This window comes from Actinoallomurus sp. CA-142502 (genome assembly GCF_050936355.1).
GTDB lineage: Bacteria > Actinomycetota > Actinomycetes > Streptosporangiales > Streptosporangiaceae > Actinoallomurus > Actinoallomurus iriomotensis.
The window spans coordinates 7217711-7275381 of the sequence record NZ_JBNJMY010000001.1 but is presented as its reverse complement, the minus strand read 5'-3'; the positions used below and the strand labels follow the sequence as shown (position 1 = coordinate 7275381).

Annotated in this window: 39 protein-coding genes (2 of these 39 running past the window's edge); 29 read left to right on the top strand and 10 right to left on the bottom strand. The window is 73.1% G+C overall.

Going from position 1 to position 57671, the window contains the following annotated elements; all coding sequences use genetic code 11:
• Positions 1 to 2752 carry the 5' portion of an amino acid adenylation domain-containing protein gene (locus ACQEV1_RS34240; RefSeq protein WP_433399376.1) on the bottom strand. It extends 389 nt beyond the left edge of the window, so only the first 2752 of its 3141 coding nucleotides appear in the window; it begins with the start codon at positions 2750 to 2752; the stop codon falls past the left edge of the window.
• A gap of 293 nt (positions 2753 to 3045) precedes the next feature.
• On the opposite strand from ACQEV1_RS34240, the gene ACQEV1_RS34235 reads away from it, so the two are divergent.
• The 15 genes from ACQEV1_RS34235 (at position 3046) to ACQEV1_RS34165 (ending at position 25365) form a co-directional block, all read left to right on the top strand.
• Positions 3046 to 9582 (top strand): amino acid adenylation domain-containing protein, encoded by a 6537-nt coding sequence (locus ACQEV1_RS34235; protein WP_433399373.1) that lies wholly within the window; start codon positions 3046 to 3048, stop codon positions 9580 to 9582.
• 37 nt (positions 9583 to 9619) lie between these two features.
• Positions 9620 to 10147, top strand: coding sequence for a dCTP deaminase (gene dcd, locus ACQEV1_RS34230; protein WP_433399371.1), 528 nt, complete (start codon positions 9620 to 9622; stop codon positions 10145 to 10147).
• Positions 10144 to 10671: a dCTP deaminase gene (locus ACQEV1_RS34225; RefSeq protein WP_433399368.1), complete on the top strand. Its 528-nt coding sequence runs from the start codon at positions 10144 to 10146 to the stop codon at positions 10669 to 10671. Before dcd ends, ACQEV1_RS34225 begins: the two co-directional genes overlap by 4 nt.
• On the top strand, positions 10664 to 11737 hold the full coding sequence (locus ACQEV1_RS34220) for a hypothetical protein (RefSeq protein WP_433399365.1): 1074 nt from the start codon (positions 10664 to 10666) through the stop codon (positions 11735 to 11737). The genes ACQEV1_RS34225 and ACQEV1_RS34220 overlap by 8 nt, the downstream gene beginning before the upstream one ends.
• Before the next feature lie 17 nt (positions 11738 to 11754).
• Positions 11755 to 12603, top strand: a complete 849-nt coding sequence (locus ACQEV1_RS34215; protein ID WP_433399362.1) for a sulfotransferase family protein — start codon at positions 11755 to 11757, stop codon at positions 12601 to 12603.
• Entirely contained in the window at positions 12603 to 14018 is a 1416-nt protein-coding gene (locus ACQEV1_RS34210; protein ID WP_433399359.1) for an MATE family efflux transporter, read from the top strand. The genes ACQEV1_RS34215 and ACQEV1_RS34210 overlap by 1 nt, the downstream gene beginning before the upstream one ends.
• Before the next feature lie 17 nt (positions 14019 to 14035).
• Complete coding sequence (locus ACQEV1_RS34205; protein ID WP_433399356.1) at positions 14036 to 15817, top strand: S9 family peptidase; 1782 nt, start codon at positions 14036 to 14038, stop codon at positions 15815 to 15817.
• A complete protein-coding gene (locus tag ACQEV1_RS34200) occupies positions 15814 to 16743 on the top strand; it encodes a GNAT family N-acetyltransferase (RefSeq protein ID WP_433399353.1) in 930 nt (309 codons plus the stop codon). The genes ACQEV1_RS34205 and ACQEV1_RS34200 overlap by 4 nt, the downstream gene beginning before the upstream one ends.
• Positions 16744 to 16966: 223 nt before the next feature.
• Entirely contained in the window at positions 16967 to 19780 is a 2814-nt protein-coding gene (locus ACQEV1_RS34195) for a type I polyketide synthase (RefSeq protein ID WP_433399351.1), read from the top strand.
• Positions 19777 to 20535, top strand: a complete 759-nt coding sequence (locus tag ACQEV1_RS34190; RefSeq protein WP_433399348.1) for a thioesterase II family protein — start codon at positions 19777 to 19779, stop codon at positions 20533 to 20535. The genes ACQEV1_RS34195 and ACQEV1_RS34190 overlap by 4 nt, the downstream gene beginning before the upstream one ends.
• Before the next feature lie 29 nt (positions 20536 to 20564).
• Entirely contained in the window at positions 20565 to 21461 is an 897-nt protein-coding gene (locus ACQEV1_RS34185; protein ID WP_433399345.1) for a 3-hydroxyacyl-CoA dehydrogenase family protein, read from the top strand.
• A complete protein-coding gene (locus ACQEV1_RS34180; protein ID WP_433399342.1) occupies positions 21454 to 21699 on the top strand; it encodes an acyl carrier protein in 246 nt (81 codons plus the stop codon). The genes ACQEV1_RS34185 and ACQEV1_RS34180 overlap by 8 nt, the downstream gene beginning before the upstream one ends.
• The gene (locus ACQEV1_RS34175; RefSeq protein WP_433399339.1) at positions 21696 to 22883 is read left to right on the top strand and encodes an acyl-CoA dehydrogenase family protein; all 1188 of its coding nucleotides are present in this window, start codon (positions 21696 to 21698) and stop codon (positions 22881 to 22883) included. Before ACQEV1_RS34180 ends, ACQEV1_RS34175 begins: the two co-directional genes overlap by 4 nt.
• Entirely contained in the window at positions 22880 to 24076 is a 1197-nt protein-coding gene (locus ACQEV1_RS34170) for a hypothetical protein (protein ID WP_433399336.1), read from the top strand. Before ACQEV1_RS34175 ends, ACQEV1_RS34170 begins: the two co-directional genes overlap by 4 nt.
• Positions 24073 to 25365 carry an acyltransferase domain-containing protein gene (locus tag ACQEV1_RS34165; protein ID WP_433399334.1) on the top strand — a complete coding sequence of 431 codons (1293 nt, stop codon included), beginning with the start codon at positions 24073 to 24075 and terminating at the stop codon, positions 25363 to 25365. Before ACQEV1_RS34170 ends, ACQEV1_RS34165 begins: the two co-directional genes overlap by 4 nt.
• A gap of 23 nt (positions 25366 to 25388) precedes the next feature.
• Here ACQEV1_RS34165 and ACQEV1_RS34160 read toward each other — a convergent pair whose 3' ends face one another.
• Positions 25389 to 28709: an amino acid adenylation domain-containing protein gene (locus ACQEV1_RS34160; protein ID WP_433399331.1), complete on the bottom strand. Its 3321-nt coding sequence runs from the start codon at positions 28707 to 28709 to the stop codon at positions 25389 to 25391.
• Positions 28710 to 28833: 124 nt separating this feature from the next.
• Here ACQEV1_RS34160 and ACQEV1_RS34155 point away from each other — a divergent pair, with 124 nt between their 5' ends.
• Positions 28834 to 30114, top strand: coding sequence for an MFS transporter (locus tag ACQEV1_RS34155; protein ID WP_433399328.1), 1281 nt, complete (start codon positions 28834 to 28836; stop codon positions 30112 to 30114).
• A 64-nt stretch (positions 30115 to 30178) separates the two neighbouring features.
• Here ACQEV1_RS34155 and ACQEV1_RS34150 read toward each other — a convergent pair whose 3' ends face one another.
• From ACQEV1_RS34150 to ACQEV1_RS34135, 4 genes are read right to left on the bottom strand one after another with little or no spacing between them, the layout of a single operon-like run.
• Positions 30179 to 31066: a class I SAM-dependent methyltransferase gene (locus ACQEV1_RS34150; RefSeq protein ID WP_433399325.1), complete on the bottom strand. Its 888-nt coding sequence runs from the start codon at positions 31064 to 31066 to the stop codon at positions 30179 to 30181.
• On the bottom strand, positions 31063 to 32136 hold the full coding sequence (locus tag ACQEV1_RS34145; RefSeq protein WP_433399322.1) for an LLM class flavin-dependent oxidoreductase: 1074 nt from the start codon (positions 32134 to 32136) through the stop codon (positions 31063 to 31065). The genes ACQEV1_RS34150 and ACQEV1_RS34145 overlap by 4 nt, the downstream gene beginning before the upstream one ends.
• Positions 32126 to 33637: an AMP-binding protein gene (locus ACQEV1_RS34140; RefSeq protein WP_433399319.1), complete on the bottom strand. Its 1512-nt coding sequence runs from the start codon at positions 33635 to 33637 to the stop codon at positions 32126 to 32128. Before ACQEV1_RS34140 ends, ACQEV1_RS34145 begins: the two co-directional genes overlap by 11 nt.
• Positions 33634 to 33882, bottom strand: coding sequence for an acyl carrier protein (locus ACQEV1_RS34135; RefSeq protein WP_433399316.1), 249 nt, complete (start codon positions 33880 to 33882; stop codon positions 33634 to 33636). Before ACQEV1_RS34135 ends, ACQEV1_RS34140 begins: the two co-directional genes overlap by 4 nt.
• 259 nt (positions 33883 to 34141) lie before the next feature.
• On the opposite strand from ACQEV1_RS34135, the gene ACQEV1_RS34130 reads away from it, so the two are divergent.
• The 13 genes from ACQEV1_RS34130 (at position 34142) to lanKC (ending at position 51599) form a co-directional block, all read left to right on the top strand.
• Entirely contained in the window at positions 34142 to 34744 is a 603-nt protein-coding gene (locus ACQEV1_RS34130) for a response regulator transcription factor (RefSeq protein ID WP_433399313.1), read from the top strand.
• Between the two features lie 94 nt (positions 34745 to 34838).
• A complete protein-coding gene (locus ACQEV1_RS34125; RefSeq protein ID WP_433399310.1) occupies positions 34839 to 36779 on the top strand; it encodes a non-ribosomal peptide synthetase in 1941 nt (646 codons plus the stop codon).
• Positions 36776 to 38191 carry a condensation domain-containing protein gene (locus ACQEV1_RS34120; RefSeq protein WP_433399307.1) on the top strand — a complete coding sequence of 472 codons (1416 nt, stop codon included), beginning with the start codon at positions 36776 to 36778 and terminating at the stop codon, positions 38189 to 38191. The genes ACQEV1_RS34125 and ACQEV1_RS34120 overlap by 4 nt, the downstream gene beginning before the upstream one ends.
• Entirely contained in the window at positions 38188 to 38382 is a 195-nt protein-coding gene (locus tag ACQEV1_RS34115) for an MbtH family protein (RefSeq protein ID WP_433399305.1), read from the top strand. Before ACQEV1_RS34120 ends, ACQEV1_RS34115 begins: the two co-directional genes overlap by 4 nt.
• A gap of 260 nt (positions 38383 to 38642) precedes the next feature.
• Positions 38643 to 39998 carry a 6-phospho-beta-glucosidase gene (locus ACQEV1_RS34110; RefSeq protein ID WP_433399302.1) on the top strand — a complete coding sequence of 452 codons (1356 nt, stop codon included), beginning with the start codon at positions 38643 to 38645 and terminating at the stop codon, positions 39996 to 39998.
• Positions 39998 to 43120 carry an alpha-mannosidase gene (locus tag ACQEV1_RS34105; protein ID WP_433399299.1) on the top strand — a complete coding sequence of 1041 codons (3123 nt, stop codon included), beginning with the start codon at positions 39998 to 40000 and terminating at the stop codon, positions 43118 to 43120. Before ACQEV1_RS34110 ends, ACQEV1_RS34105 begins: the two co-directional genes overlap by 1 nt.
• Entirely contained in the window at positions 43117 to 43911 is a 795-nt protein-coding gene (locus tag ACQEV1_RS34100; RefSeq protein ID WP_433399296.1) for an endonuclease/exonuclease/phosphatase family protein, read from the top strand. The genes ACQEV1_RS34105 and ACQEV1_RS34100 overlap by 4 nt, the downstream gene beginning before the upstream one ends.
• Positions 43912 to 43956: 45 nt before the next feature.
• On the top strand, positions 43957 to 44304 hold the full coding sequence (locus ACQEV1_RS34095) for an ArsR/SmtB family transcription factor (protein ID WP_285629950.1): 348 nt from the start codon (positions 43957 to 43959) through the stop codon (positions 44302 to 44304).
• The gene (locus ACQEV1_RS34090) at positions 44301 to 44945 is read left to right on the top strand and encodes an SRPBCC family protein (protein ID WP_433399292.1); all 645 of its coding nucleotides are present in this window, start codon (positions 44301 to 44303) and stop codon (positions 44943 to 44945) included. Before ACQEV1_RS34095 ends, ACQEV1_RS34090 begins: the two co-directional genes overlap by 4 nt.
• Positions 44946 to 45051: 106 nt before the next feature.
• Positions 45052 to 46257: a hypothetical protein gene (locus ACQEV1_RS34085; RefSeq protein ID WP_433399290.1), complete on the top strand. Its 1206-nt coding sequence runs from the start codon at positions 45052 to 45054 to the stop codon at positions 46255 to 46257.
• A gap of 77 nt (positions 46258 to 46334) precedes the next feature.
• Complete coding sequence (locus ACQEV1_RS34080; protein WP_433399287.1) at positions 46335 to 47924, top strand: hypothetical protein; 1590 nt, start codon at positions 46335 to 46337, stop codon at positions 47922 to 47924.
• 123 nt (positions 47925 to 48047) lie between these two features.
• Entirely contained in the window at positions 48048 to 48902 is an 855-nt protein-coding gene (locus tag ACQEV1_RS34075; protein WP_433399284.1) for a S1 family peptidase, read from the top strand.
• Between the two features lie 21 nt (positions 48903 to 48923).
• On the top strand, positions 48924 to 51599 hold the full coding sequence (lanKC, locus tag ACQEV1_RS34070; RefSeq protein WP_433399282.1) for a class III lanthionine synthetase LanKC: 2676 nt from the start codon (positions 48924 to 48926) through the stop codon (positions 51597 to 51599).
• Positions 51600 to 51786: 187 nt separating this feature from the next.
• Here the strand turns inward: lanKC and ACQEV1_RS34065 are convergent, their stop codons facing one another.
• The 4 genes from ACQEV1_RS34065 to ACQEV1_RS34050 all read right to left on the bottom strand — a co-directional run.
• Positions 51787 to 52746, bottom strand: coding sequence for an acyltransferase domain-containing protein (locus tag ACQEV1_RS34065; RefSeq protein WP_285629962.1), 960 nt, complete (start codon positions 52744 to 52746; stop codon positions 51787 to 51789).
• Between the two features lie 7 nt (positions 52747 to 52753).
• Positions 52754 to 53821, bottom strand: a complete 1068-nt coding sequence (locus ACQEV1_RS34060; RefSeq protein WP_433399279.1) for a phosphotransferase family protein — start codon at positions 53819 to 53821, stop codon at positions 52754 to 52756.
• Positions 53822 to 53824: 3 nt separating this feature from the next.
• On the bottom strand, positions 53825 to 55435 hold the full coding sequence (locus tag ACQEV1_RS34055; protein WP_433399276.1) for a glycosyltransferase: 1611 nt from the start codon (positions 55433 to 55435) through the stop codon (positions 53825 to 53827).
• 72 nt (positions 55436 to 55507) lie between these two features.
• Positions 55508 to 57671, bottom strand: the 3' portion of a protein-coding gene (locus ACQEV1_RS34050) for an ATP-binding protein (RefSeq protein ID WP_433399273.1). 800 nt of this gene lie beyond the right edge of the window; 2164 of the gene's 2964 nt are visible here — the last part of the coding sequence; its start codon lies off the right edge, out of view — the gene reads right to left on this strand; it ends in the stop codon at positions 55508 to 55510.

The window sequence follows — 57671 nt, the reverse complement described above, 5'->3', positions numbered from 1 at the left end:
GGCAGGTGTCGCGGACCCGGGCGAGCAGCGCCCGCAGGGAGGGCTCCCCGGACAGGTCGAGGCGGAGCAGGACCGGGTTGACGAGGTAGCCGACGAGACCCTCGGTCTCCCAGTGGGACCGGTTGGCCATCGGCGATTCGACGCAGACGTCCGTGGAGCCGCTCTCGGCGTGGAGCAGGACCGCGAAGCCGGCCAGCAGCGCCATGTAGGGGGTGAGCCCGTGGTTCAGGCACAGCTCGCGCAGGTCGCGGCGCAGGCCGGGGGAGAGGGTGCGCCGGGCGGCCCCGGCCGCGAAGGTCGGTTCGTCCGGCGGGAGTACGTCGGGCGGGGGGTCGGACCGCAGGTCGAGCCCGGCCAGCCGTTCGCGCCACCAGCCCAGCCGTTCGGAGAGCGTGTCGCCCGAGAGCCGGTCGCGCTGCCAGCGAGCGAAGTCGGAGTGCTGGATGGCCGGCTTCGGCAGCCGCGGCGCGCGCCCGCCGGCGTGGGCCGCGTAGAGCTCCGCGACGTCCGCCGTCAGCACGGCGTCACTCCAGTCGTCGATCACGATGTGGTGGAAGGTGAGGATGAGGACGTGCTCCCGCGGTCCGACCGTGAGCAGGACGGCCCGGACCATCGGCGGCTTCACGAGGGGGAAGGGCCGGGACGCCTCGGCGGCGATGGCCTCGCGCACCGCCTCTTCCGCCTCCTCGCGGCCCAGGCCGCTGACGTCCGTCGTCTCCCACGGCACCCGGACGTCCGGTGCGATCACCGGTACGGGCGCACCGTCCTCCTCGCGGAACGCGGTCCGGAGGACCTCGTGGCGGGAGACGAGGGCGTCCAGGGCGGACCGCAGGGCCGCCGGGTCGAGCGGCCCGGTGATGCGGAGCGGGCCGACGCAGTTGAAGAAGCTGCCTCCCGGCTGCCTGCGGTCGATCTCCCAGAGCCGCTCCTGCCCGTAGGACAGCGGCGGGAGCCGGTCCGGCGCAGAGGGCCGGAGGGGCCGGTCCGGCGCCGACGCTTCCTGCTCGCCGAGCGTCTCCAGGTGGCCGGCGAGGGTCGCGGGCGTACGCGCGTCGAACAGCGCGCGCAGCGAGACCTCGCGGCCGAGCCGGCGGCGCAGCCGCGACACGACCTGCATGGCGAGCAGGGAGTGCCCGCCCAGCGCGAAGAAGTCATCGTGCGGGCCGATCCCCCCGACCCCCAGGACCTCGGTCCAGATCTCGGCCACGGCCGCCTGCGACGCGGTCATGGGGCCGCCGTCGCCGGTGGCGGAAGGCGGGACCGGCAGCGCCCGGCGGTCGACCTTGCCCGCCGTGTTGCGGGGCAGCGAGGGCAGGATGACGACGGCCGCGGGCACCATGTGCCGCGGCAGGTTCGCCCGCAGCCGCCCGCGAAGCGCCTCCGGCGTCAGGCCGTCCGCGACGCCGCCCACGTAGGCGACCAGCCGTCGCGCGTCTTCGTCGAGGACGGTCGCGAACGCCTCCCGGACGCCGGGATGGGCCAGGAGCTCGGCCTCGATCTGTCCCGGTTCGACGCGGAACCCGCGGATCTTCAGCTGCCCGTCGATCCGGCCGCGGTACTCCAGGCTCCCGTCCGCGCGCCACGCGACGAGGTCGCCGGTGCGGTACAGGCGGCCGTCGCCGAACCGGTTCGGCACGAACGCCCGCGCGGTCTCCTCCGCGCGGCCCAGGTAGCCCCGCGCGAGCTGGACGCCGCCGACGTGGAGTTCGCCGACGGGCGCGGGCTCGCCGTGTTCGTCGAGCACGTGGAGCTCGACGCCGGGCAGGGGCCGCCCGATCGACGCCTCACCGTCCACCGAGACCGGATCGACGACGCCGGCGGTGACGCAGACGGCGGTCTCGGTCGGCCCGTAGCTGTTCCAGAGCCGCACCCGGCCGCCCGCCAGAGCGTGCCAGGGCGAGAGCAGTTCGGGGCGGAGGCGCTCTCCGCCGACGATGACCTGGCGGAGCGACGGCGGCAGCGCCAGCCCCTCCTCGCGGCAGGTCGCCACGAGTGCGTGCCAGAAGGCGGTGGGCAGGTCGAGCACGGTGACGCCGGCCCGGTCGCAGTGGGTGAGAAAGGCTGCCACCGAGTCCGGCGGTCCGGGGGGCCGGCACACCAGGCGGCCGCCCGCACCCAGGCAGGTGAACACCTCCTCCACGCTCGCGTCGAAGGCGAGCGAGGCGAACTGGAGACAACGGTCCGCCGGGGTGAGCTCATAAGTGTCAATGGCGCCGGCCACGTAATTGGCCGCCGCGGCGTGCGGGAGCGCCACGCCTTTCGGCCGTCCCGTGGACCCGGAGGTATAGATCACGTAGGCTAGATCATGCGCTGAGACGCCGATCCGCGGTTCCGTTTCCGGTTCATTCCGCGCTTCGAAGAAGCCTCCGTCGGCGTAAAGTCTCGGTAGCTCCACCGGCGGTACGCCCGTCGACTCCCGGCTTGTGACCAGCGCCCTGGCCGAAGTGTCCGCCAACACCTCCTGCGTCCATTTGGCCGGAAAGCGCGGGTCGAGCGGCACATAGGCCGCGCCGGATTTGAGCACTCCGATAATGGCGGCGATCGCCTCGGGTGAGCGCTCCAGTGCGATGGCCACGCGAGTGTCGGCCGTCACGCCGAGCCGCAGCAGGCGGTGCGCCACGCGATTGGCCATCCGATCCAGCTCGCGATAGGTGAGACGACGTTCGCCGTGTTCCACCGCGACGGCCTGCGGCCGGCGCGCCGCGCTGCGTGCGAAGCCCGCGTGAAGTGCGACGTCAGAGCATTCCAACATGCTGGTTGAAGAGGGCAACGGAGACTGCCTTCCGGTCGGCTCGGCCTTTGTGTTCGATCGGCTGTTTTCGATCGGCGCAGAGCGATTAGAAGTGCATTGGACGGCAGAATGTCAAGCGCTTATGGTGCCATGGCCAAGTCTCTCGACACTAACTTCGCGGAGAAACGCGAGTCAACTCGGATTCGCCTTGACAAATCTTCATTCTGATCGACAGGCTATGCCGCCAAGCCCCCGATCGAGGGCGCGCAAGCCCACTTTTGTTTCCGTAAGACGGCGTAAGGTAGGGTCTGATTTTGCGAACTCTCATCGATCTGGTACGCGCACGTGCCGAGGCCGATTCCGATTTCCTGACCTATCACTTTCTGCCCGACGGCCGGACCGACGCGCGAGCGGATTCGCTCTCCACCGGAGAGCTCGAGATCCGGGCGCGGGCGGTCGCGGCCGCGTTGATCGAGGCGGGTGCCGGCGGGCGGACCGCCCTCCTGCTGTATCCGCCGGGCATCGACTACGTCACGGCGTTCTTCGGCTGCCTGTTCGCCGGTGTCGTGGCGGTGCCGGTCTACCCGCCCGTCGGTCACGCGGGCCGCGCGATGCCGCGCCTGCTCCGGATCCTTCGCGACGCCGGGGCGACGACCGTCCTGACGACCCGCGACTTCGCCGAACTCTCGTCGGCGGCCGACATGGCCCCGGAACTCGCGGGCTTCACCTGGATCGCGACCGACGAGGTGGACGACTCCCGAGCCGTGGACTGGCGCGAACCGGGGACCGGCTCCGACCACCTGGCCCTGCTGCAGTACACCTCCGGCTCCACCGCCGACCCCAAGGGGGTCATGCTCACTCACGGCACCCTGCTGCACAACCTGGGCCTGATCCGCGACCACTTCCGCCTCGAACCGCGGACCCACGCGGTCATCTGGCTGCCGCCGTACCACGACATGGGACTCATCGGCGGAATCCTGGCTCCGCTGTTCGCCGGCTCGTCCGCCGTCCTCATGTCGCCGCCCGCCATGCTCGAACGGCCGTTGCGCTGGCTGGAGGCGATCGGGCACTGGGAGGCGACGCACAGCGGCGGCCCGAACTTCGCCTATGAGCTGTGCGTGCGCAAGAGCGAGCCGGAGGAGCGAGCGCGCATCGACCTGCGTTCGTGGCGGGTGGCGTTCAACGGCTCCGACACCGTGCGTGGGGACTCGCTGGACCGGTTCGCCCGCGCGTTCGCGCCGTCGGGGTTCCGCCCCGAGACGTTCCTGCCCTGCTACGGGCTGGCCGAGGCGACCCTTCTGGTGACCGCGAAGGAGGTCGGCCGGCCGGTCACGGTGCGCGAGGCGGAGGACGGTTCGCGACTCGTGGGCTGTGGCCGGGCCGTGGGAGGCCAGGAGGTGTTCGTCGTCGATCCGGCCGGCGACCGGGTGCGCGGTCCGGGGGAGCTCGGTGAGGTGTGCGTCAGCGGGCCGAGCGTCGCCGCCGGGTACTGGAACCGGCCCGAGGAGACCGCGCGGACGTTCGCTCCGCACCCGTCGCGGCCGGGGACGCGCATGCTCCGCACCGGAGACCTGGGCTACCTGACGGAGGACGGCGAGCTGTTCGTCCGCGGCCGGCTGAAGGACCTGCTCATCATCCGCGGCCGCAACCACTACCCGCAGGACATCGAGGAGACCGTGGAGAGCGCGCACGACGCCCTGCGTCGCGGGGACGGCGCCGCGTTCTCGGTGGAGGCCGACGGTGAGGAACGTCTCGTCGTCGTCTGGGCCGTGGCCGACGGGACGGACGTGCTCCCGGCCGTCATCGGCAAGACGATCCGGGCCGCCGTCGCCGAGGCGCACGGCGTCGCCGTGCACGCGATCGCGCTCGTCCCTCCGCGCGCGGTGCCCAAGACCTCCAGCGGCAAGGTCCGCCGGCGGGAGTGCCGTGCGCTCTTCCTCGAAGGCCGGCTGCCGGCGCTGTGGACCTGGAGCGCCGCGGGTTCGAACGAGGGACCGGACGCCGCGCCGGGGGCGGACGCGTCCGACCCGGCCGAGTTCGTCCGCGCGCTGGTCGCGGGGCAGATCGGGATCGCGGCGGGCGAGGTGGACCCGGACGCCCCGATGCGCTCGCTCGGTCTGGACTCCCTCGGCGCCACCACGGTCGCGCACACCGTCGAGCGCGTCTTCGGCGTCCGCAGGCGCGTGACCGAGCTGCTCGGCGAGGCCTCGATCCGCGAGCTCACCGGCGGGCTGACGCCCGTGGCCGCCGGCGAGGAGCCGCTCGCCGAGGCGGCCGGGACCGCGAAGGAGAGCCCGCTGTCGGAGGGGCAGGCGGCCCTGTGGTTCCTGCACCGGCTCGCCCCCGGGAGCGCCGCGTACAACGTGCCGTGCGCCGTCCGGATCCGCTCGCGCCTCGACCCGGGCGCGCTCCGCCGCGCGATGGACCTCATCGTCGACCGCCACCCTGTCCTGCGGACCGCCGTGCGCCTCCGGGAGGACGGCCCGGTGGCGGTGGCCGCGGAGCCGGACGACACGCTCATGCCGGTCGACGTCCGGGGGATGGACGGCGAAGCGCTCCTGGAACGCGTCGAGGAGGAGATCCGCCGGCCCTTCGACCTCGGCCGCGGTCCGCTGGTCCGGGCGCGGCTGTTCACCCGCGCGGACGACGACGCGGTGCTCGTCGTCGTGGTCCACCACCTGGTCATCGACCTGTGGTCGCTGGTGGTGGTCGTACGGGAGCTGGCCGAGGCGTACTCGGAGTTCGCGGCCGGTCACGAGCCCGATGCCCGGGAGGAGGCCGTCGGCTACCGGCATTTCGTGCGCTGGCAGGAGCGTTTCCTGCGGACCTCCGCGGCCGATGAGGCGCTGGAGTACTTCCGGCGGGAGATCGGTGCCGCGCCGCCCGTGCTGGAGCTCCCCCTCGACGCGCCTCGCCCGCCGGTGCAGCGGTTCCGCGGACGGCTTCACCGCTTCGAGATCGACGCGACGGTGGCCGAGCGGCTGCGGGACTTCACGAGTGAGGCGGGCACGACGCTCTACACGGTCCTGCTCGCGGCCTGGGCGACCGTGCTGACCCGGCACGCGGGGCAGGACGAGGTGCTGGTGGGCATGCCCTCCGCCGGCCGGCCGAACGCCGCGTACGAGTCCGTCGTGGGGTACTTCGTGAACCTACTGCCGATCCGCGTCGCCCCGGCGGGTTCGCCGGGCTTCGCCGCGCTCGTCGACGAGGTTCGCGCGGCCGTCCTCGGCGCCCTGGAACACCAGCATGTCCCGTTCTCCAGGATCGTGGGGGCGCTGTGTCCCGAGCGGGACCCGAGCCGGTCCCCACTGGTGCAGACGTCCCTCGTGCTGGAGCGGCCGCATCTCCGGCAGGGTCCGTTCGCCGATCTCGGCGAGCTGGTCCTCGGCAACCGGGAAGGCGTGCGCCTGCAACTGGGCGACCTGGCCGTGGAACCGTTCCCCGTGGACGCGCGCAGCGCCCAGTTCGACGTCTCCCTGCTGGTGGTCGAGGCGGGTGGCGGGCTCTCGTGCGCGATCGAGTACGACGCCGACCTGTTCGAGCCCGCGACCGCCGACCGGCTCGCCGGCCACTTCGCCGCCCTCCTGCGCTCGGCGCTCGAGCGGCCCGGCCTGGAACCGGGCCGGCTGGACCTCCTGGACGCGTCCGAACGCGAGCTCCTCGACGCCTGGAGCCGGGGACCCGCCGTGGCCGGGCACGTACCGGCCTCGGTGGTCGACGCCTTCGAGGAGCAGGTCGACCGTACGCCGGACGCGGTCGCGGTCGTCGGCGGGGAGGAGTCCCTCACCTACGCCGAGCTCGACCGGACCGCGAATCTGTTCGCCCGGCGGCTGCGGGCCGCCGGCGTCACGCCGGGTGCGGTCGTCGGCCTGGAGGCGGACCGCTCGGTACGTGGGATCACGGCCATGATGGGCGTCCTCAAGGCCGGCGCGGCCTACCTGCCGCTCGACCCCGCGTACCCGGCGACCCTGCTCCGCAGGGCCCTGGCCGACACCGAGGCCGCGGTGCTGGTCTCCGGCGGCGAACTGGGGCGGGCGCTGACCGAGGAGGGGCGCGGACCGGTGTGGCTCGACATCGCCGATCCCACGGCGCACGACGAGCCCGGCGACCGGCCGAACGTCCCGCTGTCAGCCCGCGACCCGGCGTACGTGATCCTCACCTCCGGCTCCACCGGGCGGCCCAAGTGCGTCGCCGTCCAGCACGCCGCCCTGGCGGCGTTCCTCGGCGGCATCGCGGACCTCTACCGGCTGGGACCGGGCGACCGTCTCCTGCAGTTCGCCTCATGGGCGTTCGACGCCAGCGTCGAGGAGATCTTCGGCGCGCTGACCTCGGGAGCGACGCTCGTCCTGCGGGACGAGGAGATGCTCCGTTCGGCCCACGGCTTCTTCGAACGCTGCGCGGCGGCCGGGATCACCGTCCTCGACCTGCCCACCGCGTTCTGGCACGAACTCGCGCTGACGGCCGGCGACGCCACGCCGCCGCCCGGGCTGCGGCTGGTCGTCATCGGCGGCGAGGCCGTCCAGGCGGACTGCCTCGCCGCCTGGCACCGGTCGTCGTTCGCCGGGATCCGGCTGCTCAACACCTACGGCCCGGCCGAGACGACCGTCTGCGTGACGGCGTGCGAGCTGACCCCGGGGGACGCCGGCCGGGCGGCCCGGCCGATCGGGCGGCCCCTCGCGGGGGTGGGGGTGCGGGTCCTGGACCGGGACGGCCGGCCGGTTGGTGTCGGGATGACGGGCGAGCTGCACGTGACCGGGCCGACGGTGTCGCTGGGCTACCTGGGCGAACCGGCGCTGACCGGCACCGTCTTCAGCGGCGGTCCCGACCCGGGCACGCGCCGGTACCGCACCGGCGACCTGGCGCGGTGGCGGCCGGACGGGGCGCTGGAGTACCTCGGCCGGACCGACTCCCAGCTCAAGGTCCGCGGCTTCCGCGTCGAGCCCGGGGAGATCGAGTCGGTCCTCCGCGGCCATCCCGTCGTACGGGGCGCCGCCGTCCTCCCGGACGACACCGGGTCCCGGCTCACGGCCTACGTGGCGGTCGGGGCGGACGACCGTGACGGCGTCGCCGAACGGATCACGGCCTTCGCCGCCGGCCGGTTGCCGCCGCACATGGTCCCGGCGGTCGTCGTCGCCCTGGACGAACTGCCCGTCGGCCCGTCGGGGAAGGTGGACCGCGCGGCGCTGCGCCGGCTCCGTCCGGCACCCTGGCCGTCCGGCGGCACCCGCCCGGCGACCGCGGCCGAACGCCTCGTCGCGGACATCTGGGCCGAGGTGCTCGGCCGTGACCGGCTGCCGGCCGAGGCGAACTTCTTCGAGCTCGGCGGGCACTCGCTGGCCGCGATGCAGGTGATGTCCCGCCTGCGTGCCGACACCGGTCTCGACCTCCCCGTACGCCTGCTCTTCGAGGCGCCCACGGTGGCCGGGTTCACCCGCCGCGCCGGTCTGGGCGACACGTCGGCCCGCCGGCGGGATACGGAGCTGGAAGCCGTCTCCCGCGACGGCGACCTGCCGCTGTCCTTCGGGCAGGAACGAATCTGGAACCTCGACCGGCTGCAACCCGGCGGCACCTTCTTCAACTGCGTCATCCCGCTACGGCTGCGCGGCGACCTCGACGAGTCCGCGCTGCGGCGCGCCTTTGACGCCCTGGTCGAGCGGCACGAGGTGCTCCGCACCACGTACGAGAGCCGCGGCGGACGCCCCGTGCCGCGTATCCGGGAGTCGGCGCGGGTGCCGCTCACCCGTACGGATCTCGGGATCCTCGACCGCGCGGCACGCGAGGACGCCGTGCGGGAGGCCATCGCGGGCGAGACGTCGACGCCGATGACGCTCGACGGCCTCCCCATGCTCCGGGCGCGTCTCCTCGCCCTGAGCCCCGGGGAGCACGTGCTGATCGTCACCTTCCACCACGTCGTGATGGACGACTGGACCGACGCGGTCCTGGCGGCCGAGTTCGCCGAGCTGTACCGGGCGTTCGCCGAGGGAACGAGCCACGGCCTTCCCGAACCGGCCGTCCAGTACGCCGACTTCGCGAGCTGGCAGCGCCGGCGCCTGTCGGGCGGCGCGCTGGAGGACGGCGTGGCCGACTGGCGCCGGGTCCTCGACGGCGTCGCGTTCGACTCCGACCCGCCGGCCGACCGGAACCCGCCGGACCCGCCCACCTACCGTGCCCGGACGGTACGGGCCAGTCTGGCCGGCGAGACGTCGGCGAAACTGCGGAGCGACTGGGCCGGGGCCAACGTCACGCCGTTCATGGCCCTGCTGGCGGCCTACCAGATCCTCCTGTCGGCGGAGAGCGGCTCGACCGACGTCTGCGTCGAGTCGCCGATGGCGAACCGCGGGCACTGGCAGATCGAGCGAATGGTCGGCTACACGGTCAACCCGGTGCTCCTGCGCACCGACCTGGGCGGCGATCCGCGCTGGTCGCAGGTGCTGGGCCGGGTCCGTGAGGTCTGCCTGCACGCGTTCGCCCGGCAGGACGTCCCGTTCGCCTCGGTCGCCGCATCGCTGATCGGGGTCCGGGACCTCTACCGGAGCCCGGTGGCCAAGTTCATCCTGCTCAACGGGCCGACCGCGACCCCCGGGCTGCCCGGGCTGAGTGTGGAGGTCATCGACTCACCGATCTCACCGCAGAGCAAGAACCGCTACGTCATGAACGTCGCGGAGCGGGACGGGGAGTTCGAGGCCGTCCTGCTCTACAACACCGACCAGATCGACGAAGAGCACGCCCGCCGGGCGCTGGCCGCCTACACGAGCATCCTCACCGAGATCGCCGCCACGGACCCCCGGATGTCGGACCTGGTGGAACGCGCCCGGGACGCGCTCGCCGGGAGGACGGCGGCGAGATCGTGACCCCCGCGCCGACACATCTACCGCCAGGGAGAGACGCATGATTCTGACCGGACAGGAGATCAGGAGACAGTACGAGTCTGGGCGGATCAAGATCTCGCACTTCGACGAGACCGGCCTGACCACGAACTCGCACGACCTTCGGCTCGGCACCCGGATCCTCCGGTACACCTGCGACGTCCTGGACCCCCGGCAGGACAACAGCCACGAGATCATCGAGATCCCGCCGGACGGCTACCCGATGCGCCGCAACGACTTCGTCCTCGGCGAGACCCTGGAGATGGTGGGCAGCGACCACTACGTGCCGTTGATCCACGCCCGGTCGAGCACGGCGCGGCTCGGATTGTTCGTGCACGTGACCGCGGACCTGATCGACATCGGGAGCTACGGGCGCTCGACGCTGCAGCTGTACGCGACCCTGCCGGTCCGGCTGTACCCGTACATGAGGATCGCGCAGGTCACCTTCTGGCAGCCGCGCGGCGAGATCGAACTGTACGACGGCAAGTACGCCGGCAGCCTCGGGCCGATGCCGTCCCTGGCCCACCGGGACTTCCAGGCGGACCGATGATCCTGACCGGAAGCGAGATACGGCGTCAGCGGGCGCGCGGCGCGATCACCTTCGAGCCGTTCAGCCCGGAGAGCATCAACCCGAACAGCTGCAACTACCGGCTGGGGCCCTACCTGAAGGTGTTCGAGTCGACCGACGAGCGGAACCACCACCGCTACCGCACCATCACGATCCCCGATGAAGGCTACGTCCTGAGGCCGCAGCGCCTCTATCTCGGCCACACGCTGGAGGTGATCGGCAGCCAGCAGTTCGCGATGTCGCTCATCGGGCGCAGTTCGATCGGTCGGCTGGGCCTGTTCCTCCAGGTGTCGGCCAACCTCGGGCACACGGCCTCCTGCCACCAGTGGACGCTGGAACTCGTCTGCGCGCGGCCGATCCGGATCTATCCCCGGATGCGCATCGGCCAGGTGTCGTTCTGGACGAACGCGGGGGAGATCGTGCCCTACGCCGGCCGGTACGGCACGCGGAACCTGCCGACCGAGTCCCGGCTCCCCGCCTCCTACGGCGGGACGTCTCATGAGTGAACGGACGGAGGTTCACGAGACGCCGGGAGTGCTGGACGACGTGCCCGGCCGGTCCGCCCGGGTCGTCAGCGCGTTCCGCGAGCACTTCGCCGGACACGGCTACCGGCCCCACGCGCCGGTGCCGGTGACGTCGCGGATCGACTCCTCGGTCCGTTTCGTCGGCTCGACCATCAGCGTGCTCAAGCCACTCCTCACCGAGGGCGTCCCCGATCCCGGCGTCTTCCTCATCCAGCGCGCGGTGCGTACGCGCAACCTGCGGGCCGTGGCCGACGGAGCCCCGCTGGACTGGGCGTCGTACTTCGTGGCGCTGGGCACGCTCAGCCCGGCGGGTCGTCTTCCCGAGATCGCCGTCCACGCCTGGGAGTTGTTCCGCGACCGGCTTCCCGTCGACCCCGGCCAGGTCGTCATCCGCGCCTCCTCCCTGGACCCCGACCTGGTCGCGGTGGTCCGGGGCATTCCCGGAGGCCCGGCGATCGAGATCGACGGTTACGAGGAGCACCGCTACCGGCACCGGTTCGGCATGGAGGGGTACGCCGGGCGGAACGTCAACTTCGCGATCGACCACCCCCGGTGGGGACTCCGCGACGTCGGCAACCTCATCCTCATCCACCGCGACGGCGTCCCGGTGGCGGTGGAACTGGCCTTCGGCGTGGGCACGATCCTCTCCCGCGCGTACGGGCTGGACCATCCGATCCAGGCCTCCTCGGCGGGGGCGGCGGTGCCCGTGCGCACGCCCGCGGACATCAGGCTGGCCGACATGGTCTCGGTGGCCGTCGTGCTGCTGTCCGAGGGCCTGCGGCCGAACGGAAGCGGCCGCGGCCGCATCCTCCGCGGCCATCTGCAGGCGCTCTCCCGGCTCCGGGCCGAGGCCGGCCGGTCGATCGCCGACGTCGAGCGGATCGCCGAGCGCTTCCACGCGCTGGAGTTCGGCACGCACACGCATCTTCCGGAGGCCGTCGCCCACTACCTGGGGGTGTACGAGGACGCGCTCGCCCGCGGCCTTCCGCCGCCGACGGTCAACGAGACGGCACTACGGGTGTTTCCCAGCGACGAAAGGTTCCGGTGAACGAGATGAGCTCATCGATGGTGGAGTCCACTGACGGTCCGGCGGCCGACGCGCGGCGGAAGATGGGAATCTTCGTCATCGGCTGTCATCGCTCGGGCACGACGCTCGTGCGCTACATCCTCGACACCCATCCCGACATCGCCTGTCCGCCCGAGTCGAAGTACCTGGCGGCGCTGCCGGAGTTCTTCCGTTACCCGAAGGCCGTGCCGGGGCTGCTCGGCATGGGCGCCGACCCGCTGGCGATCCTGCTCCGGCTGCACGAGATGGCGCGGAGCTTCCTCGACGACTACGCGGAGTCGAAGAACAAGCGGAGATGGGCCGACAAGACGCCGAACTACCACCGCGTCGCGGAGTTCGTCGACGGGTTGTTCCTGCAGCAGGCACTGTTCGTCCTGCCGGTCCGCCATCCGCTCGACGTCATTCCCTCGCTGAAGGACATGATGTACACCGAGTTCTTCGGCGGCCACGACGACCCGTACCTCATCGAGTACGTCCACCGGTACGGCGCGGGCGAGTACGCCGCGGCCAAGTACTGGCACGACGTCAACGAGCACCTCCTCACGATGGCGGCCTGCATCCCCGAGCGCGCCCAGTGGACGCGCTATGAGGACCTGGTGACGCGGCCGGAGGAGGCGGTGGAGCGGATGTTCCGGTTCCTCGGCGAGGACTTCGACCCGGCGGTGCTGGAGAAGGTCTTCGTCGCCGACCACGATCCCGGGTTCGGTTTCCGTGGCATCGCCGACCGTTCCTCGATCGACGACGACCGCGTGGGCAAGTGGCACGACTGGCCGGAGGAGAAGCGCCGGGCGCTGTGGGAGATCGTCGAGCCGGTGGCGGTCAGGTTCGGCTACCGCCTCGACGACTGATGGGCTCGACGGAGGAGGCCGGGGCGGAGCCGTCGCGTACGGCCATGGCGCGGGCGCTCATCGTGCTGAGCGGCCCACTCGCGCTGGCCAACGCCGCGATGATCTTCGCCGGCCTGTTCGACGTGTACGTCGCCGGGCGGGTGGGGGTCGACGCCCAGGCCGCCGTCGGCCTCGGCGCGATGCTGTCGTCGCTGGCGGTCTTCTTCTTCGCCGGCGTCACCAACGGCATCGTGCCCATGGTGTCGCAGTACGCGGGGGCCGGGCAGACGCGCGAGTGCGGCGAGACCCTGGTGCAGGGCGTCCTGATCGCGCTGGCGAGCGGGGCGTTCCTGATCCTGGTCGCTCTGGCCGTCCCGCTCGCCCGGCCGCAGCTCGCCGGGCTCGCCGGCCCCCGGGTCGGAGCGCTCACCGCGTCCTACATCTCGATCAGGCTGCTGTCCGGGCCGTTCTTCCTGCTCATCCTGTGCGTGAACAAGTTCCTGACCGGGATCCACGACACGCGGCCCAACATCCTGATCGGCGTCGGGTCCAGCGCCGTGCAGTGCCTGCTGAGCTACACGCTCGGCCTGGGCGCGTTCGGCATGCCGGCGCTGGGCCTGAAGGGCATCGCCTGGGCGTACGCCCTGGCCCAGGTCGGTGGGGCGGCGGTCGCACTCGGCGCCTGCCTGCTCGGCCCCTCCCGGCGGCGTTACCCGGTGCGGTTCGGCCGGCGCCCGGTCCGTGCCGACCTCCTGCGCAGGCTCCTCGCCCTCGGCGTGCCCCTGGGGGCCGCGCAGGTCTTCAACAACGGCAGCTACCTGATCCTGTCGGTCGTCGCCGCCCGGTTGGGCCCGGAGGCGGCGGCGGCGCACGCGGTCGCGAGCCAGGTGCTGCTGCTCCCGCAGCGCGGCCTGGAGGTCCTCGGCTCGGCGGGCTCGTCGCTGGTGGGCAAGTACGTCGGGGCCGGGTCCCGGGCACGCGCGACGCGCCAGCACTGGGTCGCGATGACGGTCGGATGCGGCCTGGCGGGCGTGATCGGGATCGTCCTGTGGGCGTTCCGCGGCGGGATCAGCGGGTTGCTGTCGCCGGACGCCGGAGCCGCCGCTGTCACGGCCGGTGTCTTCGTCGTCATCGCGCTCAGCATGGTCCCGCGCGCGGTGATGACCGTCGCGCAGGCGAGCCTGTCGGCGGTCGGGGACGTGCGGATCCCGTCCCTGACGATCATCGTCGGCCGGTGGGCACTGCTCGTGCCGATGACGCTCCTCCTCGTGTTCTGGCTGGATGGCGGCGTGGTCGGGGTCTGGGTGGCGGAGACCCTCAGCGTGGTCGTACTCGCGGCCGTGCTGCTCGTGCGGCTGGTCCGCGGCCGGAGGCTCGACCGGCCGCCGGCGCCGTCCGCCCCCGAGAGGACAGAAGCCCTGTCGGGTACCGACTAGTTCCCCGGAGAACAGCAATGCACGATGAAAAAGATCATCTTCCACCCGAGGCCGCGCCGTGGAGACGGCGGCTGGCCGCGCCCCGGCTGGGCTTCCCCCGCTGGGCCCGCGACCATCCCGACCGGCTCGTCTACGGCTCGAACGAGTCCGGCACGTGGGAGGTCTACGCGTGGGACCGGTCCACCGGCGTACGTCGCCAGGTGACCGACCGCCCCGGCGGGACGACGTTGTTCGCCATCGATCCGGGCGGAGGCCGGATCTGGTGGTTCGACGACACGGGCGGCGACGAACGCGGGCGCTGGATGATCGAGTCGTTCGACGGCTCGTCGCGCACCCGCGCGAGTCGCTCCCTCGGCCCCGCCTACCATGCCGGCCTGGTGCTCGCGCGCCGGTTCGCGCTGATCGGCTCCTCGGACGACGACGGCACGACGATCTCGCTGCTGCCCAGGGACGGCGCGCCCCGGTCCCTGTACCGGCACCGGCGGCACGCCATGCTGGAGACGCTCGACCGCGAGGAGCGCTTCTTCGCGATCCGGCACTCCGAGGACGGGAACGCGATGCACATGGGGCTGCGCGTCCTCGACCTGGACGGCCGGACCCGGGGCGAGCTGCCGAGCGAGCCGGGCGTCGCGCTCCGCGCGGGCGCCTGGTCGCCGCTCGCCGGCGACTACCGCCTGCTGATCACACGCGATGTCCTGGGCACCCTCCGGCCCGCGGTGTGGACGCCGCTCACCGGCGCCGTCGACGGGCTCGACCTCGACCTGCCGGGGGAGGTCTCGTGTCTGGGCTGGTACCCGGACGCCCGTTCGGTGCTGCTCCTGCACGGGTACCGCGCCCGGACGGAACTGTTCCGCTACGACCTCCAGTCCGGCGCCTGCGTCCGCCTGGACGTCCCCACGGGCACGGTCACCGACGCCCGGGTGCGCACCGACGGGGCGCTCTGCTACGAGTGGAGCGACAGCCGCACCCCGCCCGGCGTGTACTCCGGTTCCCGGCTGCTGCTGAGCCCGGAAGAGGGCCCCGGCCCGGACGGCGTGCCCTACCGGGACCTGTGGCTCGACGACCTGCACGCCTTCGTCGCCGAGCCGCCCGGACCCGGCCCCCATCCCACGGTGTTCCTGATCCACGGCGGCCCCATCGCCCACCACGCGGACGCCTTCAACCCGCGGGTCCAGGCGTGGGTGGACCACGGCTTCGCGGTCGCCCTCGTCAACTACCGCGGCAGCGACGGGTACGGCGGTGCCTGGCGGGACGCCATCATCGGCAACCCGGGATTCGGCGAGTTGGAGGACATCGGTGCCGTACGCGACCTGCTGGTGAAGGAGGGGACTGCCGACCCGGCGCGCCTCCTGCTCGTGGGGCACTCGTGGGGCGGCTACCTGGCGCTGCTCGGAGCCGGTCTGGAACCCGACCGCTGGAGCCTGGCCATCGCCGACGCGCCGGTGGCGGACTACGAGGCCGCCTACGCCGACGAGATGGACGCGCTGAAGATGCTCGACAACGCGCTGTTCGGCGGCTCTCCGGAGGAGCTTCCGGAGCTGTACCGCGAGCGGTCCCCGCTGACGTACGTCGAGCGGGTGAAGGTACCGCTCCTCATCCTGGCGGCGGCCAACGACCCGCGCTGCCCCATCCGTCAGATCGAGAACTACCTGACCCGGCTGGAGGAACTCGGCAAGCCCCACGAGGTGCTCCGCCTCGACTTCGGCCACGGAGCGCACGTGACCGGCGACGTCATCCGCAAGGTCGAGACGCAGATCGGGTTCGCCGCGCGTCACCTCGGCACGCCGGAGCCGAGGTGAGCCCCGCCGCGGGAGAGGCGGGCGGCCCGGTGACGATCCGCGAGTTCCGCGCCGGCGACGCCGACGCGGCGGCCGCGCTGCTGCGGCCGCTCCTGCCCGTGGACGAACTGGTCACCCCGGCGCGGCTCCTGCACCGCCACGAGGTCCTCGGCGGGGACTGCCGGTGGCTCGTCGCGGTGGAGGGGGAGCGGGTGGTCGGCTGGGCGCAGGCCGAACGCGCGCTCGTCGCCGGGGCCGGCGACTCGTACCGGGTCTGGGCGAGCGGTGGCGGACCCGCGGGCCGGAACGACCTGGCGGGCGAACTGCTCGACGCGGCCGAGGAGTGGGCGGTGTCCCGGGGAGCGCGCGTGCTGCGCACCTGGTCGCTCGGCGACCTGCCGGCGGGGCACGGTTACACACTCGCGCGGACGGACCGTACGAGCGTGCTCGACCTCCCATGCACCCTCGGGGACGAGGATGACGGGCCGGACGGGTACCGGCTGGTTCCGCTCGCCGCCCTCCCGGATGGAGGCCGGGAGCTGTACCGCCTGTACACGCTCGTCGACAGCGACGCGCCCACCGAGATGGAGGCGGCCGGGCTCCCGCCCGATATCTGGGAGCGGTACGTCCGGCAGGACCCGCTCCTGGCGCCGGAGGGCGGCTTCGTCGCGCTCGCCGGCGACCGCCCGGTGGCACTCACCCTGCTCGACGTCGACCGCGAACGCCGGGTGGCGGCCACCCACCTGACCGGGACGCTGCGCGAACACCGGGGCCGGGGTCTCGCCAAGCGACTGAAGCGAGCCTCCCTCCGCTGGGCCGCCGGCCAGGGGATCCGCACCGTCGGGGCGAGCAACGACGCGACGAACGCGGCGATGCTCGCCATCAACGAGGGTCTGGGCTACCGGCCGGCGGCGGACCGGCTCGTCTGGGTGAAGACCCTCGGCTGAGACGTGCGAATCGTCCGGGGCATGGAGAAAGGCAGCCGTACGAGCCGGTCGTGTCCCGTCGACGGGACACGACCGGCCATTCCGGTGAATTGCTCGATTATCCCGCGTTGACTTCTCCGGAATGGGCTGGTTATCGTCGCCGTTATTGCCGTGGTTGTCTTTTCTATTAGCGCACTCCGATCCCTGTTTCCGGCCTTTCTGTGCCCATGTGATGGAGAGACCAGTGACCAGCCAGGACGACCGGAACGGGCCCATCGCCGTCATCGGCATGGCGTGCCGCTTCCCGGGAGCGGGCGATCCCGCCGCGTTCTGGCGGAACCTGGTCGAGGGCCGGGAGTCGATCACCCGCCGGCCCGGCAGGCCGGCGCCCGGCGGGGGTGAGTACGTCCCGGCGCGCGGCCTGGTCGAGCACCCCGAGTGGTTCGACGCCGACTACTTCGGCTACTCACCCCGCGAGGCGCGGATCATCGACCCCCAGCACCGGCTGTTCCTCGAATGCGCGGTGGAGGCGCTGGAGAACGCCGGCCACGATCCCCGCCGTCACCCCGGCGCGATCGGCGTGTACGCGGGGAGCACGGAGAACTCCTACGGGGAGATGCTCCGATCCCGGCGCGACCGCCTGCCCTCGGTGTCGGACCTGGAGATCCGGGTGGCGACCGGGGCCGACTTCCTCAGCAGCAGGGTCGCCTACAAGCTGGGCCTGCGCGGCCCGTCCGTCACCGTCCAGGCGGCCTGCGCCACGTCGCTCGTCGCCGTCCACCTGGCCGCGCGGGCGCTGCTGTCCGGTGAATGCGACCTCGCCCTGGCCGGCGGGGTCACCGCGCGGGTCCTCGTACGGCTCGACCGGTACTCCGGCACGGGGATCCAGGCGCCGGACGGGGTCTGCCGGGCCTTCGACGCCGCCGCCCAGGGCGTGGTGGACGGTGACGGCGCGGGCGTCGTCGTGCTGCGACGTCTCCCGGAGGCGCTGGCCGACGGCGACCACGTCCACGCGGTCCTGCGCGGATCGGCGGTGAACAACGACGGCGCCGACCGCATGGGCTACACCGCGCCCGGCGTCGGCGGGCAGGCCGCCGTCATCCGCGCGGCGCAGCGGGCCGCCGGGGTGGACGCCGGGACCATCACCTACGTCGAGGCCCACGGCACCGCCACCCCTCTGGGCGACCCCGTGGAGGTGGCCGCGCTGACCCGTGCGTTCCGGCAGGACACCGATCGCCGCGGGTACTGCCGGATCGGATCGGTGAAGACCAACATCGGGCACACGGACGCCGCCGCGGGCGTGGCCGGGCTGATCAAGACGGTGCTGGCCCTGGAGCACGGCATGATCCCGCCCAGCCTGCACTTCGCGACGCCCAATCCGCAGATCGACTTCGCCGCGAGCCCCTTTCGCGTCGCCACCCGGGCCGAGGAGTGGCCGGCCGGGGACGCTCCCCGGCGCGCGGGCGTCAGCTCGTTCGGCGTGGGCGGGGTCAACGCGCACGCCGTCCTGGAGGAACCGCCGGCCCCTCCGCGACCGGCGGGCCCGAGCGGTCCCGAGCTCCTGCCCGTCTCCGCGCGAACCCCGGCGGCCCGTACGGCCGCGGTCGCGCGGCTCGCCGCTCACCTGCGCGCCCACCCGGAGCTGCCGATCGCCGACGTGGCCTGGACGCTGCAGGCCGGACGCCGCGAGCACGCGCACCGGTGCTTCGCGATCGTGGCCGGACACGCGCAGGCGCTGAGCGTGCTGGCCGCCGAGGAGGACGGCCTCGTCACCTCCGACGGCGGGGCCCCGGACCGGCCCCTGACGTTCGTGTTCCCGGACCTCTCCGCGGGGCCGGGCCGGCCGGAGGAGCTGAGTCGGCTGTACGCCGCCGAGCCGGAGTTCCGCCGTGCCGTCGACGAGATTCCCCTGCCGCCGAAGGCCCGGGCGGTGTTCCGCGACGGCGCGGGAGCCGCCGGCCCGGCGACCGCACGGCTCGTCGCGTTCGCGGAGGCGTACGCACTGGCGCGACTCTGGCAGAAGTGGGGCGTACGGCCCGCGGCGGTGGCGGGCGAGGGTACCGGGAGGCTCGTCGCCGCGGCCGTGACCGGCGTCTTCCCGGCGGCGGACGCGCTACGGCTGGCGGGCGAGGAGCCTCGCCTCCCGCCTGAGCGGTTCGTCCGGCTCGTCCGCGCAATCGGGCCGCGCGAGCCCGCGATCCCCTTTGTTGCGCCGGGCTCCGCGCCGAGTTCGGTGCCGGGCTCCGTACCGGGTTCCGCGCCGCGCTCCGTACCGGGTTCCGCGCCAGCTCCCGCACCGGCCTCTGCGCCGGGCTCCGCGCCGGGCCTCGCGCCAGGTTCGGTGCCGGGCTCCGTACCGAGCTCCGCGCCAGGCTCCGCGTCGGCCTCCGTACCGGCCTCTGCGCCGGGCTTCGCACCGTCCTCCGCGCCGGTCACCGACCCGGCGTACTGGGGTGCGCTTGTCGGCGAGGAACGCGACGACGCCCTGGCCGGGCTGCTGGGCGGTCCCGGGCGGATCCTGCTCGAGCTCGGCACCGGAGCGCGCCTGGCCGACCTTGCCCGACGCCGGCCGCAGGAGACCGGCCGGCACCTGCTGCTGTCCACCCCGGACGAGCGGTCCCTGCTGTCCGCGCTCGGCCACCTGTGGCTGGCCGGTCTCCCCGTCTCCTGGGCGGCGGTCCACGAGGGGCGGCGGCCGGCCCGCGTGCCCCTTCCCACGTATCCGTTCGAGCGACGGCGCTACCTCGTCGAGCCGGCCGGCCCGCCGCCGTCGGAGCGACCCGCCGAGCCGGCTGGTCCCGCGGCCGGCCCGGTGACGCCGGAAGTGATCGCCGGGCTGTTCGCGGAGATCCTCGACCTGCCCGAGGTCGAGCCGGACGAGAGCTTCTTCGACCTGGGCGGCGACTCGCTGATCGCGGCCCGCCTTCTCGCGCGGGCCCGCGAGCTGTTCCCGGTGGACCTCGCCACGCGAGCGATGTTCGAGGCCCCGACTCCGGCCGAGCTCGCCGCCCTGATCGGCGAGCGCATGGCGGACGGCGCCGCCGGACCGACGCCATGACGGCGGCGTCCTCCGGCACCGCCCGCTGGCTGGTCCGCCGCCGGTGGCGCCCGGACGCTTCCGTCGGCCTCTACTGTTTCGCGCACGCCGGGGGATCGCTCGGGGAGTACCTCCGCTGGTCCGATGATCTGCCCGGGCTCCAGCTGTGGGGTGTGCACCTCCCGGGCCGTACGTCGCGGTCGGGCGAGCCGCCCTTCACCCGCATGGCCCCGCTGGTCGAGGCGCTGGTGACCGAGATCAGGTTCGCCCGGCCGTTCGTGTTCTTCGGCCACAGCCTCGGCGCGCTGGTGGCGTTCGAGGTGGCACGGGAGCTGCGGAGGCGAGACCGCGAACAGCCGGTACGGCTGGTCCTGTCCTCCTGTCCGGCGCCGCCCATCGCCCGCGCCGGGCTCCCGCTGCACGCGCTTCCCGACGCCGGCCTGCTCGCGGAGATCGAGCGGCGCTGGGGCGCGTTGTCCGCCGAGCTGCGAACGGACCCGGACCTGCTGGCGCACACGCTCGCCTGCCATCGGGCCGACCTCGAACTGCTGGAGACGTACCGGTACCGTCCGGGCGAGCCCCTCGACGTCCCGATCACCGCGCTCGCCGGGACCGGCGAAACGAGCGCCGCCCGTGTGCGCGGCTGGGCCGCGCACACGCGGGCCCCGCTCACCGTCCGGCTGCTGCCCGGCGGCCATTTCTACTTCCGTGAGCGGCGCGACGAGGCGTTGCGCGCGCTGCGCGACGCGGTCACCGGCGGCCCGCCCTCCCCATGAACGGTCACACACGAGGAAGGGGTTCCCCGATGCATCGGATCGGCGTGGTGGGCGCGGGCACCATGGGAATCGGCGTCTCGCAGCTCTTCGCCGAAGGCGGATACGACGTCGTGCTGGTCGACACCTCTGACGACATCCTCGACCGCGCCCGGACCGAGATCACGCGCAACGTACGGATGGCGCCGCTGGTCCGGCCGTCGGCGCCGAGGAGACGTCCGGAGGAGGTCGTCGGGCGCATCCGCTTCACCACCGACCTGACGCGGCTGAAACGGGCCGAGTACGTCATCGAGAACGTCACGGAGCAGTGGGAGGTCAAGCGTCCGCTCTACCGGGAACTGGACGCCGTCTGCCCACCGGACGTCTGCCTCGGCGTGAACACCTCGGCGATCCCGATCACCCGGATCGCCTCGCTCACCGGGCGGCCGGCCAGAGTCGTCGGGACGCACTTCATGAACCCGGCTCCGCTCATGCCGACCGTCGAGGTCATCCGCGGCCACCACACGTCGCGGGAGACGATCGAACGCACGACGGCCCTGCTCGACGACGTCGGCAAGGACCACGTCGTCGTGGAGGACTCCCCGGGATTCGTCACGAACCGGGTCCTGATGCTCACCATCAACGAGGCCGTCTTCCTCCTGCACGAGGGAGTCGCCTCCGCCACGGACGTCGACCGGCTCTTCAAGGAGTGCTTCGGGCACGCGATGGGCCCGCTGGAGACGGCGGACCTGATCGGCCTGGACACCGTGCTCCGCTCGCTCGACGTCCTCCACGACGGCTTCGGCGACCCCAAGTATCGGCCGTGCCCGCTGCTGCGCAGGCTGGTCGACGCCGGCCTGTACGGCCGGAAGGCCGGCCGGGGCTTTCACTCCTACGAGCCGGGTCACGCGGCCCCGGCGATCTCGAGAGGGGACCAGTGCGGTGACTGAGGACGTGAGGGAACAGATCCGCCGGTTCGTCGCCGAACACGCGAACGGCGTACGCGCCGACGACGATGAGGAGCTGTTCGGCACCGGCCTGGTGAACTCCCTCTTCGCCGTGCAGCTCGTCATGTGGATCGAGCGGCGGTTCGGCGTTCACGCGGACGGCGCGGACCTCGACTTCGCCAACTTCGCCACGGTGGCGGCGATCGACTCCTTCGTCCGCCGGAAGCGGGCGGGCGTGTGAACCCCGACCTGACCGCCGAGCAGCGGCGGCTCCGCGCCGAGATCATCGCGTTCGCCCGGGAGGAGCTGGGACGCGATGTGGCGGCCGATGACCGGGAGGCGCGTTTCCCGGTGGAGGACTGGCGCCGGTGCGCCGCGTTCGGGGTGCTCGGCTGGCCGGTCCCCGTCGAGTACGGCGGCCGGGGCCTGGACCCGCTGACGGTGATCGTCGCGCTGGAGGCCCTCGGCTACGGCTGCCGCGACAACGGGCTGGTCTTCGCGGTCAACAACCATCTGTGGGGCTGCGTGATCTACCTGCTGACCCACGGGACCGACGAACAGAAGAGGCGTTATCTGCCGGCTCTGTGCGACGGCACGCTCATCGGCGCGCACGCGCTGACGGAGCCGGAGGCGGGCTCGGACGTCCTCGGCCTGCGCACCACCGCCGAGCGCGACGGCGACCACTACCGGCTGCGCGGTACGAAGTGCTTCGTCAGCAACGGCCCGGTCGCCGACGTGTTCGTCACCCTCGCCCGTACCGGCGACCGGGAACGGGCGCAGGACGGGCTGACGGCGTTCCTCGTCACCGCGGATCTGCCCGGCGTCGACCGGACGCGGGAGCTGTCCAAGATGGGGCTGCGCACCACACCGATGGGGGTGGTGGAGTTCGACGACGTCCGGGTGCCCGCGGCGAACGTGCTCGGACGCGAGGGCGCGGGCTATCCGGTCTTCACCTCGACCATCGAGTGGGAGCGGTCCTTCATGTTCGCAGCCCAGGTGGGCGCGATGGAGCGGCTCCTGGAGGAGTCCGTCCGGCACGCCAACGCCCGGCGGCAGTTCGGGCGGTCGATCGGCGGCTTCCAGGCGGTCGCCCACCAGATCGCGGACATGAAGATCCGGCTGGAGCTGGCCCGGCTGCTCCTGTACCGGGTGGGCCGGCTCAAACGCGACGGCAGGATGGCGCTGACCGAGGCGACGATCGCCAAGATCTTCATCAGCGAGAGCCTGGTGCGCACCGCGACGGCGGCGGTCGAGATTCACGGCGCACGGGGCTACGTGACCGAGTCGGGGCTGGAACGGGAGCTCCGCGACGCGCTCGGCGGCCCGATCTACGCCGGCACCTCGGCGGTCCAGCGCGGCATCCTGGCCGAGCTGGTGGGGGTGCACGGAGCGCTGTCCGGGGACCGGGGCGGGGAGCCCGGATGACCTCGGCCCGTACGCACCGGATCCCGCTCGACCCCCCGGTGCCGGGGGCCCACGCCGGGGAGCTCGCCCGGCGGGTGTACTTCGTCTCCGAGACGATCACCGCCTTCGCGCTCGTCCACGGCGGGGAGGAGGTACGGGCGGTGGACGTGACCGTGCGCGGCCCGGCCGACCTGGACGAGCTCACGCGGAAGCTCCGCTTCGTGGTGGCCAACGACGTCCTCGGCCGGCGCGTGTTCGCCCCCAAGGTCGTCTGGCGCGGATCCGCCGGGGGAGACGCGCGGGAGGTCTTCGACGAGCTGCTGGCCAGGGGCGTCGCGTGGGAGGCGGGCGACGGGCAGGTCGCCGTGGGCGAGCCGGTGCTGTCGCTGATGGACCACCTCGACGCCGCGATCCGTGCCCTGGCCGTCGAGGAGTTCGGCGCGCGCGAGATGCGCTATCCGACGCTCATCCCGACCCGCGCGATGCGGCGCGGCGGCTACCTGGAGTCCTTCCCGCAGCTCCTGATGTTCGCGTCCCGCCTGCACGGAGACGTCGACGCCTACCGCGGGTTCCTCGGCGCGCTCGCCGACGGGGAGGATCCGGCGGAGGGCCTGCGCGCGTACGGCGGCCCGGCCGACCACTGCCTGCCGCCCACCATGTGCTTCCACACCTACCACCAGCTCGCCGACCGGCCGCTGCCCGATCCGGCGCTCGCGGTGACCGCCCGCGGCAAGTCGTTCCGGTTCGAGTCCCGGTACCGGCGCTCGCTGGAGCGGCTGTGGGACTTCACCATCCGCGAGGTCGTCTTCCTCGGCCCGCTGACGTACGTCGTGGACGCCCGCCGGCGGCTGATGAGGCGCGTCTTCGGGCTGATGGAGGATCTCGGCCTCGGCGGGCGCTGCGAGGTCGCCGAAGACCCGTTCTTCGCCGCCGAGAGGACGGCCGAGCGGCTGCTGTCCCAGCGGCTGATGGAGCTGAAGTACGAGCTGCGGCTCCCGCTGGACGTGGGGCGTGACGTCGCCGTCGGGTCCTTCAACTTCCACGAGCGGTTCTTCGGGGAGTCGTACGGCATCGGCCTGCCAGGCGAGCGCGGGGCGGCCTTCACCGCCTGCGCCGGGTTCGGGCTCGAACGCCTCGCGTACGCCTTCCTGTGCCGGCACGGACTGGATCCCGCGTGCTGGCCCGAGGCCGTACGTGCGGCCGTGACGCCGTGACCGCCGAGCCCCGCCTGCTGACGCTCTCGGCGCCGGACGCCGCCGCGCTGGACCGGGCCACCGGCGAACTCGTCGCGCGCCTGGAGTCCGGGGGACAGGCCGCGCTGGACGCGGCGGCCGGGGTCCCGGCCGGCGATGGCGCGCAGCCGCGGCGCGCGGTCGTGGCGGCGACGGCGGCCGAGGCCGTACGGCGGCTGCGCAAGCGGGATCCGCGCCGGGTGTTCACCGGCCGGCCGGATCGCCGGCGGCCTCTCGTGTTCCTGTTCTCCGGGGTCGGGGACCACTATCCGGGCCTGGCCGCCGGGATTTACGAGCGCCTGCCGATGTTCCGGCGCGAGCTCGACCGCTGTTTCCGGTTGCTCGAACCCGAGCTCGGAACGGACCTGCGCGAGGTCCTGTACCCGGAGGGTGGCGCGGGCGGGCGTCCCGGCCTGGCCGCGCTCTTCGACCGGCACGGCTCCGGCCAGGAGATCCACCGCACGCTCATCGCCCAACCCCTGGTCTTCTCGATGCAGTACGCGCTGGCCCGGGCGCTGCGCACGCTCGGCGTCGAGCCGTCCGCCATGCTCGGCTACAGCGTCGGCGAGTACGTCGCCGCCTGCGTCGCCGGGGTGATCTCGCTGGAGCACGCGCTGCGCCTGGTCGCCCACCGGGCCCGGCTCGTGGACGGCCTGCCCGGGGGAGCGATGCTCGCCGTCATGTCCGGTCCGGCGCCGCTGCGGCCCTTCCTCGGCGACTCGGTGGCGGTCGCCGCGCTGAACGGGCCGGAGCTGACCGTGCTGTCCGGGCCGGTCGAGGCGGTCGAACGGGCCGGCCGGCGGCTGGCCGACCAGGGGATCGGCTGCCGCCGGCTCGCAGCGTCGCACGCCTTCCACTCACCGATGATGGAGCCGCTGGCCGAACCACTGCGCGCACTGGCCGCCGGGTTCCCGCTCCGGCCGCCCGCCGTGCCGTTCGTGTCGAACGTGACGGGAACCTGGATCACCGCGGGCGAGGCCACGGACCCCGCGTACTGGGCTCTCCACCTGCGGCGGACGATCAGATTCGCGGACGGTCTGCGGACGGCGTGGCGGCTGGTCGATCCGATCTTCGTCGAGCTCGGCCCGGGGCGGACGCTGACCAGGCTGGCCCTGGCCGTCGCCGCCCGGCGGCCCGAGGAGGCGACGGTCGCGCAGACGCTGCCGGGCCCGTTCGAGAGTCACACCGACCGCGAACTCCTGCTCGCCACGGCCGGGCGGCTCTGGACGGCCGGCGTGGAGATCGACTGGCGGGCGCTGACGCGGACCTGAACCGGGCCCGGTCACGGGCCGGATCAGACCCCGGCCAGAGCGGACACCGTGGCCAGCGGGTCGGCGGTCACCGCGCACAGCAGACGCCGGTAGCGTTCGGCCGCCTGGGCCACGGTCTCGGCGTCGAACAGGTCACCGTCGTACTCCCAGATGAGCTCGATCGCGCCGGAGGGGCCCCGGCCGTTCTCGCCGACCTGCCCGACCGACTGCTCCGCTCGCGGAATCGCGATGACGTTGAGGTCGAACTTCGCGGTGCCGTTGGCGATGGCCGGTGTCACCTCGACCTCCAGACCGGGCATGGTGAGGGCGCGCATCGGCGCGTCGTGGAAGGCGAACACCACCTGGCACAGCGGCTGCCGGCCGGGCACCCGGGCGGGGCGCATGGCGGCGACCACGCGGTCGAACGGCACGTCCTGGTTGGCCTGGGCGCCGAGGACGACCGAACGCGCGCGTCCGAGCAGGTCCCGGAACGTGGGATCACCGCGCAGGTCGGCCCGCAGCGCCACGGTGTTGACCAGCATGCCGAAGAGCCGCTCGGTCTGCCGCCGGCGGCGGCCCGCGATCCCGGATCCGACGCAGAAGTCGTCCTGCCCCGACCAGTGGCACAGCAGCACCTCGAACGCGGCGAGCATCGCCGTGAACAGCGTCACCCCTTCCCGCCTCGCGAGGTCGCGCGTCCGGTCGGCGAGCTCGGCGGGGATCTCGAACCGCGGCGCGTCGCCGATGAAGCGCCGCGTGGCCGTGCGCGGGCGGTCGGTGGGCAGGTCGAGGAACTCCGGGACGCCGGCCAGCTCCTCCCGCCAGTGGGCGAGCTGCCGGTCCGCCGCCGGTCCGTCCATCCAGGACCGCTGCCAGCCGGCGAAGTCGGCGAACTGCAGTTCCGGCTCGGGCAGCGGCGCGGGCCCGCCGGTGACGGCGGCGCGGTACAGGGCGCACAGCTCGCCGACGAAGTTGTTGAACGCCCAGCCGTCGTGGACCAGGTGGTGTTCGACGTGCAGGAGAATGTGCCGGTCGTCCGCGAGCCGCAGCAGCCGCCAGCGCACCAGCGGCAGCCGGTCGACCGGGATCACCGAGGCGACCGCGTCGCGGATGACGTCGCGGGCCGCGGCGGCGGGATCGGGGGCGCCGCGCAGGTCGTCGAGGGCCGGCTCGACCGTGAAGGGCGGGTGCACCACCTGCCGTGGGCCGTCAGGGCCGTCACCGAACGTCGTGCGGTAGACCTCGTGCCGACGGACGATCTCGGTCAGCGCACCTGCGAGGGCGTCGCGGTCGAGCGTCCCGGACAGCTCGATCGTCGACTGGAACTGGTAGGCGCGGATGCCGGGGTGGAGCTGTTGCAGGAACCACAGCCGCTCCTGCGCGTAGGACAGGGGCAGCGGTCCGCCGCGCGTGACCGGGCGGATCTCCGGCACCGCCTCTCCCGCGGGCGGGGACCCGGCCACCTCCTCGGCGAGCCGCCGCAGGCCGGGCGCGGTGAACACCGTCTCCAGGGGCAACTCGACGCCGAACTCGGTCCGGACCCGGGCCACGAGACGGCTCGCCAGCAGCGAGTGACCGCCGAGCTCGAAGAAGTCGTCGTCGGCGCCGGGCCGGCCCTGGCCGAGCAGGTCCGCCCAGATCGCGGCGAGCCGCTCCTCGACCTCGCCCTCCGGGGCGGTACGGGAGCGGCGCGGCCGGGCGTGGTCGGCCGCCGCGGGCAGCGCCGCGTGATCGAGCTTGCCGTTCGGCGTGAGCGGGAACTCCGCGAGGAACACCAGGTCGGCGGGCACCATGACGTCCGGCAGGGAACGCCGGACGTGGCGGCGCAGATCGGCGGACAACCGCGCGGTGCCGGACCAGGCCAGCGCGGACGGATCGGCCGTCCGCCGTTCGGGGGCGTCCGGACGGGTCGTGCCGAGTGTGGGGGTTCGGTCGGACAACGGTGCGGTGTCGGATCGGGTCGGGTCGGCGGTCCGCCGTTCGGCGTCGCCCGGACGGAACGCGCCGAGCGCGCGGGCCCGGTCCGGGGCGGGGACCACGTAGCCGACCAGCCGTGGATGTCCCTCGGCGTCCGGCCGGGCGACGACCACCGCGCCGTCGACCGCCTCGTGCCGGGACAGCACGGCCGCGACCTCGCCCGGCTCGATCCGTACGCCCCGGATCTTGACCTGGTCGTCCAGCCGCCCGAGGAACTCCAGCGCGCCGTCGTCGCGCCACCGCGCCCGGTCGCCGGTCCGATAGAGCCGGGCGCCGGACGCTCCCGACAGGTGGTCCGGCACGAAGCACTCCGCCGTGAGCCCCGGCCGGCCGAGATAGCCACGGGCCGGTGCCACCCCGCCGATCAGCAGCTCGCCCGCCTCGCCCGGCCCGAGCGGCCGCAGGTCCGCGTCGACCACGAAGGTGTCCACGTTCGTGATCGGGAAGCCGATGGGGATCGTCCCCTCGCCCGGCCCGCACTCCCAGGCGGTGACCTGAACCGCCGTCTCGGTCGGGCCGTAGAGGTTGTGCAGCCGCGCGCCGGGCAGGCGTTCGAACGACCGCTCGGCCAGGTCGGCGGTGAGCGCCTCGCCACTGCAGATCACGTGCCGGACCGTGCCGCACTCCTCGACGCCGGGCGCGGCGAGGAACACCCGCAGCATCGACGGGACGAAGTGCAGGACGGTGACGCCCGCTCGGCGGATCGTCTCGACCAGGTACGCGGGGTCGCGGTGCCCGCCGGGCCGCGCGAGCACGAGCCGCGCCCCGGTCATCAGCGGCCAGAACAGCTCCCAGATGGAGACGTCGAAGCCGAAGGGCGTCTTCTGCAGGACCCGGTCTCCGGAAGTGAGCCCGTACGCGTCCTGCATCCAGGCCAGCTTGTTCGCGATGGCGCGGTGAGTGTTCATCGCCGCCTTGGGCGATCCGGTCGATCCGCTGGTGTAGATGACGTACGCCAGGTCGTCCGGGTGGGGATCCGGCGACGGCCCGGGCTCGTCTTCGGGGGCCTCGTCGAGGGTGTCGAGGAAGAGGACCGGTCCAGAGAACGCGGGCAGCGCCTCGCGCGTGCCGTTCCGGGTGAGGAGCACGCGCGCGCCGGAGTCGGCGAGCATGAAGGCCAGCCGCTCGGCGGGGTGCCCGAGGTCGAGCGGTACGTAGGCCGCTCCGGCGGCGAGCACGCCGAGCAGCGCGACCGGCAGGTCCAGGGAGCGCTCCATGCCCACGGCGACCCGGTCGTCCGGGCCCACGCCCGCGGTGCGCAACCGCGCGGCGAGCCGCTCCACGCGCCACCACATCTCGCCATATGTCAGGCGGTCGCCCTCGAATTCCAGGGCGACCCGATCCGGCGACTTCGCGGCCTGCCGTGCGACGGCCTGACAAATCATCATGGTCCTTATCCTCCGAAAAGATAAGGCCGCATACAAGATGCAAAAAACAGCGGGAAAGCGGTATACATGGCCGGAGTAATCAATGGCGAAAACGGCGAATTCACATTGGAGACAGCGGCGAGTCGTGCAACCTTCCAATGTCAGGGGAAAGCCGCGCACCGGCGGAGGGCTCCGGCGTTCGCCGGACTTCCTGCGGCTCTGGGCCGCCCAGTCGATCAGCGAGACGGGGACCCAGGTGGGGCAGCTCGCCGTTCCTCTTCTCGCGATCGGTGCGCTGCACGCCTCTCCCGCCGCGCTGGGCTTCCTGGCGGGCGCGCGCACCCTGCCGTTCCTCGTGCTCTCCCTGCCGGCGGGCGCGATCCTCGACCGCATGCGGCGCCGGCCGGTCCTCATCGTCGCCGACCTGTGCCGCGCCGCCCTGCTGGGAAGCGTGCCCGCGGCGTACGCGCTGGGCGTCCTGTCGTTCCTCCAGCTCTACGCGGTCGCCGTCCTCGCCGGCGTCTTCACCGTCTGCTTCGACGTCTCCTACCAGAGCTACCTGCCGGCGCTGGTGCGGCGCGAGCACCTGACCGAGGCGAACACGAAGCTCACCATCACCGGATCGGCGGCGGAGATGGTGGGGCCGGGCGCGGCCGGTGTGCTCGCCGGAGTGATCGGAGCCGCCGCGACCGTGCTGCTGGACGCGGTCAGCTTCCTCGTCTCCGGCCTGCTGTGCCGCGCCATCCGGCACACCGAGCCGAGGCCCGACGCGGGCGGAGGCCGGGCGGCCCGGTCGCTCCGCCGGGAGGTCGGCGAAGGGCTCGCGTTCGTGGTGCGCGATCCGAAGCTCAGCCGGATCGCCGCCTGCGCGAGCCTGGTCAACCTCGCGTCATCCATGTTCACGGTGCTGCTGACGCTGTACATGGTGCGGACGCTGGGCTACCCGTCCGCCCTCGTCGGGCTCGTGTTCGCGCTCTGCGGCGTCGGGTTCGTCCTCGGCGCGCTGAGCGTCGGCCCGGTGATCAGACGCCTCGGGTACGGCCGTACGATCACGGCTGGGGCGCTGGTCTCCGCGGCGGGCCTGGTCGTGCTGCCCGCCACGTCACCCGCGATGTCCCTTCCGTTCCTCGCCGTAGGACAGCTGGTCTTCGGTTTCGGCGTCCCTCTGTTCAACGTCGCTCAGGTGACGCTGCGGCAGTCCGTCACGCCGAGCCGGCTCCAGGCCCGGATGAACGCGTCCATGCGGTTCCTCATCTGGGGCACGCTCGCGCTCGGCGGCCCGGCCGGGGGATTCCTCGCCGAGGTCGCCGGGACACGGCCGGCCATGGTCGTCGCGGCGGTGATCGGGTGCCTGCCCCTGGCGCCTCTCGTGTGGTCACCGGTTCCCGCGCTGCGCACGCTCCCGCCGCACCCTTCGGCGGACTGACGGCCGGTCGGCGGGGGCGGCCCCTGTCTCGTCGACGGGACAGCGGCCGCCTGTGCCCGCACGCTCACTCCTCCGCGAGCCGCTCCGCCTGGGCGACGGCGGTCGCACGCAGCTCACCGTCGTACCGGACCCGGCCGCCGGCGCCGGTGTGGACCGGTTGCCGGCCGCCCGTCCGCCGGACCACCGTGACGCTGTTCTGGGCCAGTTTGTGCGGCTCCAGGAGGTTGAGGATCTCCAGCTCGCCCGGGCGCGCCCGCTGCAGGCCGGCCAGGTACCGCAGGATGGCCTCACCCTCCGGATAGGTCATCAGGTAGTGGAGGACGACCAGGCCGCCGTCGGGGTTGATCAGATCGAGGAAGTGGTCGACGAAGTAGAGGCAGTCCCACGCGTCCACCCATGCCAGGTCGATCGGCGCGAAGCCCGGTGGCAGCCGGTCGCGGCACTCCCGGAGAGTGGCGTCGACGATGGTGACCCGGTCCGCGAGGCCCAGGTCGGCCAGGACCTCCCCGACCCGCCCGGCGGAGGAACCGGCGTTCGACAGATCGTCCACCGCGACGAACTCGGGCCGGTAGGGCTCCAGGTAGCTCGCCGGCGCGGCGAGGGGCGGTTCGGCCGTGAGCCAGGCTTCGTCGAGCGGCGATCCGGCGGCGAGGTGGGACCGGGTCTTGGCCGCCAGGGCGACGGCCTCCTCGCGTGCCCGCTCCTCGGTCTCCTTCAGGGCCGCCGCCAGGAACGCCGTGGTGTAACCCATCCCGATCTCCAGCACCCGGCGCGGCCGGGCCAGCCGGACCAGGTCGGCCAGTAGGGGGGCGACCGCCTCGGTCCCCATGCCGGGGACGCGGAGCCGGTCGGCCGCGGCGCGGTGCCGGGCCTGCTCGGTCGTGAATCCTCCTTCGTCGGAGGGTGTGACCACGGGGCCGTGTTTTTTGATGCCCTCGCTTCGCTCGGTCATGGGCGTACTCCCGTTGGCCGGGCGAGTTCGCGTAGCCGGGCGAGGTGGTCCAGGCCGGCCAGCACGGTCGCGGCGGGCAGGCCGAAGTCGATCAGGCAGGCCACCTCGTCCACGCCGATCGCCCGGAGCCGTTCGACCATCCGGAGAGCACGGTCCGGCGGGCCGAACAGGCCACCGTCGCCGACGTAGCGGTCGAACGCGCGTCGGACCATGAAGTCGACGTCGTCGGGATGGAGCGTGGCCGGGTCGATCCGGCGGCGGCCGTCGAGCCCGGAACCGGCGAGCAGCCCCAGGGAGCCGCGCAGATAGGCGGTGAGCGGTTCCCGGACCAGCTCCCTGACCACGTCCGCGTCGTCTCCCAGAAAGGTGTGGACCATCAGCGCCACATGGCCGGGCCCGGTGCTCACCCGGCGGTACTCGCGGATCTTGACGGCCAGGTCGTCGAGGTCCTGGCCCAGCAGATGGGTGAGCACGCCCGCTCCCATGCGTCCGGCCGCACGGAACGTCTCCACCCCGCCGGCGCTGGTGATCCAGGTCGGCAGCTCGGGCTGGATCGGTGCGGGGTGGATCCGTACCCGCTGTTCGGCGCCGGTCCCGTCGCGTACCGTCAGCGTCTCGCCCCGCCACAGCCGCCGGACCTGCTCGGCCCGCTCCACCATGACGCGGCGCCGGTCGTGGTAGTCCTCCGGCCGGAGCGCGAAGTCCACGGCGTGCCAGCCCGAGGCGAAGGAGATCCCCGCCCGCCCGCCGGACAGGTTGTCGACCACGGACCATTCCTCGGCGATCCGGAGCGGATGGTGGAGCGGTGCCACCACGCTCCCGGCCCGTACCCGTACGCTCTCGGTGACGGCCGCCACCGCGGCGCCGGTCACCGAGGGGTTCGGGTAGAGCCCGCCGAACGGATGGAAGTGGCGTTCCGGGGTCCAGACCGCGGCGAAGCCGTTCGCGTCGGCGAACCGCGCCCCGTCCAGCAGCAGCCGGTAGCGGTCCCCGTCGCGTTCGCGGCTGTCGCTGGCGAAGTAGAACAGGCTGAAGTCCATCCCCGTCGGGGAGGCCGGCTTACGTGGCATCGGCGCCCTCCATCGCCAGATCACGGATCGCGGCGCGGTCCACTTTCCCGTTGGCGCCCAGCGGCAGCGCCGGCAGGTGCACGAACCGCCGCGGCACCATGTGGATCGGCAGCCGGTCGCGCAGCGCCCTCAGCAGTTCCGGCCGGGGGACCGGCGTCCCGGTGTAGCAGCCGATCAGCTCGGTGGCCCCGGCCCGCCCGGCCGTGACGACGACGGCCCGCCGCACCCCGGGCACGCGCCGCAGGCCGGCCTCCACCTCGCTGAGCTCGACCCGATAGCCCCGGATCTTGACCTGGTCGTCCAGCCGTCCCACATGGACCAGCCGTCCGGCCTCCCGGCGAACCCGGTCCCCCGTGCGGTAGAAGTGCGCAGCGGACGGCGGCCCGGTGCCGTCGTGGCCCAGGAACCGGCCGGCGTCGTCGCGCGGATCCAGATAGCCGTCGAACCGCTGCGCGCCGCGGACGCACAGCTCGCCCGCCTCGGTGAGCAGGTACTCCAGGTCGTCGTAGACCTCCCCGATGGGCACCGTGCCGTTGGAGGTCCGCGGCCAGCGGCGTGGATCCGCGGGCAGCCGATACTCCGCGCACGCCAGCGTGAGCTCGGTGGGGCCGTAGAGGTTGTCGATGACGGACCCGGGCGCCACCGCGCGCCAGGCGGCCGCCTGGTCGTAGTCGAGCTGCTCCCCGCAGAACACGCTGTGCCGAAGGGAGTGCTCGCGCCCGGTGGGCAGGTTGCCGAGCCCGGCGCTCACCGACACCGCCGACGGCACGGAGAACCAGTGGGTGAGCCGTCGGCGGGTCAGGTAGTCGACGGGCCCGAAGAGCTCGGCCCGGTCCGGCACGACCAGCGTGGCGCCGCCGCCCCAGGTGACGAACAGGTCGAACACCGACAGGTCGAAGGACAGGTCGAAGGTGTGCGACATCCGGCAGTCCGGGCCGACCCGGTAGCGGGCGATGTTGCGCCGGAGGAACGGCAGCGCGTTCCGGTGCCGGATGGGCACTCCCTTGGGGCGTCCCGTCGTGCCGGAGGTGAACAGCAGGTAGGCCACGTCATCCGGGTCCGCCGCGTACGGGGCGAGCCGTCCTTCCGGCGCGGCGGCCAGCACCTCGGCGTCGGTCAGCGCCAGCGTCGCGCCGACGCCGAGTTCCCCGCGCCGGTTCGCCGCGGCGGCCGGGAGCGCGTCGTCGGCCACGAGCACGTCCACGCCGGCCGCGCCGAGGATCTCGCGGTTGCGCGCGGCGGGGTGGTCGGGGTTGACCGGCACGACCGTGGCGCCGAGGCGCAGCGCGGCGAGGTAGCCGGCGTAGGCGACGACGCTGCGAGAGGCGAACAGCCCGACCCGTCCGACGCCGCCGTACGTTCTCTCGATCGTCTCCGCGAGCGCCTCCGCGGCGCGGGCCAGCCGGCGGTACCCGAGCGTCAGCCCCGGCAGCTCGACCGCGGGGTGGCCGGGGTGCCGTTCGGCGGACGCGACGAACAACCCGTAGAGGGTCGGCCTCATCGATCGCCGTCCGGGGAGAGCAGCAACGCGGCCTGGGCGCGCACCGTGGGATGCAGGAAGAGGTCGGTCGCGCGCAGGTCCCGGCTGGTCAACTCGTTGAGCTGTTCCCACAGGAGCAACAGCAGCAGGGAGTTTCCGCCGGCCTCGAAGAAACCCTCCTCCAGCGGTACGGAGGCGGCCTCGATGCCCAGCGTCTCGGCCCAGGCGTCACGCACCGCCCAGAGCAGTTCGCCGTTCTCGGTCACGTCACGTTCCTCTGCGGCGGGAAAGAATGGAGATTCGCGCTCGACGGCGCTCTTCCAGTAGATCCGGCGGGGCCGGCCGCCACAAGATCGACGTTCGCATGACATGAAAGTCGGACCGTGTGGTGCGCGATGCCCTTCACGTCGGACGTCGGCTGTCGCATAATGCCCAAACGTGAATGACGATGATCTCGACCTCTTGCCGGATCGGTCGCGCGATGTCATATTGCTGGACAACGGTTCGTTGGTGATGCAAGGTGCATTGAAGGTTCTCCAATCCGCCGACCATCGTTTCGCGGTCACGAGAGTGATTCACCCGGCCGGGGTGCGGCGCCATCTCGCCGCACGAAAAACGGAGATCCTCGTCGTCGGGCTGCCGCACACCGTGGACGAGGAGTTCCTCGCCCACCTACGTGCCTGGTCCCGCTCCGTACTGGTCCTGGCCATCTCCGCAGGCAGGGGAGACCACCAGGTCGCGAGGCTCTTCGCCTCGGGGGTGCACGGATACCTCGACATGGAGGCGGGCCCGGAGGCGCTGTTCGCGGCGCTCGCCCTGATCGCCGAAGGGCGTTTCTTCCTGTCCAGCCACGCGAACGGCGACCTTTTCGGTTCCGATCCCGAAGGGCCGGCGCCGCGTCCTCTAGCCGTTCCGGACGAACTGACCGAGCGGGAGATCCAGGTGCTCCGGCACGTCGCCGACGGCTGGACGCACAAGGAGATCAGCCGCCGCCTCGGCCTTTCCAAGGCGACCGTCGACACCTATGTTCAGCGCATCCGGGGGAAACTCGGCCTGCGCAACAAGGCGGAGCTCATTCGGGCCGCGGTGCGGTATGACATCGTCGGTGATATCGCCTCGGCCGGATGACCGACAAATAAGACTTGCGGACCACCACCGGCGTCTCCGACAGTGGTGCGGGCGATATGCCATTACCGTCAGTGAAGCGCGGGGACGTGAGAACGTGCTGGAAGACAAGAAGGACGACGGCATATTCCACGGCCGGGTGACCCCTTTTCCGGCCGCCGCGTCCATTCCCGAGCTGTTCGCCGAACAGGTTCGCGCCCGGCCGGACTCCGCCGCCGTGACCTGCGGATCGCGCACGCTCACGTACGCGAAGCTCGACGAGTGGTCCGACCGGCTCGCCCACCTGCTGCGCCACCGGGGAGTCGACGCCGACACGCCGGTCGGGATCGTGCTCGACCGTGGCGTGGACCTGGTCGCGGCCGTGCTGGCGGTCCTCAAGGCCGGCGGTGCGTACGTCCCGGCCGACCCGCGGTATCCCGCGGAGCGGCTGAGCTCGATGTTCGCCGACGTCGGCGCGGGGGTCGTGATGACACGGGCGGACCTGCTCGGCCGTCTCGGCGGGGCCCCGGTGGAGGCCCTGTGCCTGGACCGGGTGGCCGGCGAACTCGCCGCCGCGCCGCCGACGGCGTCGCGTCTGGGGGTGTCGGGACGGAACCTGGCCTGTGTGCTGTTCACCTCCGGGTCGACCGGCCGGCCCAAGGGCGTCATGATCGAACACCGTTCGATCGTGCGGCTGGTCCGCGAGACCGACTACGTCGCCTTCGGCCCCGGCGAACGCGTCGCTCAGGTGTCCGACCCCTCCTTCGACGCGTTCACCTTCGAGGTCTGGGGCGCCCTGACGCACGGCGGCACGCTCTGCGTGCTCCCGGCCGATCTGCCCCTGACCGACGGCGGGCTGGGGCGCGCGCTCCGAGCAGCCCGCGCCACGACCCTCCTCCTGACCTCGGCGCTGTTCACCGAGGTGGCCGCGGACCATCCCGACGATCTCGCCGGGTTGAGGAACCTGCTGGTCGGCGGAGACGTGCTCAACGTGGCTCGCGTCCGTGAGCTGGCCGGGAGCGAGCCGGCGCACCGGCCGGAGCGCATCCTGAACGCCTACGGGCCGACCGAGACCACGACCATCGCGCTGTGCGAGCCGGTCGAGTCCGTGCCGGCGGACGCCCGCTCGATCCCGGTCGGGCGGCCCATCGCCAACACCTCCGCCTACGTGCTGGACGAGCGGCTACGGCCCGTCCGGGTGGAGACGCCCGGCGAGTTGTTCGTCGGCGGCCCGGGGGTGGCGCGGGGCTACGCGGGCCGGCCCGGGCTGACGGCCGAGCGTTTCCTGCCCGACCCCTTCGCGGGGGACGGCTCGCGGATGTACCGCACGGGGGACGTGGTCCGGTACCGCGCGGACGGGACGATCGAGTTCCTCGGCCGGGCCGACGACCAGGTGAAGGTCCGGGGCCACCGCATCGAGCCGGGCGAGGTGGAGGCGGCGCTGACCCTGCACCCGCAGGTCGGGCAGGCCGTGGTGGTCACGGACGAGGCCCCGTCCGGCCGCCGGCTGGTGGCTCACGTGGTCCCGGTCGCCGGTCCGCCGGCCGGACTGCGGGAGTTCCTCATGGCCAGGCTGCCTCCGTGGATGGTCCCGTCCGCCTTCGTGGTGTCGCCGTCCCTGCCGATGACGTCGAGGGGGAAGGTGGACCGGTCCGCGCTGCCTCCCGTCCCCGGTGGCGGGCCCGCGGACGGCGCCGTACCGCCGCGCACCGATCTCGAACGCGAACTGGCCGCCCTGACCGCGGAGATGCTCGGCCTGGCCGAAGTGGCCGTCACCGACGACTTCTTCGCTCTCGGCGGCCATTCGCTGCTGGCCATGCGACTCGTGTCCCGCAGCAACCACACGTACGCGGCGAACGTGGCGCTGGGCGACTTCATGGACGATCCTACGGTCGCCCGGCTGGCCGCCGGGGTGGCCGAGACCCGGGGAACGGTGCCGCCGGACGGCCGGGCGGGCGCCGAGGACGACCGCCGGCTGCTCGCCCGGCTGGAGGAACTGTCCGACGACGAGGTGGACGCGCTCCTGCGCGAGCCGGCCGACGACGAGGGCGGACGGTGACCGGCGTACCGGGTTCTCCCGCCGCCCGGCGAGCGCTGCTGGGCCGGCGGCTCCGGGAGCGCATCGCCGCGCGCGGCCATCCTCTGTCCCGCGCGCAGCGGCGTCTGTGGATACTCGACCGGTTCCATCCCGGAAGTTCCGCGTACGTCGTGCCGCTGGTCTACCGGATCGACGGCCCGCTGGCCGTCGCGGTGCTCGAACGGGCGTTGAGCGAGGTCGTCCGCAGGCATGAGGTGCTGCGCACCGTGTACCGGACGGTCTCCGGCGTTCCCCGGCAGTTCGTGCGCCCGGCGGAGCCGATGCGGATCGCGGTCGAGGACTGCGCGCGGCACGAGTCCCCGGACGCCGAGGCGGACCGGCTCGCGGCGGAGGAGGCCCTGCGGCCCTTCGACCTCGGCGCGGACCCGATGATCCGGGCGGTGCTCCTGCGGCTGGCGCCGGAACGGCACCGGCTCTGCCTCACGCTCCACCACATCGCCTGCGACGGCCGGTCGGTCGACCTGCTTGAGAACGAGCTGTCGGCCTGCTACGGCGCCTGGCTGACCGGCGGAGATCCGGAGCTTCCACCGCTGACCGAGCAGTACGCGGACCACGCCGCCCGGCAGGCCGCCGGCCTCGACGACGAGTCGACGCGGCGGGCGCTCGACCACTTCCTGAACCGGCTCGCGGGCGCGCCGGAACGGTCCACCCTGCGTACCGATCACCCGCGTCCGGCCACGCCGGCCCTGGCCGGCGATCACCTGGAGTTCGCCGTCGAGCCGGAGACGACCCGGCGGGTGGGCGAGCTGGCCGGGGCCTGCGGCGCGACGCCGTTCGCGGTCCTGCTCGCGGCGTTCGTGGTCCTGGCGGGCGAGCACGGTGCGGGTCCGGACGTCGTCGTCGGCTCACCGGTGATCAGCCGGCCGCGGGAGAGCCTGCGGCACCTGATCGGTCCCTTCGGCAACCTGGTCGTCCAGCGCTTCGACGTCTCCGGCGCGCCGGCCTTCCGGGAACTCGTGGAGCGGGCCCGCGACGAGAGCAGGGCCGCGCTCGCCCACCACGATCTGCCGTTCGACCGGCTCGTCGAGGAGCTGAACCCTCCGCGGGACCCCGCGTACAACCCGATCTTCCAGCTGATGTTCGGCCACCACGAGCGGGAGCCGGCCGGACTCGCGCTGCCCCGCTGCCGGGTCGGCATGACGGTCGGTGAGACCTCGACGGCCAAGTTCGATCTGTCGCTGAACCTCACCAGCGCCCGAGGACGGCTCTCGGCCCGGCTGGAGTACCGCACCGACCTGTTCGAGCGGGCGACCGCCCGGGCGCTCGGGGAGCGGTTCCGCGCCGTGCTCACCACGGCCGTCGAGGACCCGGAGCGGAGCATCGGCGACCTCACCCCCGAGGATCGCCGGCACGAACAGGAGGCATTCCCGTGAGCGAACCCGTCGAGCCGGCCCCGGGGTACGTGGTCGTGGTGAACGACGAGGAGCAGTACTCGATCTGGGCCGAACACGCGCCGCTGCCGGCCGGCTGGCACGCGGCGGGCTTCGGCGGGACCAAGGCGGAGTGCCTGGCCCACATCGAAGAGGTGTGGACCGACATGCGCCCGCGCAGCGTACGGCGATGAGCCCGGGACACGGTCCGCCCGCCGTACGGCGCACGGCCTGGATGGCCGCCGTCTCCCGGCCAGGAGCGCTCCCGGCGTCGAACCCGGAGACGCGGAAGGCGTTGATCCTGACGCGTAGTCAGGTTCTAATGTCCGGGAGATGACTTGCGCCGGCCGTAGGCGAGGACGCGGACCGGCCGTACGCGCGGGCGGGCGCCGGTCGCGCGCACGGGCGGAGACCGGCCGTACGCACGCTAACGTGCTCGCATGGTGATCCGAGCATGAGGCTGACCGTCCTGGGCGGAGGCGGATTCCGCGTGCCGCTCGTCTACCGGGCCCTCCTGGCCGACAGGGGCAAGGGCCGCGTCACCGAGGTGGTCCTGCACGATCTCGATCCGGCCCGCACCGCCGTGATCGGCCGGGTGCTGGCGGACCAGGCGGCCGGGGTCCCGGACGCCCCGTCGGTGACGGCGACCACCGACCTCGACGAGGCACTGACCGGCACCGACTTCGTCTTCTCCGCGATCCGCGTCGGCGGTACGGAGGGGCGCGTCGCCGACGAGCGCATCGCCCTCGAAGAGGGCGTCCTGGGGCAGGAGACGGTCGGCGCGGGCGGCATCGCGTACGGCCTCCGCACCGTCCCGGTCGCGGTGCGGATCGCCCAGCGGGTCGCCGCCGTCGCGCCGGAGGCCTGGGTCATCAACTTCACCAACCCGGCGGGCCTGGTGACCGAGGCGATGTCCCGGCACCTCGGCGACCGGGTGATCGGCATCTGCGATACGCCGATCGGGCTGGGCCGCCGCGTCGCCGCCGCGCTCGGCGTCGACCCGGCGAGCGCCTGGTTCGACTACGCCGGCCTCAACCACCTGGGCTGGCTGCGGGCGGTCCGCGTCGGCGGCCGCGACGTGCTCCCGGACCTGCTGGCGGACGAAGAGGCGCTCACCTCCTTCGAGGAGGGCCGCTTGTTCGGCGCCGAGTGGCTGCGCGCGCTCGGCGCGATCCCGAACGAGTACCTGCACTACTACGACTTCAACCGCGACGCGGTCGCGGCGATGCGCGCCGCGGAGCGGAACCGCGGCGCGCTCGTGCTGGAGCAGCAGCGCGACTTCTACGCGCGCCCCGCGGGTGCTCCCGGCTCCGCGCTGGAGGCGTGGGAGGCCACGCGGCGGGCGCGCGACTCCACCTACATGGCCGAGAACCGCGAGGCGGCGGGCGCCGGTGAGCGCGCGGCCGCCGACCTGGAGTCGGGGGGATACGAGAAGGTCGCCCTCGCGCTCATGCACGCGATCGCGCACGACGAGCGCACCACCCTGATCCTCAACGTGCGCAACCGCGGCACGCTCAGCGGTCTGGACGACGACGCGGTGGTCGAGGTGCCCTGCTTCGTCGACGGCAACGGCGCGCGCCCGGTCACCGCCGATCCGCTCTCCGGCCACGCGCTGGGCCTGGTGACCACGGTCAAGGCGGTCGAGCGCGCGGTGCTGGAGGCCGCCACCACCGGCTCGCGGGCCGCCGCGCTGCGCGCGCTGGCGACCCACCCGCTGGTCGACTCGGTCACGGTGGCACGGCGGCTCCTCGAACGCTACGAGACGGACGTTCCTCAGCTCGGGTATCTACGCGGGAAGGCGGATCGCTGATGCACGACGATCGCAGGCAGGTCGAGGACCGGCTGGACCGGGTGATGCGCGAACGCGTCGTGCCCGCGACGTACGCCGCGCGGCGCCCGATGACGGTCGAGGTCTGGCACGTTCCAGGCGAGCCGGTGCCGGTCGCCGAGGCCCTCGACGCCGCCTACGTCCCGTTCGCGCCGGGTGATCCCTGGGGCCGCGCCTGGGCGACGAGCTGGCTGCGGGCCACCGCGAGCGTGCCGGCGGAGTGGGCGGGCCGCCGCGTCGAGGCCGTCTTCGACCTCGGGTTCACCGGCCGCGGGCCGGGCTTCCAGGCCGAGGGGCTCGTGCACGACCTCGGCGGCCGGCCGATCAAGGGCATCGAGCCGCTGAACCAGTACGTCCCGGTCGGCGACGCCGTGAACGGCGGTGAGGAGGTCGGCCTGCTCGTCGAGATGGCCGCCAACCCCGACATCCTCGGCGACGGGTTCGTCCCGACGCCGCTGGGCGACCCGGCGACCGCCGGCGACGAGCCGCTCTACCGGTTCGGCGGCGCCGACCTCGCCGTGCTCGACGAGGACGTCTGGCACCTGCGGCTCGACGTCGAGGTGCTGTCGGAGCTGATGCACGAGCTGTCCACGGACGACCCACGCCGCCACGAGATCCTGCGCGCGCTCGAACGCATGCTGGACGAGCTGGACATCCATGACGTCGCCGGCACCGCCGCGCGGGCGCGCGAGACGCTGGCCGAGGTGCTCTCCCGGCGCGCGAACGCGAGCGCGCACACCATCTCCGCCACCGGCCACGCGCACATCGACAGCGCCTGGCTGTGGCCGCTCCGCGAGACCCAGCGCAAGACCGCCCGGACGTTCGCCAACGTGACCGCGCTCGCCAAGGACTACCCCGAGCTGGTGTTCTCCTGCTCGCAGGCGCAGCAGTACGCCTGGGTGCGCGACCGCTACCCGGAGATCTTCCAGCGGATGCGCGACGCCACCAAGGCCGGGCAGTGGGCGCCCGTCGGTGGCATGTGGGTGGAGGCCGACGGCAACCTGCCGGGCGGGGAGGCGCTGGCTCGTCAGCTCGTCCACGGCAAGCGGTTCTTCCTGGAGGAGTTCGGGGTCGAGACCCGCGGCGTGTGGCTGCCCGACTCGTTCGGCTACACCGCGGCGTACCCGCAGCTGGCCGTGCTGGCCGGCAACGAGTGGTTCCTCACCCAGAAGATCTCCTGGAACCAGACGAACAAGTTCCCGCACCACACGTTCTGGTGGGAGGGCATCGACGGCACCCGGATCTTCACCCACTTCCCGCCCGCCGACACCTACAACGGCACGTTCGCCGGGGCGGAGCTGGGCCACGCCGTGCGCAACTACGCCGACAAGGGCGGCGGCACCCGCTCGCTGCTGCCGTTCGGCCACGGCGACGGCGGTGGCGGCCCCACCCGGGAGATGCTGGAGAAGGCCCGGCGGCTGCGCGACCTCGAAGGGTCGCCCAAGGTCGTGGTGGAGAACCCGGACGCGTTCTTCGCCGCCGCCCGCGCGGAGTACCCCGACGCGGCGGTCTGGGCCGGCGAGCTGTACCTGGAGCTGCACCGCGCCACGTACACCACCCAGGCGCGGACGAAGGCGGGCAACCGCCGCAGCGAGCACCTGCTGCGGGAGGCGGAGCTGTGGGCCGCCACCGCCGCGCTGACCGCCGGCTTCGACTACCCGTACGAGGACCTGGACCGGCTGTGGAAGACCGTGCTGCTGCACCAGTTCCACGACATCCTGCCGGGCTCCTCGATCGCCTGGGTGCACCGGGAGGCGGAGGCCACGTACGCCCGGGTGCACGCCGAGCTGCGGGAGATCACGCGTGCCGCGACGGCCGCGCTGGCGGGGGAGGGCGGCCCCGGACAGGTGTTCAACACGAGCCCGCGGGCGCGCGCCGAGGTGGTGACGGTGCCCTCAGAGCTGGCCGCGGCGTTGCCCCCGGCCGCCGGCGTCCAGCCGCTCGCCGACGGGTTCGTGGCGGTGTTCACCGAGGTCCCGGGCTCGGGGACGGCGCCGCTCGGCGCCGCCGCGCCATTCGGGCCGCTCGGGCCGGTGACCGTGGACGGGCGCGTCCTCGACAACGGCCTCGTCCGGGTGGAGATCGACGCGGACGGCCTGCTGACCTCCGTACGCGACCTCGTGGCCGGCCGCGAGGTGCTCGCGCCGGGGTCCCGCGGCAACCTGCTCCAGCTCCACCCGGACCTGCCCAACCACTGGGACGCCTGGGACGTCGACCGGCACTACCGGCGGCGGCACACCGACCTCACCGGCGCCGACGCCGTGACCGTGGTGGACGCGGGACCGCTGGTCGCGTCCGTGCGCGTGGACCGGTCGTTCGGCGACTCCCGGATCTCCCAGACGATCACCGTGACCGCCGGCAGCCCCGCCGTACGGATCGACACCGAGATCGACTGGCACGAGCGGGAGAAGATCCTCAAGCTGGCGTTCCCGCTCGACGTGCACGCCGACCGGTCCGCGGCCGAGATCCAGTTCGGCCACGTGTACCGGCCCACGCACACCAACACGAGCTGGGACTCGGCCCGGTTCGAGATCTCCTGCCACCGCTGGATCCGGCTCGCCGAGGCCGGCTACGGCATCGCCCTGGCCAACGACGCCACCTACGGCCACGACGTCACCCGTACGACCCGCGAGGACGGCGGCACGACGACGACCGCCCGCTACAGCCTCGTACGCGCGCCGCGCAGCCCCGACCCGGAGGCCGACCAGGGCCGGCACCACATGTCCCACACGCTGCTGCCGGGCGCGACGGTCGCCGGGGCGGTGGCGGGCGGGTACGCGCTCAACCTGCCGCTGCGGGTGACCGCCGGGGGATCCGGCCCGTCGCCGCTGGTGTCGGTCGAGGGTGAGGCGGCCGCCGTCGAGTCGGTCAAACTGGCCGACGACCGGTCCGGCGACGTGGTCGTGCGCGTCTACGAGTCCCTGGGCGGACGGGCGGACACGCGGCTGCGCACGTCGTTCCCGGTCGCCGGGGTGGAGGTCACCGACCTGCTGGAGCGGCCGCTGCCGGACCGGCCGGTCGCGCTCGCCGACGACGGGAGCGTCCCGCTCACCCTGCGCCCGTTCCAGGTGCTGACCCTGCGGCTGCGCCCGGCCGGGCGATGACGACCGTACGCGTCGCGACGCTCAACATCTGGGGCCGGCGTGGACCCTGGAAGGACCGGCTCGGCCTGATCAAGGCCGAGCTGGCCCGGCGCTCCCCGCTCCTCGTCGGCCTGCAGGAGGTCATGCGGGACGAGCGGTCCGGCTCGTGCCAGGCGGCGGCGATCGCCGCCGGGCTCGGGTACGAGGTGGCGTACGCGCCCGCCGCGCGGTTCGACGAGGGCGTCCTGGGCAACGCGCTGCTGAGCAGGCTGCCGATCCGCGAGCAGCGCGTCCTCCCGATGCCCACTCCGCCGGGCGCCGAGGCGCGGTCGCTGCTGTACGCCGCCGTCGAGTCGGCCGCCGGCCTGCTCCCGGTGTTCGTCACCCACCTGGACTGGCAGGGCGACCACGGAGCGGCGCGCCTCGCGCAGGTGCGGTTCATCGCGGCGCGGGCCGCCGAGCTCACCGGCGACCTGCCGCCGGTGATCATGGGCGACTTCAACGCCGAGCCGGACGCCGACGAGATCCGCTACCTGCGGGGCCTGCACGTGGTGGACGGCGAGAGCGTGTGCTTCGCCGACGCGTGGGTGCACGGCGGCGACGGGTCGGCCGGGGAGACGTTCTCCCGCGTCAACGACTACGCGCGCCGGGCCCGCGAGCCGTCGCGGCGCATCGACTACATCTTCACGCGCCGCAAGGGCGCGCTCGGCGAGCCACGTCACACCTCGCTCGCCTTCGCCACGTCTACGGGCGGCGTGTGGCCCTCGGACCACTTCGGCCTGGTCAGCGACATCGTGGTGGCGGCGGACTAATATTCGCTTTGACTTATATAAGCGATAGCCGATAACGTCGTCGCCATGCACGCGTTCGACGTTCTCGGCGATCCGGTGCGCCGGCGGATCCTGGAGCTCCTCGCCGACGGGGAGCAGACCTCCGGTGCGGTCTGCGCGGTCATCCAGGAGGAGTTCGGCATCTCCCAGCCCGCGGTGTCGCAACATCTGCGGGTGCTGCGCGACGGCGGCTTCGCGACCGTACGCCCCGAGGGGACCCGGCGGCTCTACGCGGTCGACTCCGCGCCGCTGCGCGAGGTCGACGAGTGGCTCGACCGGTTCCGGCGCTACTGGACGCCGCACCTGGACGCGCTGGCCACCGAACTGGCCCGAGGTCGCCGCGAGCGCCGTCAGCCAAAGGAGAAGGAACAGTGATCGACGTCATCGAGCAGCTCAACAGCGTGACCCGTATGGTCGGCGACCGCGTCCTGGAAGCCGGGGAGGCCCGCGTCGTGACCCTCACCCGGACCTACGACGCCACCGTCGAGGAGCTGTGGGACGCCTGCACGAAGCCCGAGCGGATCGCACGCTGGTTCCTGCCGATCTCCGGCGAGCTGAAGGAGGGCGGCCGGTTCCAGATCGAGGGCAACGCCGGCGGCACGATCGAGCGGTGCGACCCGCCGGAGAGCTTCGCGACGACGTGGGAGTTCGCCGGTGCGAGCAGCCGGGTGGAGGTCCGCTTCGTCCCGGAGCCGGCGGCGGGCGGCACCCGGTTCGAGCTCGAGCACACGATGGCGGTGGACGACCACTGGAACCAGTTCGGCCCGGGCGCGGTCGGCATCGGATGGGAGTCGGGGCTGCTCGGCCTCGACCTCCACCTGTCCTCGGGTGGATCCTTCGACCCGGCCGAAGGCGCCGCGTGGGCCGCCTCGGAGGAGGGTCGGCGCTTCATGGCCCTGAGCAGCGAACGCTGGTGCGAGGCGCACATCGCCGGCGGCGAGACGGAGGAGCAGGCCCGCGCGGCGGCGGCCCGCACGACCGCCGCCTACACGGGGACTCCCCCGCAGGAGTCCTGACCGTCCGGCGGCCGTCGCGAGGGGCGGGCGTCCACACCCCGGCGCCCAGGGCCGCCACCGTCCGGTACGACCTGACGGTGTCTCGCTACCGGCTTAGCATGTGCGCGTGGCCACCGACCGGCATGTGTCCGCCGCACGCGGTACGCGCCCATGGGTGGTCGTCGCCGCCGTGGCCGGTCTGCTCGGCGTCGGCGCCGCGGTCGCCTATCAGGTCGGCGTCGCGCTCGGCCTGTCGTTCGAACCGGCCGACATACCGCACGAAGACCTCGCCGCGGCGGCGCCGCGCGGGGTGGCGGCCGCGCCGCCGATCACTCGGATCGTCGCTCCCGACGATCTCCCGGTACGGCTGGCCGCGCGAGCGGTGGCCGATGCGCTGGCCGGCCGGGGCGAGCCCCGCCCGGCCGTCGTCGACCGGCCGGGGGCGGCACGCGGGCCTGTGCTGAGGGTCGAACTGGCCGGTGGCGCCGGCGGCGCGTCCGACGAGGCGTACCGGCTGGCGCGCACCCCTGCCGGCCTGGTGTTACGGGCGGCGCACCCGGCCGGTGCCGCGAGCGGGCTGTACACGGTGGCCGACCGGATCCGTTCCGGCGACGAGGTACTGCCCGCCGGCCGGAACGACGAGCGGGGCGCGCCCCGGTTGGGCCTGCGGCTGCTGGACACCGGGTCGGTCGGGCTGCCCGACGACCCGGCCGGCTTCGCCGCCGGCGACGACTACTCCCTCAACACCGACGTGGTCGGGCCGGCCGTTCTCGCCGGGCCGCCCTATGTGGACACGGCGGCCGTCGCCCGGATCGCGGCCCAGTTCCGGCAGCTGGTCGATCACGGGCTCACCGAGGGCTACAACGGCGTGGTGGTGCCCGGTTTCCTGGAGTACGTCACCTTCGCCAGCATCGGCGACGGACATCAGGTGTACCCGGCCGGAGACGTCCACCTCGCCCGCGCCAAGGCGATGGTCGCGGCGTTCGGCCCGGTCTGGCGGTACGCGCACGACGCGGGGATGAAGGTCTACTTCGCGACCGACATGCTGGCGCTGTCACCGCCGCTGCAGCGGTACCTCCAGCGGCGTTTCGGCGGCCTGGCGACCGGCGGCACCCGGCTCTGGACGGTGTACCAGGCCGGGCTGCGCGAGCTGTTCACCGCGCTGCCGTACGCGGACGGGCTGGTGGTCAGGGTCGGCGAGGGCGGCGCCGCCTACCGCTTCCCGGGCTGGGACTACACCTCACGGATCGCGGTGAGAACTCCGGCTTCGGTGCGCGCCATGCTGCGCGCGCTGCTCGCGGTCGCCGGCGAAGGTCGCTGCCCAACGACCTGACCACGCTGCACCAGGAGGCGCTGCGCACGTTCCTGGCCGCCAACCCCCACATCGAGGGCATCTGGACCTGGTCCCAGATGGGCGGACCGTTGCGCGCCGGGCCACGCACCCTCTACCTGCGCGCCGGCTTCTGGCAGATGTTCGACCTGAACGTCTACACCGCGGCGCGGCTGGCCGCCGACCCGGACGCCGATCCGGCGCGGCTGTCCGCGGACTGGATCCGCCAGACGTTCAGCACCGATCCGTCCACCGTGCGGGCGATGGGCCAGGTGCTGGCGCTGTCCCGCCGGGCGATCACCAACGGGCTCTACATCGGACCGTACGCGCGGCGCACGGTCAAGGCACTCGGCCTGGAACCCCCGCCGATGATGTGGATCTTCGAATGGGACATCGTCACCGGCGACGGCGCCGTGCTCGACAGCATCTACGCGGTGAGCCGGGCCCACCTGGACGAGGCGATCCGGGAGGGCGACGAGGCGATCGCCACGGCGCGGCGGATGCGTGAACTGCTCGCCACGACGGCCCCCACCGCCTGGCACGACCCGGCGCAGCGCCGGTCCTTCGCCGACGCCCTGGACTATGAGGTCGACCTGTTCGGCACGCTGGCGGCGTACCGGACCATGTTCCTGCGGCACGCGCAGTGGCTGGACACCGGGTCGGCGCACGCTCGCACGCAGTGGCTGGCCGCTCGGTCCCGGTACACCGCGGCACGCGACGAGCACCTGCGGCGGTACACCGGCGACGTCGAGCTGCCGCCGTACGCCTTCCCGGCGGCCGACATCGGGCTGGCCCGTGCGGAACGGGACCCGGCGATGGCCTGGCTCGCCCGCGGGCTGCTGCTCGTCCTCGTCGCGGCGCCGGCTCTGGGCACCTCCGCCGGGCAGCGGCTGCTGCGGGCGCTGACACGCGGCCGGCGCCCGCCCGGTGCCGCGGCCCTGCGCGCGCTGTGGCTCGGCACCACGAGACCGTGGCGCGTCGGTGACCTCGGCCCGCCGCCCACCGTCCTGGACCGGGTGCTGGTGTGGGCGCTGCCGGCGACCGCACTGGCGCTCAGCCGTGCCGCCTACAGCTGGTTCGCCTCGCCCGCCCACCTGCTGGTCACCCTCGGCGGGTGGGGAGTCTTCGCCGGGGTGCTGCGCGTGTGGCTGCGCGGCCACGACCGGTTCGGCCTGTACGCGGCCGTCGGTGGAGCCGCCGTCGTGCGCACCCTGGTGCTGCTCTGCGCTCTGGCCGGGCACGGACCGGGCCGGTACTGGTTCGACTTCTGGACCCGGCCGCAGGCGCGGTCGCTGTACATCACCATCGCCTTCGCGGCCTTCCTCTGGGTACCGGTCGCCGCGTACCTGGCACTCCGCGCCCTCGGCGCCCGGTTCACCGTCGCACCGGTCCTCGCCGCCGTCGGCGCCCCGCTCGCTCTGCTCGGCGCCACACTCTGGGCGGCCGGGCTGGAGAACTCGCTGTCGGTGTGGAACGACCAGATGGCGCTGCTGCCGTGGGGCATGCACCGGATTCTCGGCATCACCGGCTTCCTGGACCTCCCACCGTGGCTGCCCCAGCTGCTCATCGCGGCCGGCGGCGCGCTGATCGCGGCCGGTGGCATGGTCGCGGCCGTTCGGCCGGCCAGGCGCCGGAGCCACGTTCTACGTCAACCCACGAGCTCGCCGTAGCGAGTGATGCGGTCAGCTGGCCCGATCCGGTCTCGAGCAGGACCTGTACGGCGGCTGAACGCCATCTCACAATGTGGCCGGGCGGGTGCATCCGCCGCGTACGCCGCGTAGGAGGAGGACCACGTGAGACCACGGCGTCGTCGGATCGGAAGAGGAATCGGCGCGGCCGTCGCCCTGGTCGCCGCCGTGCTGCTCGTTCCCTCCGCCGCCCGGGCGGACACCGCCTCCGGCGAGACGCGTGCCCGGCAGGTGGCCCGGACGCTGGGCCCGGTCGCCGGCACCGCCTCGCTGCTCGACCCCCGCTCGGGCACGGTCGTCGTGCTCGCCGACCGTACGGTGACCGGCGCGCGGCTCGCCCGGGTCCAGGCGGCGACCAGGCCCTTCGGCGACGCGGTACGGCTGCGGCGGATCGACGGCGTCATCGGCCTGCGGCTGAGCGGCGGCGACCCGGTGACCGGCGGCGCGTACCGCTGCACCGCGGGGGCGAACGTCACGGGCGGGGGAGCGTACTACTTCGTCACCGCCGGGCACTGCGGGGCGGTCGTGTCCACCTGGTACACCGTCGGCGGCGCCCTGATCGGCCCGACCGCCGGCACGAGCTTCCCCGGCAACGACTACTCCGTCGTCCGCTACACCGGGAACGTGCCCCACGACGGCACGGTCGGCCAGCAGGACATCACCAGGGCCGGCAACGCGTACGTCGGGGAGCGGGTCTGCATGCGCGGCGGGACGAGCGGCGTGCACTGCGGCACGGTGCTGGCCCTGAACGCGACGGTGAACTACGCCGAGGGCACGGTGAGCGGCCTGATCGAGACGAACATCTGCAGCGAGCCGGGCGACAGCGGCGCCCCTCTGTACGACGGCTCGACCCTGCTGGGCGTCCTCTCCGGCGGCACCGGCGACTGCTCCTCGGGCGGCGTCACGTTCTTCCAGCCGATCACCGAGATCCTCAGCGCGTACGGCCTGACCGTCTTCTGACCCGGTGAGAGGAGTTCCCCGGTGGCGCTGGACATGTCATTCCTGGTCGCCGATCCGGACTACTACGAACCCTGGGACACCGCCGATCCGGGGCCGCGCTACGACGCGGGCGTCATGCCCGGCGACTGGAAGCGCCGCGACTCGGGCGCGTGGACCCACTGGGGTCCGGCCGGCCTCGTCCTGCCCGACCAGGGGTGGAAGGTCCATGTGTCCAGTTCGCTGGTGAACGCCCAGCCCGTGCTGGCCGTGGTGGCGACGGCGTGTGCCGAGGCGGGCGTGCCGTTCAAGCACCTGGCCGGCCGCGGCACGTTCCTGATGGCGCACGACAAGCACGCCAACCGGGTGCAGAGCGGCAAGTTCTGCACCCTGTACCCGCCCACCGAGCAGTGCGCGCGGGAGATGTTACGGCGGTTGGCGGAGGACCTGTCGGGGATCAGCGGACCCTTCGTGCTCACCGACCGCCGGTTCGGCGCGAGCGAATGCGTCTCCTACCGTTACGGGGCGTTCCGCGGCGACGTACGGATCGACGCGGAAGGCCACCACGTACCCACGATGGCCGGGCCCGGCGGCTCACGGATCGACGACGAGCGCCGGCCGGCGTTCCACCTGCCGCCCGGCGTCTCCGACCCGTTCCGGCAGAGCCCGCCCGACGCGTCCACGGGCCCGGTCACGCTGCACGGCTACACCTTCGACGCCGTACTCCGGCACGGCAACGCGGGCGGCGCCTACCGGTTCCGCTCGGCGGACGGCGGCCCGGTGTTCGTCAAGGAGGCGAAGGCGCACAACGGGTACACCGCCGACGGCGCCGACGCCAAGACGCGGCTGAACGCCGAGTACCTGGTCCTGCGGACGCTGCACGGCCGCGAACCCGGCCTGTGCCCGCGGCCCGTGGAGCTGTTCCACCACTGGGAGCACAGCTATCTCGTCACCGAGTTCGTCCCCGGCATGCCGCTGTACCGGTGGATGGTGATGAACAACCCCGCGTTACGCATCGGGCCGGACGCCGCGGCGTTCGCCGAGTACCACCGACGCTGCCTGGCCCTGCTCGACCGGCTCGACGCGCGGCTGCGTCGCCTGCACGAGCTCGGCTACGTGTTCGTCGACCTGAGCCCGACCAACGTGCTCGTCGACGATGACGACCGGCCCCGGCTGGTCGACTTCGAGGCGGTGCAGCCGGTCGGGGACGTCCAGCGGATCATGGGCACGCCCGGCTACCTGCACCCGGACCCGCGGTCGGCGATCTCCCGCGATCCGCGGGAGATCGACTCGTACGGGCTGGCCGCGCTGGCGCTGCTGCTGGTCTTTCCCGCGCACGAGGTGGCCGAACGGCATCCGCGGGTCCTCGACCACCTGCACGCCGACCTGACCGAGCTGGCACCGGTCGCTCCCCGGCTGTGGCGGTGGGCCACCCGCTGCCACGACCGGACCGAGGACGCCTGCCCGCCCGCCCCGCGGATGCCCGCCCCGCGGGCCGTCCGCGAGGACACCGTCGCCGCGTTACGCCGGCTGGCCGACCGGACCGCCGACGCCCTGGAGGCGATGGCCCGGCCGGACCACCCGGTGCGGGTCTACCCGACCAGCCCGCTGGGCCATGAGACCGACACCCGCGCGGTCGCGGCCGGAACCGCCGGTGTGCTGCACGCGCTGCACCGCGCCGGCCGCGTCTGTGACCAGGCCGTGGTACGCCGGCTGAGGGACGACGCGCTGGCCGCGGCCGACACCTCTGCTCCCGGCCTGCTGTACGGCAGTGCCGGCGTCGCCTGCGTGCTGGCCGAACTCGGCGAGGCCGACGCGGCGGAGACCCTGCTCGCCTCGGCGGCGGCCCATCCGCTGAACGGCGGATCCGCCACGCTCGGCGGCGGTGCGGCCGGGACCGCACTCGGCCTGCTGATCCACCACCGGCGCACCGGGGAGCAACGCTGGCTGGATCTGGCCCGGCGGCTGCTCGAACGCGTCCCCGAGGGTGCGGAGCTCACCTCCCGGCTGAGCCCGGTCGACCGGTCCGGCCTGGTCGGCGGCCGGGCCGGCGTGGCACTGGCCCTGTACGCCCTGTACCGCCGTACCGGCGATCCTCAGCTGTTCGCCCGGGGCATGCGCCTGCTGGGGGAGGACCTGGCGTACGCCCAGCCCCTCCCGGTGGGCGGCCTGGGGTTCAAGACCTCCCACGCCGACCGCCGCGTCTATCCGTACCTGTTCGCCGGCAGCGCGGGATATGCCGCGGTGCTCTCCCGCTATCTCGCGCACCGCCCGGAGGCGGAGTTCGGCGTGGCGACGGACCTCGATCTCGGCGCGGCCGAGGTGCTCGAACGCTGCCTGCGCGCCTGCTCGGTCCGCTTCGCCGTGTTCCCGGGACTCTTCCCGGGCCTGGCCGGGCTCGCCGTGACACTGGCCGACGCCGGACGGCGGCTGGGCCGCCCCGAACTCCTCGACGCCGCGTTCACCAGTGCCCGCGGCCTGTTCCGGTACGCGATCCCGCGCGAGGACGGAGTGGGCTGGCTGGGCGAACCCGGACAGCGGCTGTCCGCCGACCTGTGGTCCGGCTCGGCCGGGATCCTGCTCGCCCTGCGGCACCTGACGGATTCCGCGTTCCCCCCTGACGCCCTCGACGAGCACCAGGCCACGTCGAGGGAGGCCGTTGGTCCAAACCCGGAGGAAAGGAGTGACCGGCATGGAGGAAGTGCTGCGCTTACAGGCTGAGGTGGCGATCCAGGAAGAGCTGGCCTGCAACGTGCTCACGATGAGCAGCAAGGGCAGCATCTGCCAGTGACCCCGTGGCCCGCCGGGCACGGGCGCCCCGTGCCCGGTGGGCTCCGTCGATCCGCGGCCACCCGCCGGTGCGGGACCGAGGAGATCCGGCGTGTCTCACGGTCCGCGAGCGGGACGCTCAGGGGCGGCCGTCCAGCGCGATCCGGCCCGTACGGTTGAGCCAGCGGCCGCCGGCGCGAAGGTGCGCCAGGCCTGCGCGCTGGAGCGTGGTCCGTGCCGTCAGCTCGTCCAGTGGTGTCGCGAGCGTGCCGAAGACGAAGCGGAGGAAGTCCTCGGTGCCGTCCTCGCCGCCCGGCTGGAGTTCGAAGCGGCGCTGGAAGCGGATGATGTTGGAGTCGGCGGGGAGGTACTCCGCGAGCGTCGGGTCCAGCAGCCACGAGCCGCACGTGATCTCCTCGTACGGCTCGTCCGGGAAGTGCCGGGGGAAGAACGCCCGGGCGCGCGCGAACGACGCGTCACACGACGGCGGGGTGAGCGGGCCGGACCGCGGGATGTGCAGCGACAGGGACCGCGACTCCGGGGTGCGCCGCCGGTGGAACTGGAGCCGGCCCAGCTCGTAGATGGCGCCGCGGACGTGCAGGGTCAGCCACTGCAGCATGACGGGCCAGCCCTCGCCGTTCATGCGCCGGTCGATGGCGAGGTTGCGGCCGAGGTCGGCGAGCGTGGTCCACGAGACCTCCTCCGGTACGCCGCGCCGCGCGTGGTAGGCGCGGACGTCCTCCAGCAGGGCGAGGTAGGCGTAGACGTAGAAGTGCCGCCAGGCGGGACCGCGGTCCCGCGGCAGCGTGGGCCCGGGCACCAGCCATCCGGCACCGCCCAGGTCCGCGCGTACGGCGGCGGTGACCTTCCCGAGCAGCCAGAGGAGGTCGGGCGGCCACTCGGCGGACGGCCAGCCCGCGAGGATCTCCGCGACGTCCCGCGGGTCGACGGCGAGCCGGTCGAGCAGCGCCGGCGCCTCCACGTACGGCGGCAGGCGCGGCTCCGGCGGCGTCTCGCCGTCCAGCCCGCGCACCCATGCGGCGGCCTCCGGCGGCAGGTGCAGTCGCTCGGCGACCTCACTCGTGTCTCGTTGGTGCATCGCCCGATTATCCGCCCGGACCGGGCAGGACCGGCTCCAGGAGGGACAGATAGCGGCCCGCCCAGTCTCGGAACGTCCACGTCTCCGGCCACCAGCGCAGGTGGTGCCGCTGGAAGAACTCCCACAGCAGGGCGCGGTCCTGGAGCAGGTACGTCGTCGCGCGCCGCCGGAATCCGGGCCGGGGCGGGCGCGCCGCCAGGTAGGCGCCGAGGAAGGCGCGCGCCGGCGAGGGGTCCTCGTCGAGATACGCGCACGCCGTCCGCGCCAGGTCGGCCTCCGGGTCGCCGAAGTAGCACTCGACCAGGTCGAAGACGCCGCTGACCGTCCAGTCGGCGCCGTCGCCGGTCACCACGACGTTGCCCTCTTTGTAGTCCTCCACGACGAGGCACGGCCGGAACGGCTCGGCCATCGCCTCGGCGCCGTCGGCGAGGAGGCCGCGTACCCAGGTCAGGTCGGCGGAGGTGGTGGCGCGCCGGTCGTGGCCGCGGGCCGTCTCCAGCCGGTGCGTGACGCGCTCGGCCACCCACCGGTCGTACGGGCCGGTCCACGGCCTGCGGGGCCCGGCGCTCCAGGTCGACTCGCCGGGCGCCTCCAGCGGGCCGGCCGTCCCGGTGCCGGCGGCGAACCGGCCCGGCCGTTCCGCGGTGACCGCGTGCATCGCCGCGAGGTTGGCGCCCAGCGCCCGCGCGATGCCGTGTCTCTCCACGGTGCCCAGGCGGTCGCGGACGTCCGGGTCGGACGGCTTGAGACCGGGCATGCGCGGCATGATGACGTAGCTCCACCCGAACACGCCGGGATCCGGGTCGATCCGGTACGGCGTCGGCACCGGCACCCGTGTCGCCCCGGCCAGCAGCTCCACGTGGAACCGTTCGGCGGCGAACTGGCCCGGGAACGACGGGTTGCCGCGCAGCACGTACTCCCCGCCGGTGCTCCGCAGGAAGAGGTTCTGCCCGAAGTGCCCGTGCGGGATCGGCTCGGCGTCGACGAGACGGCCCAGCCCGTGCCGGTCGAGCGCGGCCTGGAGCTGCCGGTCCGTGATCGGGCCAAGGCGCTCGGAGTAGGTTCTCGCCGTCACGTATCAGCCTTTCAGCGCGGTCTCGCCGACGTCGGCGGCCGGATCGGGGGCGCGGGCGCCGGGTTCGGGCGGCGGCTCTCCGAGCCCGTACCAGCTCCGCCGGATGAAGGCGCAGAGCAGGGTCCCGTAGCTGACCGCCCAGAAGACCGAGCCGAGGTCGAGCCGGTGCGCGGGCGAGCCGGGCAGCGACAGCAGGTGGCGGACGACGGCCGCGACGAGCAGCAGGAGGAGGGCGAGGTGCGGCGCCACCTCCTTGAGGTACAGCGCGGCCCGCCGGTCCTTGCGGGTGACCCGGTACGCCGGCTTGCGGTGCGGCCCGTAGTACAGCGCGCGCAGGCAGGCGGAGATGTAGACGAACATCAGCCCCACCCACATCTGCTTGGCCCGCACCACCTCGCGCCACGACGTGCCGTTGCCCAGCACGTACATGTAGGCCGCGAGCAGCATGACGTACAGGGCCGAGTAGGCGATGTGCGCGACGACGTGCGAGGAGAACATGCGCACGTCGAACAGCAGGCAGCTCGCCGGGGTCAGGATCAGCACGAGCGTCGGCACGCTCGACAGGTAGAACAGCCCGACCTCGAGGAACTGCAGCCGCTGCCGGAACGACAGGCCGCGCGTGGTCAGCGGCGACCGCCAGAAGAAGATCCGCATGGTGTCCATCGCCCACGTGCCGAGTTGCTTGTAGACGTTGGGCAGGTCCTCGGGTGCGACCTGGCCGACCGCGCCGTCGATCGGCAGGTACGCCCCGCGCAGCCCGTGCTGGAGCGCGAGGTAGCCGGAGTACAGGTCCTCGACCAGGTTCCAGGTGGGGAAGCCGCCGATCGCCGCCAGGCCCGAGCGCCGCCACACGAGCCCGCTGCCGCAGGGGAACGCGGCCCCGGCGGCGGCCCGCGAGAGCATGATGCCCCGGTAGAAGAACCGGCGCCGGTTGCCGAACGGGTCGCCGGGACTCACGTGCGCGTCCTTGACGGTCTGCACGTACGCGATGTCCGGATGGCGCACGAGGTGCCCGACCGTGTGCCGCAGGAAGTCCGGGTCGCCCACGAGGTCGTCGGCGTCACGGGTCTCGACGAACTCGATCTCCGGGTACGCGCGGACGACGAAGTCCAGCATGGAGTTGAGGTTGCCGTCCTTGGCGTCGCCCCGCCGCTCCGGCGTGTGCCGGCGCGGCGGGAGGTGGTGGTGCAGCGGCACGGCCGGGAAGCGCCGCCGCAGGTCCTCGACCACCGCCCGTACGGCGGGGCGGTGACCGTCGTCGCCGACCACCACGACGAGGCGGTCGTGGCCCCACCGCTGGGTGAGCACGCTCTCCAGGGTGCGCCGCACCATCGCGGGCGGCTCGTTGTACGTGGGCACGAGCACGGCCACGTACGGCTCGGCGAGATCCGGGGGAGTGGCGACGGCGAGCGGCAGCCGGTGCCAGTTGTCGTACACGGTGACGAACAGCAGGGCGATGAGGAAGGCGTTCGCCAGCAGGAAGGGGAGGGACACCCACAGGTCGCGGACGGTGAGGTCGGCGACGATCCAACCGGCGTAGATCAGCGACGCCACGACGAGCGTGACACCGGCTCCCTTGCGGAAACTGTCGCTTCTCCACAGTTTGTCCGGCATCACAGAATTTGACGCGATCCGTCCTCCAGTGGTTCCCCTGCGGAGAGAAGACCGATCGCGCTCGACGATGGCTTATTCGCTGCCCATGTCCTCCCCCGTCGTGCGGATGAGTTGATGTCTGTGGGCGGTGGTGGCGGCTTGGAGGCGGCTGGTCGCGCCGAGTTTGGCGAGGATGCTGGAGACATGGTTGCCTGCGGTTTTGACCGAGATGAACAGTTCCTCGGCGATCTGGCGATTCGTGCGACCGTCGGCGATCAGATCGAGCACCTCACGCTCACGTGGCGTCAGGTCGAAGCGTTTCTGTCCGTCTTCCGCGCGTGACCCGTTGGCCGGAGTGAGGGAAATGCGAGCGAGTCTCGCCAGCCGGTCGATCCGGGTACGCAAGGGGTGGGCGGACAGCCGGTCCGCGTGGGCGGCGGCGCGGCTCAGGTGCGATTGTGCCAAAGCGCGGTCTCCGGCGTCCGCGGCCACCTCGGCTGCCCGAAGGAGTGCCAAGGCCTGTGGGTAGGGCTGCCGCAGGTCGGCCCAGGCGGCCGCGACGCGATCCCATCGGTCGGGGCTTCGTGTCTCGGCGGTGAAGGTGAGCTGGTGGGCGCGCTGGACCGGGCCGATGACCGGAAGCGCGGCCGCCGTTCCGTCCAGGCCGGTAACACCGGCTCGGGCTCCGGCCTCGATCACGGGCCACAGGTAGCGCGGGCTCGTTTCGATCTCGTCGGTGGTCAGCGCCTGCTCGACGAGGCGCACGGCGTCCGGCCGCCGGCCCTGGGCGAGCCGCAGGTCCACTTCGAGGTGCACCAGCAGAAGATGGTCCTGGGCGTAGGACGTGCCCCGGGTGAAGACCTCGCGGGCGTAGTCCGTGCAGGTTCGGGCCAGGTCGAGGTCGCCTCGGCCCAGCGCGATCGTTCCGCGCAGAACCAGCAGGTAAGCGTGCAGGCTGGGAGGCGGTGTGAGGTCGAGGACATGATCGATCACCTCGGTCGCCTCGTCCCAGCGGCCCAGGGCGATCAGCGCCTCGGCGAGATTGCCGGCCTGCGTCGGACCGGACGTACGGGCCAGCCCGGCCTCGGCCGCGGTGCGCAGACCATGCCGGGCCGCCTCGGCCGCTTGTTCGTATCGACCGGCGCTCTGCAGCACGTCCGCCTCACACCGGTAGGCGTGCATGAGGGCGCTGTGGTCACCGATGCGGTCGGCCATGGCTCGCGCGGCAACGAGGTGGGGCAGGTGCGCGTCGATGTCGCCGGCGCGAGCCTGAGCGTAGGCGAGGTTGACGGTGGCGATGATCTCGGACCTGGGGTCGCCGGTCGCCCGTGCCGCCGCCATGGCCTCCCGTGCGACGGCGCGGCCTTCCTCCTCGCGCGGGATGGTCAGCAGACGGTTGGCCAGCGTGTTGAGGACGGACGCACGGAGACCGTGGCCGTCCGGAATGAGCAGCGCCGCCTCCCGAAGGTCGGCCACGTCGCCCGGCAGTCCGAGGACGAAGCGCAGTTCACCACGGCACGTGAGCAACCGGCCCGCGCGGACCGGATCGCCGTTCTCCGGGAGGGCGGCAGTGATCAGCTCCATGGCCCGCTTGCCTTCGCCGGCCGCCATGCCCGCGTGCACCGCCTTCTCGACCACCTCGGCGCGGGACGTCGCGATCTGATCCGCGGCGTCGGGAACGCATTCCCACAGCTCCAGGACTTGAAGGAGCATGTGCAGTTGCTCGGCATGGGCCAGCGATGCCGAAGCCTCGGCGGCGGCCCGCCAGGAGGCCGCCAGCGCCCTGGCGGGCCGGCGTTTCGACGCGTACCAGTGATGGGCGGACTCGACCGCCGCGCGGCCGTCCGAGGCAAGGGAGGAGTCCTTCTCGAGCGCGTCGGCATAGCGCACGTGCAGCAATGTCCGCTCCCCGGGCAGCATGTCCTCGTACAGCACCTCCCGGACCAGTGCATGCCGAAACGAATAACCGTTCTCCTCGACCAGCATGAGGTTCGATTCCGCCGCCGGCCGCAATTCGCTCGTCAGTGCCGCATCGTCGAGCTCGGTGACCGCGGAGAGCAACGGGTGACCGACTCGAACCCCACCGACCGCTGCGGCCCGTACGACCTGCCGGGTACGGGCGGGCAGCTGCTCGAGCGGGGTGAGAAGCAGGTCGCGGATGGACTCGGGCACCGGCGCGTCAGCCCCGGCCGACAGGGCCTCCACGAACAGCGGGTTACCCGCACTGCGCCGGAAGATCTCCTCGCCGAGCCGGGCG

Bases quoted from the DNA above. Each gene is read 5' to 3' on its own strand.
- dcd (WP_433399371.1), top strand. From the start codon at position 9,620: ATGATTCTGACCGGACAGGAGATCAGGAGACAGTACGAGTCTGGGCGG.
- ACQEV1_RS34225 (WP_433399368.1), top strand. From the start codon at position 10,144: ATGATCCTGACCGGAAGCGAGATACGGCGTCAGCGGGCGCGCGGCGCG.
- ACQEV1_RS34220 (WP_433399365.1), top strand. From the start codon at position 10,664: ATGAGTGAACGGACGGAGGTTCACGAGACGCCGGGAGTGCTGGACGAC.
- ACQEV1_RS34215 (WP_433399362.1), top strand. From the start codon at position 11,755: ATGGTGGAGTCCACTGACGGTCCGGCGGCCGACGCGCGGCGGAAGATG.
- ACQEV1_RS34210 (WP_433399359.1), top strand. From the start codon at position 12,603: ATGGGCTCGACGGAGGAGGCCGGGGCGGAGCCGTCGCGTACGGCCATG.
- ACQEV1_RS34205 (WP_433399356.1), top strand. From the start codon at position 14,036: ATGCACGATGAAAAAGATCATCTTCCACCCGAGGCCGCGCCGTGGAGA.
- ACQEV1_RS34190 (WP_433399348.1), top strand. From the start codon at position 19,777: ATGACGGCGGCGTCCTCCGGCACCGCCCGCTGGCTGGTCCGCCGCCGG.
- ACQEV1_RS34185 (WP_433399345.1), top strand. From the start codon at position 20,565: ATGCATCGGATCGGCGTGGTGGGCGCGGGCACCATGGGAATCGGCGTC.
- ACQEV1_RS34170 (WP_433399336.1), top strand. From the start codon at position 22,880: ATGACCTCGGCCCGTACGCACCGGATCCCGCTCGACCCCCCGGTGCCG.
- ACQEV1_RS34160 (WP_433399331.1), bottom strand. From the start codon at position 28,709: ATGATGATTTGTCAGGCCGTCGCACGGCAGGCCGCGAAGTCGCCGGAT.
- ACQEV1_RS34150 (WP_433399325.1), bottom strand. From the start codon at position 31,066: ATGACCGAGCGAAGCGAGGGCATCAAAAAACACGGCCCCGTGGTCACA.
- ACQEV1_RS34145 (WP_433399322.1), bottom strand. From the start codon at position 32,136: ATGCCACGTAAGCCGGCCTCCCCGACGGGGATGGACTTCAGCCTGTTC.
- ACQEV1_RS34140 (WP_433399319.1), bottom strand. From the start codon at position 33,637: ATGAGGCCGACCCTCTACGGGTTGTTCGTCGCGTCCGCCGAACGGCAC.
- ACQEV1_RS34110 (WP_433399302.1), top strand. From the start codon at position 38,643: ATGAGGCTGACCGTCCTGGGCGGAGGCGGATTCCGCGTGCCGCTCGTC.
- ACQEV1_RS34105 (WP_433399299.1), top strand. From the start codon at position 39,998: ATGCACGACGATCGCAGGCAGGTCGAGGACCGGCTGGACCGGGTGATG.
- ACQEV1_RS34100 (WP_433399296.1), top strand. From the start codon at position 43,117: ATGACGACCGTACGCGTCGCGACGCTCAACATCTGGGGCCGGCGTGGA.
- ACQEV1_RS34095 (WP_285629950.1), top strand. From the start codon at position 43,957: ATGCACGCGTTCGACGTTCTCGGCGATCCGGTGCGCCGGCGGATCCTG.
- ACQEV1_RS34080 (WP_433399287.1), top strand. From the start codon at position 46,335: ATGGGCGGACCGTTGCGCGCCGGGCCACGCACCCTCTACCTGCGCGCC.
- ACQEV1_RS34065 (WP_285629962.1), bottom strand. From the start codon at position 52,746: ATGCACCAACGAGACACGAGTGAGGTCGCCGAGCGACTGCACCTGCCG.
- ACQEV1_RS34055 (WP_433399276.1), bottom strand. From the start codon at position 55,435: ATGCCGGACAAACTGTGGAGAAGCGACAGTTTCCGCAAGGGAGCCGGT.